Origin of the sequence: Pseudovibrio japonicus, from assembly GCF_014651595.1 — a bacterium.
GTDB lineage: Bacteria > Pseudomonadota > Alphaproteobacteria > Rhizobiales > Stappiaceae > Pseudovibrio > Pseudovibrio japonicus.
The window spans coordinates 115343-171715 of the sequence record NZ_BMXE01000002.1 but is presented as its reverse complement, the minus strand read 5'-3'; the positions used below and the strand labels follow the sequence as shown (position 1 = coordinate 171715).

Here is a 56373-nt window from a genome sequence, read left to right as displayed (position 1 = left end):
ATGTTTAGTCCAATAGAGAAAGGTTTAGCGTGAGGACTTGATGGCCGAGCTGATTGGGACGAGGGAGAGGCCACGTTCTTCCAACCGCTGGGACCAGGTTTCCAGAGCATCCAGTGTAACAGGGAAAGCCGTCGCCGTCGCAACCGCAATGCCCCGTTGACGCGCGATTGTTTCCAGTTCCAGCAACTGTGTGCCAATGGCTTGGGCGTTCAGGTCCCGGTCCAGAACCAGATCAGCCTGCACAAAGGGCACCGCCTGCGTTCCGGCAATTTTTCCTGCTTTGGAGCGTGGGGAAGACCCGTCATCAACATACATCAGACCACGGTCCCGAACCTTGCTGAGAAGCTCGCGCATGTGGGTCTCGTTTGAGGTGAAGCGGTCGCCCATGAAATTCACCAGCCCAACATAATTGCTGGTCTGTCCCATGATCCATGAGAGGCGCTCGTCATTCTGCTTTTCGTCCAGATTGATCAGCAGGCTCTGCGGCCCCGCGTCATTATCAGGATAATCAAAGGGCTCCATCGGCGCCTGCAGCAGCACTTCATGCCCGGACAGACGTGCAGATTTCATCCAGCTGTTGATGTCATCCCCATAGGGTGACAGACCCAACGAGATATCGGAAGGAAGGTCTTCAATCGCCTTCATCGTCATGTCGGAGTTGAGTCCGATCCCGTTGATCAGGATGGCAATCCGCGCTTGTGTCAGTGTCGCAGGATTAGGACGGCGGGCGTAGGCATCAAGTGGCCGAACGCCTTCCGCTGAGATCATTGGGAGTGCCCCAAACTTGTTTGGCTCAAGAAGCTGCTCAACAGGCTCCGTCGAAAGCGACTCGCTGGAAAAGCCACCATCCAGCCCCGTTAGATCACCACTCCGCACAAGCTCGACCAGCGGGGTTGGCCCACTTGCCGGATTTTCCAAAGCTGTGCTACGTGGACGGGAAACCCCATCGCCGCTGTTTTGCCCAACATCGTTCTCTTGCCACGTGCCGCTGGCGTCGAGCTGCTCTGCTGCGATGACGCTGGGTTGAGACCCGTCTGGTAGATCAACAATCTCGATATCACTTGGCCCGACACCGTCAAGCGCACTGGACAGCTTGATGGTTGCCATAGGCTCGCCGCCATTGGGGTCGTCAACAATGCTGATCCAGATGAAACCGGTGGTGAAAATAACGGTCATGATGGCGACACCAATCAGGCCGAGCGGTAATCGCCCGATGCCCCGACGCTTGTTCATTCCAAGCGGAGCCGTCAAATCGCTCCTAACCATTGGTGCCCCCACCTTCGTCACAAAGAACCGCCGCGCCAAACGAAGGTTTAGCGCGGCGCTCATTACCACTTTATAGCATATCCCCGGTAGGAGGCTACCGATTTTCGCGGAAGAACATGCTTGCAAATAAATGGTTAGCGCCGAGCGGTCCGGAAAAACCGCGCGGCGCTGTCGTTTACTTAGATGCGTTTACAGCGCCCTCTGCACTTGGTGGGAAGGCTGTATCAGTCTTTTCGCCGCGCAGCAGGTCCATTGCCAGGTTCAGCTGCACATCTTCGGCTTTGTCCTGTGGCACATAAGCCTGACTGCCAGAGCCCTCATCGCCTTCTTCGGCCTCAAGGTGACCACGCAGACCAGCTTCGCCTTTGGTTTCAGCTCGGCCCTTCAGCTCTTCTGGAAGTTCCTGCAGGGAGACGATATCTGGATGGATACCCTTTGCCTGAATGGAGTTGCCGGAAGGCGTGTAGTAGCGTGCTGTTGTCAGGCGAATCGCACCATTTGCACCAAGCGGAATGATGGTCTGAACAGAACCCTTACCGAAGGACCGCGTGCCAAGAATAGTCGCACGACGGTGATCCTGCAGCGCACCGGCCACAATCTCGGAGGCAGACGCTGAACCACCATTCACCAGAACGATCACTGGAGCACCTTCAGTCAGGTCACCATTGCGAGCGTTGTAGCGCTGGGTTTCTTCAGCATTCCGGCCACGGGTGGATACGATTTCGCCACGGTTCAGGAACGCGTCAGAAACAGCAATTGCCTGATCCAGCAAACCACCCGGGTTGTTACGCAGATCCAGCACAAAGCCCTTCAGGTTGTCTTCGCCGATCTCGTCGGTCAGCTCTTCAACAGCCGTTTCCAGCCCGTCAAAGGTCTGTTCGTTAAACTGGGTGATGCGGATGTAACCGATATCGTCTTCCTGGTTCCAGCGAACAGAGCGAATGCGGATCACATCACGGGTAATGGTGATGTCGGTTGGCTCATTAAGCCCTTCGCGGCGCACAGTGATGGTGATGTCGGTATTCACCAGTCCGCGCATTTTCTCGACAGCCTCGTTCAGGGTAAGACCCATCACCTGTTCCCCATCAAGATGGGTAATCAGATCACCAGCCTGTACGCCTGCATTGAATGCCGGAGTGTCATCGATCGGAGCAACAACCTTCACAAGGCCGTCTTCCATAGTCACTTCAATGCCAAGGCCACCAAACTCACCGCGAGTCTGCACTTGCATATCGCGGAAGCTCTTGGGCGGCAGATAGCTGGAGTGCGGATCAAGACTTGTGAGCATGCCGTTGATAGCTGTCTCGATTAGCTCGGAGTCAGCTGGCTCCTCAACGTAATCCGAGCGTACACGCTCAAACACGTCACCAAACAGATTGAGCTGATTGTACGTATCAGCAGATGCTGCTGACGCGCGCTCGGTAAATCTGAACGGAGCTTGAGAGTATGTTACGACTGCCGTAGCCCCCATGACCACGCCAACCAGCAAAAGCGATGCTTTCCGTATCATCCGCGAACCTTCTCGTTTTCGGCGCGTGACCACCATGGGTTGGGGTCGATTGCAGTGCCGTCTTTCCTGAATTCTACATATAAAACCGGCTGGTCCAAACTAAAATTAAGGTTATTTGCGCTTGCGAGGCGCGTTTCACCCATTTTAGCAATTGGCTCTCCAGCAAGAATAAACTGCCCTAACTCCACCATCACATCATCCAGACCGGATAAGAGCACATGGTATCCGCCGCCTGCATTAACAATTACCATCTGCCCGTAAGAGCGGAAATCCCCTGCATACACCACCCATCCATCAGTGGGGGAGGTGACCTGGGCATTCGGGCGTGTCGCAATGGATTGGCCAGTTGTTACGTTACCAAATCCATCAGCAACTCCATAGTCTTGCAAAAGCGTTCCGGAGACAGGCTCAGGCAGAAGCCCGCGCGTATCCCGAAAAGCGACCGCCGGTTTTAGTCGGCTTGGATCAGCAAATGGATCACCCGAAGCGATCCGGTTTTGCCGTTCAATGTCCGCAAGTCGTGCCGCTTCCGCTGCACGCCGGCTGCTTTCCACTTCTCTCTCAAGGTTAGCAAGCAACTCTTTCAAAGAGGTTGCCTTTTCGGCAAGTTCCCTGGCGCGAGCCTTCTCGGCTTCCAGCGCTGCAAGGCTTTCCCTCCGTGCTGCCTTCTTCTTTTCTAAAAGCAATTCAACACGATGACGCTCTTCCGCCATCTGTATTGCACCACTTCGAACCCGGTTGCGTTCGGCCTCAATTTTTGATCGAAGCCTGGCCAATTCATCAAGATCACTTGCCAGTGCCTGCGCCTCAATCCGCACTTCAGGCATGATTGAGTTCAGCAAGATCGCACTGCGCACCGCGCCAAGAGCATCCTGCGGACGCACGACCATGGCAGGTGGCGGACGGTGACCAATCCGTTGTAACGCGCTGAGAACTTCAGCTAAAACATCTTTACGTTCATTCAATGACGCACGAACAGATTGCTCGTTTTTTCTGTGCCGCCCCAAACGCGCTTCAGTGGCTTCCAGCTGGTTCTCAAGCTTCTTCATACGCTCGCCAGTGCGGATCAATTCACCACTCAGGCTCTCTCCATCCCGCTCCAGTGCACGAATAGAACGCTGAATTTCTTCGCGTTTTTCCTTGGAGATGGAAATGTTCTCGTTCAGCTCGCGAAGTTCTTGCTCACGCTCCTGCTTCTGGCGCAAAGCAACTGCCGCCGGATCTTCGGGGTCAATCGCGCCATCTTCAACTTTAACTGAGATGTTCGTGAGCTTTTGTGCAGTACCTTGCAGCGGCAGTACAACAGTAGCCGCAAGAAACAAGGCAAGGCTTGTTATCACTCGGAGGATCAGGTTTCCCCTAAAACGCAACAACTGAACTCCTAAAGCGCAGCGCGGAACAAAACGCTGACTTTCTTACAAAAATGGTGACGCAGACCAAACTTGGCATAAAAAAGTAGACACACAGCCTCAAAATTAACGTTGAGGATAATGCTCCAGACGGCGTTAAGGAAGTGTCAACCACGCTGCAGGCTTACCGACTTCCGGCAAAAACATCAATATCCGGAATACTCATTTGAGCACGTCCATATGGATGATAGCCAGCGTCTGGGACTTGACCGATGGACGTGAAAGCGAAGGAAAACCAACACCCACGGCAATCACGCGCGGTGATACGGATGGCCTGTCAGAATTGTGATCGAGCGGTAGATTTGTTCGCTGCACATGATGCGGACCAGCTGGTGGGGCCATGTCATGGAGCCCAGAGCGAGCTTGAGGTCGGCGCGTTGCAGCAGGGCCTGTCCATGTCCGTCAGCCCCGCCGATGGCCAGAACTACGTCAGAAATACCCTGATCGGCCCAGTTGCCGACCTTTTTGGCAAACACTTCGCTGGAAAGCGCTTTGCCATGTTCATCCAGTGCGATCAGGACCGCACCCGAAGGAAGCGCATTGAGCAAAAGCTGCGCCTCTTCCTCTTTTCTATCTTGCGTGCGGGACGCCCGGCTCTCTGAAAATTCGACAACGGATACTGAGGTGATGCCAACGGAACGGCCAGCTTTGCGGGCCCGGTCCAAATAGCGTTCATACATGTCCTTTTCCGCGCCGGCTTTCATTTTGCCGACGCAGGCAATCGTAATTTTCATTGGGGTCCCCGAAGTTCAGGCGTCTTCCTGAAAAGTTCAGCCATTTTCAGGGAAATATACGCATGAAAGCATGGACTTAGAGTGTGAAGCGCAAACAAGAGAGAACGCAACATGCTCTAAACCGTATTTGCCCGCAAAAGGTCGCGTGCAGATGAAACAACACCTGCATCAGCGGCAATTGCCCAGACACTCTGTCTCCTGCAACGGACAGAGAGCTGGATACTGCAGTAATCAGTGCCTCAAAGAAGCACTGATATTATCCGATGAACTGCGTCGGTGCAGAGCTATCCGCAGACCACATCTTTTCTATGTTGTAGAAAGAGCGGACTTCTGGGCGGAAAATGTGAATGATTGCGTCACCGATATCAACGAGCACCCAGTCACAGTGCGGCATACCCTCAACGCGGGCGTTACCGTAGCCAGCATCCTTTAGGGTCCGGAGCAGTTGGTCAGCAACAGCCCCCACATGGCGATGAGAGCGGCCAGAAGCCACAACCATGTGATCAGCCAGAGCAGACTTTCCGGAAAGATCGAGTGATACGATATCCTCAGCCTTGGAATCTTCCAAGCTGTTGAGGATCAGTGCAAGCACGTCCGCCTCATTGGTGGGATCGTGCGATTGAAGAGGAGCGATGTTGTCCGTCCCTTCATGTTGTGTTGTCATGGTCAGCTTAAGAGCCCTCGCCATGGTTAGAGAAAGCAGTATTCTACCGAATGAAAAGCCTGAAATGCACAAACTCAAGCCTTCCGTCAAGAAGAATACTCAGGTCCCTATGGCATTTTCAAGACACTAGTTTCCGCAAAAAGCGTAAAGTTACCCTGGACCGTGTCCTCTTTTCCTCAGTGATGTGGAAGAGGTTTCATCCAGCGGACCGCGTAAAATGGTCCAGCACGGGGCTTTGCGCTCAGGCAGTTGGTCTGCACTTTTTTCTTTTAGTTGAGCAAATGCATACCGTTGGCAAACTTGAGCGGAAAGCGACGAAAGGGTCGCTTTGGGCCGGTCAACAATTGCCACCGGCACCCCTTCTATAATGCTCTGCCAGTTTTGCCAATGGTGAAAATTGGAGAGATTGTCTGCGCCCATGACCCAGACAAAATTAAGGTGCGGGCGGCGCAATCTTAACTGCTGCAATGTGCTTGCCGTGTAAGAGGTGCCAAGCACCTTTTCAAAGGCAGTCACCTTCATCTGAGGGTGGTGAGCCAACGCTTTTGTTGCGGCAACCCGCTCCTCAAGAGGCGCGAGGTTGCTAAGAGACTTAAGCGGGTTTCCGGGTGTCACCAGCCACCAGATTTGATGCAGGTTCAAACGCCGCAAAGCCGTCTTGGCCACCAAAAGATGGCCGGTATGCGGGGGATTAAAGGACCCGCCAAACAAACCGATGCGATTGCCCGGGGCAGCATAGGGCAGGCGCATCCAATCCAGATGCGTATCGCCAGACTTGCTGTGGCTATCCAAGGCTTGCAGATCAGTCTTGGTCATGGACGTGTTTGGCCATTCCCGCGCACCACATATTTAAAGCTGGTCAGCTGCTCCACACCAACCGGACCACGGGCATGCATACGGCCCGTTGCGATGCCGATTTCAGCGCCCATTCCAAACTCGCCGCCATCAGCAAACTGTGTGGATGCATTGTGAAGAACAATAGCTGAGTCCACTTCTGCAAGGAATTTGCGCGCCGCAATTGGATCTTCGGTGACAATACAATCGGTGTGATTGGAGCCGTGGGTGCCGATATGCTCGATTGCATCGTCCAGCCCGCCAACAATTCTTACCGAGATAATGGCATCCAGATATTCGGTGGACCAATCCTCGTCGGTGGCCGCAACAGCTGTAGGGCACAGCATCAGCACATCTTCATCACCGCGAATCTGGCACTGCTTTTCCTGAAGAGCAGCAATAATCGGAGGCAGAAGTGTAGCCGCCACAGCTTCATCAACCAGCAAGGTTTCAGCTGCACCGCAAATGCCGGTCCGGCGCATCTTGGAGTTGACGACAATATCAATTGCCTTATCCAGATCAGCCTTTTTGTCGATGAAGATATGAACCAGACCTTCCAGATGCGCGAAAACAGGGACGCGGGCTTCTTCCTGAACGCGGGCAACAAGGCTCTTACCGCCACGGGGAATGATCACATCAAGGTTGCCATCCAGCCCTTTAAGCATCTCGCCAACAGCAGCGCGATCCTTGGTTGGTACGATCTGGATTGCGTCAACAGGCAGTCCCGCTTCAGCAAGGCCGGCCTGCAGAGCTTTATAAATGGCTAGATTGGAGTTGATCGTGTCAGAACCGCCGCGCAGGATAACCGCATTACCAGCCTTTAGGCACAGAGCGCCTGCGTCTGCGGTTACGTTCGGACGGCTCTCATAAATCACACCGATCACACCGAGTGGGGTCCGAATGCGGGAGATCTGCAGTCCGTTCGGGCGTGTCCACTCAGCAACTGAGGAACCAACAGGATCATCCAGTTTGGCGATATCTTCAAGTGCGCCGGCAATGGCTTCAATGCGTTCTTCAGTCAGTGTTCCGCGATCAATGAAGGAAGCAAGCTGACCATTGGCTTGCATGTGCTCCAGATCAACCGCATTTGCCTTGAGGATGTCAGAGGTAGCAGCGCGAACAGCAGCTGCCATCGCTTCCAGACCCTTGTTCTTCTGGCTCGTGGGGGCAATGGCAAGACGACGTGCCGCAGTACGTGCTTTCCTGCCAATGGTTGCCATCAGGTCGCGAACATTGGAATTGTCCGCATTTGCCACTTCAGAAGTATTTAGCATCTGCAAAACCCTTGAGTCATCACTGGTTGAACGGGTCAACCTAAACAGTATCTATGAAATGTCCAAATCAGATGTAGAGAGGACAAGATCATCCGTATGGATCATCTCCGCGCGTCCCGGATAGCCCACAATAGCTTCAATTTCCTTGCTGTTGCGACCGATAATGAGAGAAGCCTCGCCATAATCATAGGCAACAATGCCACGGCCCACATCATGACCGTCCGTGTCCACAATCCGTACCGCATCCCCGCGTGAGAAGGTGCCTTCCACCTTGGTGACACCGGCAGGCAGCAGGCTCTTGCCCGCTTTCACAGCTCTCAGTGCGCCTGCATCTAGATGAATGGTGCCGTGCGGCTTCAGGTGACCGCTGATCCACGTCTTGCGAGCGCGGGACGGAGAGGAGGGAGCAGGGAACCACGTTGCCCGTGCCCCATTCTCAATCGCATCCAGAGGGTTCATGGTCTTGCCGCTGGAGATGATCATGGTGGTGCCGGCGCTCTGCGCAATTTTGGCTGCGTCAATCTTGGTCTTCATGCCACCGGATGAGAAGGCTGTACCCGGCGCACCGGCCATCGCCTCAATCTCCTGCGTCACCTGAGGAACCTCAGGCAGGAAGATCGCATTCGGGTCTTTCTGCGGCGCGGCGGTATAAAGCCCGTCCACATCAGAAAGCAGCACCAGAAGATCTGCACTCGCCATAGTCGCCACGCGCGCGCCCAAACGATCATTGTCGCCATAACGGATTTCGTTGGTCGCCACGCTGTCATTTTCGTTAATGATCGGCACAGCGCCCATCTTGAGCAGCGTACTGATCGTCTCACGCGCGTTAAGGTAACGGCGGCGCTCCTCCGTATCGCCAAGGGTCAACAGAATCTGACCCGCTGTCAAACCACGGGCACCGAGAATCTCAGAGTAAGCCTGAGCAAGCGCAACCTGACCCACAGAAGCGGCGGCTTGCGCCTGCTCCAGCTTCAGCGGGCCAGCAGGCAGACCAAGAACCGAGCGGCCCAGAGCAATAGAACCGGAGGAGACGACCAGCACTTCTTTCCCCACTTGAGAAAGAGCCTGCAAATCATCCGCCAAAGATTCCAGCCATTCACGCTTCAACCGGCCATTCTCTACCAAAAGGGCAGAGCCGATCTTCACAGTAATGCGCTGATAGTTGCTCAGACTTCGGTTCATTATGGACGCCACTCCTCGGTTACATCAGAAGTAACGGAGTTAGCCTCTTCCTGCTTATCCTTGTCAATGGCACGAATGATCATTCGTTGAACAGTATCAATGTTTTCACCACTGGTTGAAGAGATGATCAAAGGCTTCTGGCCACACGCTTCTTCAAGTGCCTTGTAGCGCTCTTCACGCAGCTCGTCCGTCAATGCATCCGCTTTGGAAAGGCAGACGATCTCGGTCTTGTCATCCAGTCCGTGACCATAAGCTTCCAGCTCACCGCGAATGGTGCGGTATGATTCTGCCGGATCTTCGACGGCGGAGCCATCCACCAGATGAAGCAGCACGCGGGTACGCTCCACGTGGCCGAGGAAACGGTCACCCAGACCATGCCCTTCGTGTGCACCACGAATGAGGCCCGGAATGTCAGCCAGCACGAAGCCGCGACCATCAAGCTCACAAACCCCAAGGTTCGGATGCAGCGTGGTGAACGGATAATCCGCAATCTTCGGACGCGCCGCAGAAACTGCAGACAGGAACGTGGACTTGCCAGCGTTTGGCAGTCCCACAAGACCCGCATCCGCAATCAGCTTCAAGCGCAGCCAGATCCACTTCTCTTCACCCTCAAGACCCGGGTTCGCACGACGTGGTGCCTGGTTCGTTGCGGACTTGAAGTGGGCGTTACCAAAACCGCCGTTACCACCTTTCAGCAGCAGCAAACGCTGACCAATCTCGGTCAGGTCCGCAAGCACGACTTCGTTGTCTTCATCCAGAATTTGGGTACCAACAGGCACGCGCAGCACAACATCGTCGCCCTTGGCGCCGGTTCTGTTGCGGCCCATGCCATGCATGCCGATTTTTGCCTTGTAGTGCTGCGCATAGCGATAGTCGATCAGCGTGTTGAGGCCATCAACACACTCAACCCACACGTCACCACCACGGCCACCATCACCGCCGTCAGGACCACCTTCGGCAACATATTTCTCACGGCGGAAGCTGACGCTGCCTGCGCCACCATCACCAGACTTTACAAAGATCTTTGCCTGATCGAGGAATTTCATATTATTCTCTTTCGTCCACCTGTGACGTTCTTTGGAGGACGTCTTAAAGCCCTATGGCGCTCTCGCCAAGGGCGGAACCGCATTTCTGGCTTATTTTATTGGTTTAGCGCGGCCACGAACGGCCAAAAGGCTCACGAACGCCAATCCGCAAGCCTTTTCAAAAGCAAAATACGCAATGTACGTCTCTAAAGCAAACTACAGGAAACCGCTTTAGAAACGTAAAAGATCAGGCCGCCAGCGCTTGCATCGAAGCCCAACGGTCACGGGTCAGTGTCACCGTTGTGTAATCCATCTCGATGTCACCGCGCGCACGGTTCTTCTCTTTGGTCTCGCCCGTTACCACAAAACCGTTCTTCTGAAGCACGTTTAAGGACGACGGGTTGATGGTGAACAGACCGGTGTTCATCGCAACTGCATTCAGCTGGTTGAACACAAAATCGCAAACCAGATTGGTCGCTTCACTGGCATAGCCTTTACCCCAATGAGTTTTCGCCAGCCAGTAGCCCAGATGCGGGGTTGTCGAAATATTGCGAATGCCGATCACGCCGACCAGCCCTTCACCATTGTCGATCACCCAGTTGATTTCTTCGCTGTGCGCTGTCGTACGGCAATGGTCAAACCACCACGCACCATCATCCTTGGTGTAAGGATGCGGCACCACGGTCAGCATCTTGCTCACATCGAAATCATTTAGCGACTCGTTATGAATATCGAAATCAGTTTCGCGGAAATCACGTAGGATCAAGCGCTCGGAATGCAGCTCCGGGAACATGACAAACTCTTCTTATCTTCTTGGAACGCTTGCCCGATGTTGCCAGCGCTCTTTTCTTAAACACGAAGATAGCGTCAAGCCCGCCAGTCCTAATGTCTGCAACGCGCTGGGTGCTATCTAAACCACGCTTTCTTGTTCCGGGATCTCTTGAAACTCACAATGCTCTGAGCCGCCGCACAAGCGGCGCCAGAATCACCGATGGTCGAGGGAGCAAAAAGGCTGTTGCCGCAACCTTGCTCAAAAACCCCATCCTGCCATCTGCTGAAAGTCGCGGGTGCGCACAAACGATCGCGCCAGCCAGAACAGAGGAGCAAGACCCATCATCAATCTCCCGAAAAACACAGAGCGACCGAGGATTGAAGGTGACAGAAACCTGCATCTCTCTTCAAAAAAGAAGATGGGACAGCAGGCCACAGCATCTTGGAGGTTTCAAAATCCGAAAGGAACTTTAAAAGCTTGGAGGCGGTCACTATCTCGGTCCGCACCTGATTGCAAGCGCTTCGAGCCTATTCTTGGAAATTTTTTCACGCAGTGAGGATTATTTAACTGCGGCTTTTGCCCGAATTCCCGCACAATTGAAAATCACTATAGGCAATAGCATCTTCCGTAAATTTGGCAGGTTTTGTGCAAAGATGACGGAATAAGTTAGTAATTGACTCAGGAAAACCACAGGGAAATAAAAAAAAAGCGTTCTACAGCACTCTAATAGGATGCTGCGCCTTTACTTATGCGCGATAATGTGGAATTCCGTCCTTACGTTAAGACTATCGACACCCTGTCTCCTTTTTAGGCGTCAGAGCATTCGATTTCGCTTTGACGCAACCCACAGCTATCTGCATGTTGCAGCGGCACACTAACTAGGAGATATCACGATGGCTAAAGGCACCGTGAAATGGTTTAACAGCACTAAAGGTTTCGGTTTTATTGCACCTGAAGATGGAAGCAAAGACGTATTTGTTCACATCTCTGCAGTAGAGCGCTCCGGTCTGTCTACTCTGGCTGATGGCCAGGAAGTAACTTACGAACTGGAAGCTGGTCGTGATGGCCGTCAGAGCGCTGTAAACCTCGAAACCGTTTAATTCGAGCTGTTTCAGTGAAAAAGAGCGCAGCGATGCGCTCTTTTTTTTGTCCAAAATTCTCAAACAGCCACTGCGCGCATGGCTTCCCACAGGTCGCGGGTCAGCTCCACTTCAATCAAAGTGACATCTTGCTCCTTGCGAGCGCGGCTTTTCTCTGGCCGGGAGCCCACTGTCTGGAACCCGTTTTTCGCCAGCACATTTAGCGAACCGTCATTTTCCTCAAATGCGCCAGACGTCACCTTGGTGGCCCCCAGTGTCTCGAAGCAGTAATTGACCACCGCTTCTGCCGCCTCACTCATATAACCTTTGCCCCAGAACGGCTCTCCCAGCCAATATCCAATGCGTGGGTGCCCATCTTCCGGGATACGGATGCCAATGGCGCCTGCGAAGACACCTTCAGATTCAATCGCCCAGTTGGTCGCTTCACTTAGCGGCGTTTCAAAAATGTGGTTTAGCCACCATTCGCCATCTGCTTTGGAGTAAGGGTAGGGAACCACGGTCAGCATTTTACTCACGTCATAGTTGTTGATGTGAGTGCAGATTGGTTCCAGATCATCCTGCTGAAACTCGCGCAGCACGAGACGATTTGTAGTGAGCTTAGGAAACATTGTTAGTCCAATTCCATTGGTTTTGGAGTGCCTTGCCTCAGATCACAAACACTCCGGAAAATAATAGATCCTCCGAAAGACCTGCGGTCAAGCCTCCGCAAGCCGGGTCGCCCATTGCTCCTGCGTCAAGCTTACAGAGATATCTGCAAGACTCTCACCGCCGCGGGACCGTGGCGTCGCAAAGCCTTTGACGGGCTTTCGAAAACCGAGCTTGCCAAGAATGCGCAAGCTGGCGGTATTCTCCTCAAGGGCTGATGAATAAATCACTGGAAGGCCAAGCGTTTTGAAGCCATAGCTGACCACAGCCTCCGCCGCCTCACTCACGTAGCCCTTGCCCCACAGATGCTCCGCAAGCCAGTACCCCAGTATTGGTTTGTCACTATTGAGCTTCATCAGTGTGATCGCGCCCGAGAAACCGGCGGGCGTTTCAATCACCCACGCAATCTTTTCGGAAAGAGGCGTCTTCTGGCAAAAGTCAATCCACCATGCCCCGTCCTCTTTGGTGTAGGGGTGGGGAACTTCGGCAAGCATTTTACTGACCGCGAAATTATTGATGTGCGAGCATAGCGGTTCCAGATCCGTGTGCTTGAACTGGCGCAGAGTTAGACTTTTGGTTTTCAATTCAGGAAACATCTTGAATACTCTTAATCAATTGTCTTGGCGGTTCAGCCGAAGAAAGTCAGCGCGGGTCAACTGAAGCTGAAACTCCTCCAGTTGAATATTGTCTCGCGCACGGCAAACGCGTGTGCCTTCGCCGGTGACCGTGAAGCCAAGCTTGGTCAATACATTCAAAGAGGCCGGATTCTCCTTAAACACTCCACCATGCACCACAGATATCTGCCGGTCTTCAAAGAGGTAAAAAAGAACCGCTCTCAAAGCTTCGCTCATTAGGCCACTGCCCCAGTGCTCTTGCCCAAGCCAGTACCCGATATAAACAGCCCCTTGCAGGTCTTTGACTTTGAAAGTACCGCAGAGCTGGCCATCAAGCTCGATTGTCCACGTCACATTCTCGGCTGTGTCATTCTCAAGGGCCTGCTTGATGTATGCCCGCCCGTCCGTTTCTGAAAACGGGAACGGTTGAGTGCTTAGTGATTTGGAGACCTCAAAGTCCCCCAAATAGGCACAGAGTTTTTCAAGGTCCCCGTCCCGCATCTCCCTCAGTACAAGCCGCTCACTGCGCAAAACGGGAAAGGTCATTTGGATCGTCATGGCGGGCAACCTTCTGCTTTGGCAAGGTCTACAAACTCGGCTTTGGGCAATGCAAGCCGAACATGAGGAACCATCGTACCACCCCGTCCGTTGGAGGGGATTGTTTCTTCACCAACTTCGCTAAAGCCCATTTTATCGAGCAATCGGGCGGAAGCAGGATTGTCCCTAAAGACACCAGCTTCAAAACTGACGATAGACCGCTTTTCAAACCCAAAACGCAGCACTGTCCGAAGGGCCTCAGTCATATAACCGCGTCCCCAGTAAGCCTCACCCAGCCAGTATCCGGTCCAGCCTTGGTCATCTTCAAAGCGCGCCCAGATACAGCCGATCAGACCGCTACCATCATCAACCGCCCACAACACCACCTTGTCTGGATCATTGTTCCGACCGCGATTGATATAGAACTGACCGTACTCTTCGGTGAATGGGTAGGGCATACCAGAAAGCATGCCCGCCACCTCATAAGAGTTTGCCAGCTGTACGAGCCGATCCAGATCACCATGTTCGATCATACGCAATCGCAGACGGTCTGTTTTTAACTCGGGAAAAGTCATCCTATCTTATCCCCGCGACTGCAAGTTGTGGTTGCTCTACGGGCTGAGCCAGTTTGAGTTCGAAGTTTTGCACGTCGAGATCATCGGCGCCTCTCGAAGCACAGGCGTGGGTGCCAACAGAAGTTGGAACGAAGCCATTCTTCGAAAGAACACGTAACGACGCAAAATTATCCAAAAAAACGCAAGCATCGACGTTTTCAACGCAACGCTCTGTATTCAGATAATTTACAACGGCTCCGATCGCCTCGGTCATGTAACCCCGGCGCCAATAGTACTTGCCGAGCGCGTAACCAAGTGAAGCAGATTCACCAATCCCGTGTGCTCCAATAGACCCGATAAACCCGGTTCCATTATCAATCGCCCAAACCACATCCGTTTTCAGGTCATTGGAATGACTGCGAGTAACGAACTCCCTAGCCCAGTCGTCGGTGATTGGATGCGGAAAACTGGCGGTCATCCGTGCCACATCAAAGTCGGAGAACAGGAACCTAAGCCGAGTATAGTCGTCTGGCTGAATTGCTCTTAAAATCAACCGGTTGGTTTGTAATTCCGGAAAGATCATTGGGCCAACTCCTGCTCTCTGGCCTGCTGGGCTTCGATAAAATCAAGAGGGGATATGAGGAACTCTTCTGTTGGGTAATTGCCGTCAGGGCGTGCCCGACTGCTGCCCTCATTCTTCCCAGTATGGACAAAGCCAAGTTTACGGACCAGCCTCAAAGAGCCAGTGTTATCACTAAAGGCATCTGCGAATACTTTTGGTAGCTCGCGCTCAAGCAGTAGGTAGCTCAGCGCTTCCCTAGCGGCTTCATACATAATGCCTTTTCGCCAATGGTCTTCGCTAAGCCACCATCCCATAATGGGTGTTTCATGGAGCGGACGAGCTCCAATGCCGCCAACCACCTCGCCCTGGAGTTCAATAGCCCAATGTATGGCCCGACCAAGATCATCGGGTACACGGTTTTGCAGAAAGACCTCAGCATGTGCGAGGGTGTAGGGATACGGAGAGCCGGACAACATGCGTGTAACATTTTGATTGTTCAAGATTTTCTGAACGCGAAGCGCATCCGTTTCTTTCCACTCCCGCAGTGTCAGGCTGGCTGTTCTCAAGCGAGGAAAAGTCGTCATAAGGCTGCTCCCATTTTAATGTCCGCATCACCATGTAGTGCCTCAAACCGATCCCGCGGCAGATGCATGATGATGTTCACTACGTCTTGTTGCAGAGGTTTCGAGTACCGAAGGCAAACGCCAGCAGCCTCAAAGCCTAGTTTTTTCAATAGGTTCAAAGAGGCGTGGTTGTCTTGCATGACCCGTGTGGCGAAGGCATAGCAAGTTTCTTTCGCAAAGCCCCAATGTAGGGCGGCGACACATGCCTCCAACATGAAACCGTGTCCCTGAGCATCCTCAATCATCCAGTATCCGATGGATGGCACATCAGGAAACTCATCGAGATCGCCTCGCTTTTGGATCTCAACGCACCCAATCAGTTGACCATCATATTCAATCGCAAACGGGTATGGCCCTTCTTCAGGGTTGATGGATAAAGCAGATACGAATGATGCATAAGTCGCTTCTTTGTTGGGTGGCCACGGCATGTCTGTAAGCCAACGAACAATTTCGAAATTCTGAGCAAAGTTGGGCCATGCACGGTCAAAATCGCTCTCTTGAGAGGGGCGAAGCTTTAAGCGTTTAGTTGATATGACAATAGGAAACATTAGACAGCACCTCCCATCATTATATCGGCATCACCGTGCAATGCTTCAAACCGATCCCGCGGCAGATGCATGATGATATTCTCAACGTCTTGTTGCAGAGGTTTCGAGTACCGAAGGCAAACGCCAGCAGCCTCAAAGCCTAGCTTCTTCAGAAGTTTTTGAGACGAATAGTTCGTCGCAAATACACGAGCGGCGAACGAGTCACATGCGGCGCGCGCAAAGCCCCAATGCAGCGCAGCAACACATGCTTCAATCATGTAGCCATGACCCTGAGCAGCTTCGCTCAGCCAGTAGCTGATGGTTGGTAGCTCCGGGAACTCATTGAGATCACCGGGTTTTTGAACTTCGACACCGCCAATCAATTGGCCGTTATGGTCGATTGCAAACGGAAAGGAGTCCGTTTTCGGATTTGCCGCGCTAGCTTGTTCAATAAAGGCTTTGGCTTCCGTCATTACTGGAGGCCACGTCAAGCCGGTGAGCCAGCGTGCAACTTCGTAGCTGGAATGCCCGATCTCCCAAAACCGGGCAAGATCGTTAGATTGGAATGGGCGCAGTCGCAGACTTTGGGTATCTATAGTTGTAGTCAACATTATAAAAGACCTTGTAAATCAAACGCATAGTTCTCTAGTTGCTAGTTGAAATGGATAAGTGAGGGAGAAACGCAGCACGCCCCGATGCCCAAATGCAGACAGGAAGAATGCATTAGGATCACATACGCGATCGCTGGTTTCTGTGGTTGATGACAGGCAGATACAGCCAAACAACAATCACGCTGCCAAATGCAGGTCGCAATAATTGCAACCTGCTCATCTGGCATCACTTAACCAGCGTAACCCCATCGCATATTTGCGATCCATTGGGCGCGGGTTAGTGTAAAGCGTGTCGCATCCACCACGGCCTTTGCGCCGAGAGAATGCAGCTTTGTCGTTCCGTCCTGCTTGAAGCCGCACTTCGTCAGAACACGGTGCGAGGCAGGGTTGCTCACACGGCAAGAAGCGGAGAGCTCCTTAACGCCGTTGGAGAACGCGAATTCAATAACAGACTGAACAGCTTCTGTCGCATATCCCTGGTTCCAGAATGGCTCGCCCACCCAGTAACCCAGATGCACTGCACCAAAGTCCTCAGTAAGCGGATTGAACCCGATAGCGCCAATAATGCGGCCAGTGTTCATCATGCGGATCGCGAACGTCGCCTGATTAGGGAACTGAACTTCACACCGTTTCACCAGCGCTTTAGCGTCTTCACGCGTAAAGGGATGCGGCATGTTCGTCAGCTTCTCAGCGATCCGACGGTTGTTGGCCAAAAACAGGATGTCGGCCACATCATCCTTGCGCGCTCGGTCGATGACGAGACGCGCGGTGTCCTGCGGCGACCCGGCCGCAAAGCAACTGCTTTCTTCTGGGATCTCTTCGTATTCAACTACCATGGTCTTTACTCCGGTCTTGCTGCCCGTCCCCACAGGGCAAAGAAAAAGGGGAGGATGGCGTCCCATCTTCCCCTTATCCTGATCTTAATGATCTTGACCGGATTTTCCTAAATCCGTCGGGGTCTGATGAGACGCCGACGATTTGGAATATCACGTCAGCGTTACTCGGCGGCTAGCGCCACCGGCATCACGTTGATAAATGTTCGGCCGTTGCGTTTCTCTTCGAATGCAACTTTGCCTTCAACGGTCGCAAAAATGGTGTGATCTTTACCCATGCCAACGCCTGCGCCAGGATGCCACTTAGTGCCACGCTGACGTGCAATAATGTTGCCAGGAATTACAGCTTCACCGCCGAACTTTTTGATACCAAGGCGACGACCAGCTGAGTCGCGACCGTTGCGGGATGAACCGCCAGCTTTTTTATGAGCCATAACGAAGTACTCCTCGTTTAATCTCTAGGACAGTAACTTGCGCGAATTACTTCGCTGCCAGTTCCTTAGCCTGTTCAACCCAGTTATCGCGTTCGAAGCGGCCTTTGATGCCTTGCTCTTCTTCAACGCGGGCGATGTCTTCAGCAGAAAGAGCTGCAATCTGTGCGTAGGTAGAGATACCTGCAGCATTCAGCTTTTTCTCAATTGCTGGGCCAAGACCCTGCAATTTTTTCAGATCGTCGGAACCTTCAGCAGCTGGTGCAGCAGCAGCTTTCTTAGGAGCCGCAGCTTTTTTAGCTGGCTTCGCACCACCGGTCAGGATGTCAGTGATTTTCACGGTTGTGAAAGCCTGACGGTGACCGTTGCGGCGACGTGAGTTCTGACGACGACGCTTTTTGAAGATGATGATCTTGCGATCACGACCCTGCTCAACAACTTCTGCAGTTACAGAAGCGCCTTCAACAGTTGGTGCACCGATAGTGGTATCCGCATCGGAACCAACCATCAGAACTTCGTCAAATACGACGGTCTCACCAGCTTCGGCAGAAACTTTTTCGATCTTCAGAAGATCGTCAGCAGCAACAGTGTACTGTTTGCCACCTGTTTTAATGACTGCGAACATGCGCATGTCCTTCTTATCTTAGCGCACCCTTTGGCGTCGCAGTAACCTGCGAACTTTGGCGACCGTTTCCTTTATGCTCTAGGAACGTCCCGTTTTTGGGAAGTCGACCGCAAACTCTGGAAAAACCAGAAGGCGGTTTCGATGTCTTGCCTCGGACAGCGCGGAAAAGCGGGTATCCCGCAATTTTTTGAGCTGCTGGAATATACGCAGACATTCTGGAATGTCAACGCAGAATCTCATCATATTATCAGAAATGCGCATGGCGAGATTGTGGGGCTGCGTAGATGAAGTCGAAGCCATTTTCAGTAGATTAGGTGGCCGTTGAGCTGAATGCGCCAAAGTCGAGGAAAAGCTCAGGTGGGTATCGCAAAAGCCAGGCAACCAAGCAATTATCCATGTAGCAGAAGAATAAGTAGATTGAACTCAGATGTTGGTATGCGTGGCCAAAAGAAACAGGAGAGTATTGCTCAGCTTTCTGAGCCGTCCAACTTCGCATCGAACGGCTCAGAAACTATCAGTCATTAGCGCAGGTAGTACGCCTCATGATACTCTACAGAATCATTGATAGGTATCATATCAGCATAAGTACCTGTGTTTACGTCGATTCCATTTCTATGAATGTATCGTGCACTCACGTATCCTTGGATACCATGGTACGACACGAGGCACCATCTCCAGTCGCTTTGACAGGATCTGACCATTATAATGGAATCAGGCTCTAAAACCCTAATCACATCGTAGTCAGTAGAGGGGCCCATACGCATGTTGAGCCAGTACTGATCAGAGGTATTTGCTTCCGTCATGATCTTGACAAGAGCCTGTGACGAGACGGGAGTTAAAATGAAGGCTCCTGCGGCAAACAGGGCGCACAGTAGATGTGTCAACTTAGGCATTTCATGTCCTTTCATGGCCGTTTCTTAGCTTTATTTGGCCGTAAAAAGTTAGTGATGCCGCATCGGTAAAGTAACCTAGCCTAAATTGTAGGTGCGAACAATATCGCGTCTTTGGTCACTGTGTGTAATCAGCGTAATATATCCATAGTATTCGAGGAGAATGATTGTAAAAGGTGTAGTAGTCTTGCGTCACATTGTTTACGAGAACTTGTCCCTTTCATGGACCTATAACTCAGCATCTCATCGATTACTCGTATATTCGCTGCAATGCTTTTGAACCTCGTTACTTATACAAAAGTATTGGTCTAATTGCTGCGTTAAGAGAGAGGGTGTGTAGCCAGATTCTATCATGATGATGAGGTTCACTTTTGAATGCCTGCTCATCTGCTGAAGTGATTCTTGCTGCCATCGCGACACAAGGCTTAGGAATACGATCCAATTGGTACGTTGAAATACTTATGTAGCGGGGTTTTAAGCCGTATTTTATGACAGGTTTAAGGATCGATAAACCTTCGCCAGCCAACATTATGCCAATGTGATTTGTGCATGTTCCATGCAGGTGCTTGGGGACGGCAGGCGCCAAAGTGGACTGCATGTGACAAACCGCGATTATTGTCATCAGTTGATTAAAACCGCACGCGTGCGGGGGGCATAAAATGCGCATTCCAAAGTTCGCCTGGATCTATTCCGTCGTAACGAGAGTTACAGCCCTTGGGTTGTTGCCGATACTCGTGTTGAGCGGAGCTCTGATTTTTCTCTTACAAATGAACAGCCACAACGCTGAGTTTCAGAAGAACACGCAGACCCATAATCAGTTGATGCAAAATGCGCTCGCAATCAGCTCGGCGACGGACCGTATGCGCGCAATTGGTGGCGAGTTCCTGCTGCATCCAGATGCGAAGGCCGCAGAAGTTGCAGCAACGGAGCGTGAGCGCGTCGTTGTCCTGGTTGAAGAAACACGGGCCTTACAGGTTCCAGGCATAGAAGATGAGCTCTACGATAACTTGGAAGGATACGCCTACGGTTTCTCAGAGACCTTTGGTGCGGTGGTCGAAGCGACCCTAGAGCGTGGAACCAGCTCGGACGGCGGCCTCATTTCGGTTCTTCAGCGCGCAAGCTCCTCCATGCAGATTGAAATCAACAAAGCGCGGCGGAAGGCGAACGTCAGCAAGGACACCCAGCGCGTCGCCGGTTTGCTCAAAGACCTTCAGGCCATGGAATGGACCATCGGTGTTGATGGCTATGAAACTGAAAAGAGCACATTCAAGAGCCGCATCGAGCAATTTGGTATGGTTATTCAATCTGCCAAGATGCCAAAAGAGACTTCTGAAGCCGTGAAAAAGCTTTGGGCAACCTACACTGATACGCTGCAACAAATTGAAGTCCTGAATGCCGATATTCAGGAGGAGATGGTTTTCGCTCTGGAGCAACTGGACGAAATGATCCCAGCCGCTCAGCAACTCAATGACATTGGCGCAGCAGGTCAGGCCAAGGCGAAAGCTCTTCACAGTGCAGCCTCTGCAGCGAGCATGCAGCGTTTCCTGTTGCAGGCAGCCGCCATGGGCTTTATCGGGCTGATGATTGCCGGCTATATCGCATGGCGTATCTCACGCCCGCTTGCAAATCTGCACAAAGCGATGAGCATTCTGGCAAATGGTGATGTTTCAATCAATATCGAGGGTACAAAAGGCCGGGACGAGTTCGCCAAAATGGCGAAGATTCTGGAAGTGTTCCGCGCCAATGCCATTGAACGAAACCAGTTGAACGAAGAGCGCGACAAAGACAACAAGCTCCGTGAGGAACGTGAGCAAAAAGTTGCTGTTCTGGTACGAGAGTTCGAAAAGGCTGCAACCGCAGCAGGTGATGGGTTTAATTCTGCGATCCAGTCACTGCATGACGCATCCTTCGCATTAAATGTCACAGTAGAAAGTGTTTCCGACAAGGCTGTAAAGGCAGGCGAAGCTGTCAGCCATGCCTCGACCTCTGTGGCAACGGTTGCATCCGCCAGTGAGGAAATGTCTCTCTCTATCAGGGAAGTGGCCTCTGAAGCGGTAAACTCCAAAGAGGTTGCCGATGAAGTTGGCAATCTTGTCGTCAACACATCCAAAACAATTCAGGAATTAGCATCCTCTGCTTCTCGCATTGGACAGGTCGTCAACCTCATCAAGGATATCGCAGACCAAACCAACCTTCTTGCGTTGAATGCCACAATCGAGGCTGCCCGTGCAGGCGAAATGGGTAAAGGGTTTGCCGTTGTGGCTTCTGAAGTGAAGCATCTGGCAAATCAGACAGCCACTGCAACAGAAGAGATCTCACAGCAGATCCACGCGATCCAACAGGTATCCACGGACGCTGTTGGTTCCATTGAAAATGTGGCCAGCATGATGGAAAAGCTGTCTACCAGTTCATCCGCAGTGGCCGCAGCAGTGGAACAGCAGTCTGTAACAGTCTCCGAGATTGCCCGGTCTGTAACCGATGCCTCTGATCAGTCTCGTATCGGTGAGACCGAAATGGTTGAGGTCGCCAACACGATTGAGAACTCCACTAAAACGGCGGAAGACATCAACAATCAGGCTGACAATATCTCTGGTGAGGCCGATCAGTTTAACCGCTCTATCAAAGCCTTCCTCGAAGACGTTCAGGCAGCTTAGACTTCTAAAATGAGTATTGAATTCAACGCAGTGGGCCAGCCACTGCGTTTTTTGTTGCCAACCGCCGTGTCAGCTGTGAGTTATCTGCGGCATAGAGACTGCAGGGCTTGCCCAAACGAAAGCTTCTTTATATGGTCCCGCAAGCCTCAACACGAGGCATAAGCGGGAGAGTTGCCGGAGTGGTCGAACGGGGCGGTCTCGAAAACCGTTGAGCGCGCAAGCGTTCCGAGGGTTCGAATCCCTCACTCTCCGCCATTTTTATTCATAACTTATTGAATTGATATTATAAAACTATTAGGTCTATTGCTAACCCATCATATCACCCATCATCTGAAAAGTTCTTGATTACTAATTCACCGACGCAGGTAAGTGGTCATACACACTTCGCGTAACGAAGTTCTTGTTTATCACAGCAACACTCGTAAATGCCCATGAACTTGACCTAACGATTGAGGGCATGGTTCATCTCCCTTGTGATCTGTTACCTCTGAATGGATTTAAATGATGAGGGGGTGGCTATGAACATATTGGGTTGAGGTGAGCAAGTCATCCTTTTGTTGGAAGGCGTTTGAAGGAAACTTGCCGATCGTGTAGAGAGCCAAACGCTCTAGAAACACATATTCGTTGCTTACTTACTCAGTGAAAGATCTCTGTCTCAGCCCGGTAGAGTCTGATACACAAGTCTTTCAAAGATCGCAAAATTTTGCAATTCTCCTCGTTGGTGTTCTGATGTGAGCAGTTATTGCCTGTGCTGTGGAGACGTTGGTCAGTTTCTCCCAGTCTTTGCCAAGCCTGTGGTAACTGCTAATCTAGGTTAATGTGGGCTTGATGACCCAGCTCTTAGGAAGACATGTGAAGCACTTTCTGGCATGTGAGTACTTAATTATTTCAAGTGTCCGCGTTCCATCAACAGCCAATGTAAGGCAGTTTTTGTCGCTGGAATGGCCCTCATTAATGGTGAGTAGCACACCACCGAGCGTTCAAAGGGGGCATGATCAACTCAACAAACCTCAAACCGCGAATTCAAAGCGAACCGTTTGTAACCTAAAAGGCGAGAGTTGAGAGCCGAATGAACTTTGCAACGTAACTTTCAAATGATGTTCAAACCGACCTAATGCGTACAAAGGGGCAGGAGAAAACAACCCAGATTTGCTAATCTTGGCAAAATCATCAATTTCAATGACCGGATTGAACAACCAACTCCCGATCAAAAAAACTGCTTAAGAAAATACTCATACACCAAATCTGGGAATAACTCGTAGTCAGTAGAATAAATCAAAAATAAGGTTCTATATACATAAGTCGAGAAGGGCCTTTTTGCCTAAGAGGCTGGTTCGAAATACGTTGCATTTTATCGGGGCGAGATGTACCTCTCTTTGCCAAATCCAATGTGGCTCTCAAAAGAAAACTCATGCTAAATATTTTTAAGAACTCTGCGCATGCGGCTGGCTGCGAGATTTTGCGAATCTACGAAACAGAATTTGCTACCATGGAAAAAGATGACGGCTCTCCGGTTACCCGTGCAGACGAGGCAGCAGAGAAAGTTATTCTACAGAACTTATCTGAAGCTTTCCCTGAAATACCCGTTATCGCTGAAGAGGAAGTTGCTGCGGGGCGCATTCCAGTGATTGGCGACAGATTTATCCTCGTTGATCCGCTTGATGGCACTCGGGAGTTCATTAATCGCAATGGTGAGTTCACCGTCAACATCGCCTTAATTGAAAATGGGGCACCTGTGTACGGTGTGGTTTATGCTCCAGCGCTCAGAAAAATCTACTGGGGCGCAAAAGGAGAAGGTGCTTTCATGGCAGAGGTAACAAATGATGCGATCGGACCTGCACATCCAATCTCGTGCCGACCAGCGCCCAAGGCTGTAATTGTCTTCGGTAGTCGGTCCCATATGAGCCAGGCCACACAAAAAATCGTCGACCGATGCGACGGAGCAAAAATGGTCTCAGCAGGCTCTTCCTTGAAGTTTTGCCGCGTAGCAGAAGGCAAAGCTGATCTCTACCCTCGCCTTGGCCGAACCATGGAGTGGGATACAGCTGCAGGCCATGCAGTTGTTTTGGCAGCAGGTGGCAAGGTTATAGTCGAAGGCGGTGCCCCGCTTGCATACGGCAAGCAGAACCAAGTTTCCGATAGTGACTACGCAAACCCCCACTTTATGGTTGTCGGCGATGAGAGTATGATTTCCCAGTATGGTCTAAGCTCAAACTGGTAGACTTAAGAATTTCAATTAGCAGCAGCTGAATTGATAGTTAAGATAGATATTGAGTTGGAGACCCGAATGGGGACTGATCAGCTATCGCACTTAAAGCGATTAGAAAACGAAAGTATTCAGATTATTCGCGAAGTTGCAGCCGAGTTCCGCAACCCGGTTATGCTGTATTCCATAGGTAAAGATTCAGCTGTGATGCTGCATTTGGCCCTTAAAGCCTTTTACCCCGCCAAACCGCCGTTTCCTCTTCTCCATGTGGATACCACATGGAAGTTCAAGGAAATGATCAGCTTCCGCAACGAAACTATCAAAAAACACGGGCTTGAACTAATCGTGCACACGAATCAGGTTGGCGTTGAGCGAAATATCAATCCGTTCGATCATGGTTCTTCCAATTACACTCATATTATGAAAACCGAGGCGCTGAAAGAAGCGCTCGATAAATATGGCTTCGATGCAGCATTTGGTGGTGCGCGGCGTGATGAGGAGAAATCCCGCGCCAAGGAGCGTGTGTTCTCGTTTCGCAACTCATCCCATGCGTGGGATCCGAAGAACCAGCGCCCCGAATTATGGTCCCTTTATAATGCCCGTGTGTCGCAAGGCGAATCCATTCGTGCCTTCCCGCTTTCCAATTGGACTGAGCTAGATATTTGGCAATACATCTTGGCCGAAGAAATCGACATTGTACCGCTCTATCTGGCGGCCAAACGACCTGTTGTGGAACGTGGTGGCACATTAATAATGGTTGATGATGAACGTTTGCCACTGCAGCCCGATGAACAGGTGCAAGAAAAATTGGTTCGTTTCCGTACATTGGGCTGCTATCCACTTACCGGTGCCATTGAATCCAGCGCTGACAGCCTGCCGGAAGTGGTGCGCGAGATGTTGATTGCCCGAACTTCGGAACGGCAAGGACGCCTGATTGACCACGATGATTCAGCCTCCATGGAGAAAAAGAAGCGCGAGGGGTATTTCTAAATGAACAAGCGTGAAGATTTCTCCAAAGAGACAGCGTTTGCCGAATACATTTCTGGTCAAGAGAACAAAGGGCTATTGCGCTTTTTGACTTGTGGCAGTGTTGATGATGGCAAGTCCACCCTCATTGGTCGCCTACTTTATGATACCAAGTTGATCTTCGAGGATCAGCTTTCGGCATTGGCAAAGGACAGCAAGAAGCACGGCACTGTCGGTGAGGACATTGATTTAGCCTTGCTAGTCGATGGACTTGAGGCTGAGCGCGAGCAAGGCATCACCATTGATGTGGCCTACCGCTTCTTTGCTACCGACAAACGCAAGTTTATTGTCGCCGACACCCCTGGCCATGAGCAATATACTCGCAACATGGCGACTGGCGCCTCTACTGCTGACCTCGCGGTGCTCTTGGTCGATGCCCGCAAAGGCATCATCACCCAGACCCGCCGTCATGCTTTTATTGCATCTCTCCTGGGGGTGCGTCATGTGGTTCTGGCGGTCAATAAGATCGATTTGGTGGATTATAGCCAAGATCGCTTTAACGAGATCAGAAAGGATTTCGAGCAGTTTGCAGCTTCGTTTGCCTTCGAGACTTCCATTGCGATCCCGCTCTCAGCCCGTTTTGGCGATAATGTCTGCGGCAAGAGTGATAACCTTAACTGGTTTGGTGGCCCAACACTATTAGGCCACTTAGAGGACGTGGAAACCGCTCATGTCAATGCCGAAACTCCTTTCCGCCTCCCTGTACAGTGGGTCAACCGTCCCGATCATACCTTCCGTGGATATTCGGGCACGGTGAGTGGTGGTACCGTACGTGTGGGAGATAAGGTAGTTGTTTCCAGTTCCGGCAAAACCTCCATTGTTGATCGGCTGGTGACGTATGATGGTGATTTGGAGGAAGCTATACCAGGGCAGGCGATTACACTAACGCTTAAGGACGAAGTAGATATTTCCCGAGGAGATGTCCTGGCGACCAGTTGCAACCGGCCTGAGGTCTCTGATCAGTTCGCCAGCCATCTCATCTGGATGTCGGAAAACTCACTTTATCCCGGGCGCCCGTATCTGTTGAAAATCGGCGGCAAGACGGTGAATGCAACTGTCACCGAAATTAAGCATAAGATCGACGTCAGTTCACTGGAGCATCTGGCAGGCAAGCAGCTCGACCTTAACGAGATTGCGTTCTGCAACATCTCCCTGTCGCAGCCCATCGCCTTCGATCCATACGAAGTTAATCGCGAAACCGGTAGCTTCATCCTCATCGACCGCATGACTAATGAAACAGCAGCGGCAGGTTTAGTGTGGTTTGGCCTCAGACGTGCCATCAATGTGCACCGGCAGGCACTGGATATTAACAAGGCTGCCCGCGGAGAGCTTCTTAACCAGAAGCCAGCGGTGCTTTGGTTTACCGGCCTATCTGGTTCAGGAAAATCGACAATTGCTAATGCCTTGGAAAAGAAGCTCTATGATCTCGGAAAGAAAACTTACGTCCTAGACGGCGACAACATACGACATGGTCTTAACCGCGACCTTGGCTTCACCGAAGCCGACCGTGTCGAGAATATCCGCCGAGTTGCTGAAACTACCAAGCTGTTTGTCGATGCTGGTCTCATTACGCTAGTTTCGTTCATTTCGCCGTTCCACTCCGAGCGCGATATGGCACGAGAGCTCGTTGAAGACGGTGAATTTTACGAGGTCCATGTAGACACTCCGTTTGAGACTTGTGCTGAACGCGACCCTAAAGGGCTTTATGCCAAAGCGAAGGCGGGCGAAATCAAAAACTTCACCGGTCTTGATAGCCCATATGAGGCTCCGGCAAATCCAGAAATGCGTGTCAGTACTCAGGACAAGACTCCAGAGCAGTTGGCTGACGAGATCCTTCACCGCCTACAAAGCGATGGTGTGATTTAAAGTAATTATCGGGTACCTACATATAGCAGGGGCAGCTTGGCTTCCCCTGTTTACTAAGGCCTTTTGCTTGAAGTTTGAATCTTACTGTTTCCCAAATGCGTTGATTTATTTTTCCTTTATTTGAGGAGACTCAAGCATGCCAGCACCGCTCTCTACTTACCTGAGAAGGTTGAGTCGTAAAGATTATTACAGCTCAGAATGCGGCTTCGATCTGGATAGATTTAGCCTGCGTGCGCAATGTACTGGCAGCAGGCCATTGGATTGAGTGAGCTCCTGATGTGCTATGTATTGGGAATGCGCAGGGGACGTTCCAAAAGACTTAGTTGGGACTATCTGCATGTGGCAATCGATGATGTTACCTGTCTTACTTATACGGACGTTGTGACCAGCGAAGCCCCTTATTTCACTGCAGCCTTTATCGCCCGCGCCTTGTGCCGGTTCCACTAGTAGGGCCTCTCAGTGCGGCGGTTGATGACGGACAATAGTTCCGACTGCATTGCAAAACTGTTTCGGAAAGTACCGCGATCGCTGCAGCTCAAGCACTTTCTCATCGGACCCTACACGCGCAAAACAAATGCAAAGGCCGAGCGCTTCATACGAGTAATGTTACGAAAATGAGTCTATGCCATTCCGTTTAAATCATCAAAAGATAGAAAGCTGGGGCTGCTTAGATGGGTGAACTGATACAATACACATCTCACGTAAACAAACATAAACAAAAAACGCTTTAGGCGAAAAACAGAACTATCCGATCAAAGTCCACAGCTAAAGAGGGCGCATTGCTGGTGCATCCCTGTTATCAATTTATTTTAAATGGTATTTCGAGAAGTTAATTTTAGCTAATCAGGTTAATGGAAATGCGGGAAGAACTCCCAAAAGTTTTTGTGTTCGTTGGACCGGAAAAAACCGGAACGACAACTATCTTTGATCTACTTCCGTTCACAAAAACGCCGAAGCAGAAAGAGATGTTTAACCTCTCACGGCGAAGGGATATGCGGGCGGAAGAAACGCGGATCAAATCTCAAATTTTGGCTAATGGAGAAGCATACATTGTTGAACCTACTTACTTTGTGAGTGATTTTGCACGTGAAGCCTTAGTCGAACTAGGGACGCGCTACGACCTGAAAGTGATCCACACACGTCGCGATCCGTTGGAAAGGACGGTATCCCATTACCTGCACCATAAAGCTAAGGGGCGGGTTTCAAATCCTATAGATGCAGTTTCAGCATATCCTGAGGTCGTCGAAGCGAGCCGATACGAAGATCATTCCGCTGGGTGGCGCGACGCTGTGGATCAATTCTATACGGTTCAGATTACAAGTGGGTCTGATTTCGCTGCTACTCTTAAAGGTTTAGGAATTTCAGCGAAAGATGCGGGGTTTCAGCAGTCCAACCAACGAATGGCACCTCGCAGCGTCGTGCTTGCCCGAATTGCCTCTTACTTGTGGCAGTGGCTTATAGCGCTAAGACTCAATCGTCTTGTGCCATTGACTCTGAAGTCGGTAATTAAAAACAGGATTTATTACGGCGGCAACAAAGTCGAAATTAGTTTAGAGGAACGCGAGTGTCTAAAACGAATGTTGTCGACTACCGCTTGATCTGTGTATCTGATAGTCGAGGTTTGCAGCGTTATACAGCGCGTTTGGCCAATGCGCTTGCAGCTACTGACAGAATGCGCTTGTCTGTGGCAGGGCAGGCCGCATTGATGCAACTTCTCGGCGACAATATTGAAATGATGGAGTTGCCAAAAGGACGCCGTTCACCGCGCACATTACTGTCGGTCGCGCGGGCGTTGTTCGGAAAAAAGAGCACTATTATCCACTATCAGGGTATAAATTTAATTACGTTAATACTGCTCTATATCGCGAGTCGCCTAGGATGGAGAACGGTACTCACTCCGCATAACGTTGCAACGCATTTCCCCAACCGCATTTATAATGCAATTAAATGGCGACTTTGGCGCGGTTTCGATATGGTTGTACTGCATACCGAGGCTGAACTTGAGTTGGTACCCGCCAACCTACGAGAACGCGTTGCGATAATTCCACATGGGGAATATGCCCCAACGAAGCAAGGCAATCCAGCGTCAGCTGATATCGTTGAAGCAGTAAAGACCCTAGGTGATTATGTGATCGCTCCCGGTTATGTGCGGGACGATAAGAATATTGATTACCTCATCGCGAACGCGTCTCTTTTCAAGAAAATTGGAATGACGCTGGTAGTGGCGGGGCGTAACCAAAGCAGCTTTTCCAGCGAGCAGATCGCGACCGCTGGGCGCTATTTCGACGGCTTCCTGACTGATGCGGATCTCGAACACTTGATTGCAAACGCCGCCGCTGTTGTGCTGCCCTACGATAAAGTCAGTGAAAGCGGTGTTCTGCATCAGGCGCTCTCAGTTGGCACGCCTGTTATCGCGAGCGATATCCCTGGGTTTAGAGAGCGTATCCGCGAGGGCGATAACGGGCTTTTTCTTGAAGAACTCTCGTCGGCATCTCTCGAAGCTGCGCTTGGCAAGCTAGCTATGATTGGCTTTGATTGCGCAAAAATCAGACAAGAACATTTGGTTGCGTTTTCATGGGATGCTATTGCTGAGCAACTAGTTGAGAAATTGGATGAACGTAGTCTATCTCACCAATAAACTCGTTAACGGTGGTGGAGAGCAGGTTTTATTGCACCTATTGCGGGGCGTTCGTGAGGCGGGCGGACAAGCATCGATATTGTTTCTTGGAACGCGAAATGCCATTGTGCCTGAGATCAGAGGTGAAATGGAGGCTGCAGGAGCATGTGTCGTTATGCCGAATGAAGTCGGCAAAGCTTGGTGCATGCTTCAAGCAGCGACTACCGTGCACCTTTACAACGTCAATGTTTATGTAAAGTTCCTACCAATATTCCCACTCATCTCCGGGCGTCAGGTGATTTGCCATGTCCACGGATCTGCTGAGAGCGCTAATCCCTGGGCGCGCCGGCTGTTTCGTGCACGATGGAATCCTTGTAAGGAGATCGTCTTCGTATCTGAAGCAGGTAGATCCTCTTGGGGTATAGCACGCGGCGAGGTCGTGACTAACCCGGTTATCTTACCTTTGAGACGTGACGGCGCCTTCGGAGAGACTGGCAACCGGTTAAGATTGCTTTCGGTCAACCGTTTAGTTTCGGTGAAACGTGTAGCTGCCCAGATCGACATTTTGGCTGCACTGCGGGAACGCGAGGGTTTCGATGCGACACTTGATATCGTGGGTGAGGGCCCAGAACGTGAGGCGTTGGAGGCTAAGGCAGAGACGGTCGGGCTTGGAACTGCATTGCGTTTCCTTGGACAGGTCGCCCATAATGACGTCTTGCAGCTTTACCAAAACTATGACGCTTTCCTTGCTACTTCATCGGCGGAGGGGCTGGGCATCGGTTTGATTGAGGCACTGGCAGCAGGATTGCCAGCCTTTGCCGCGCCAATCCCACCATTCCGTGAGGTCGCTGCAGTTGGTGGCGGAGTATCGTTTGTCGACCCTGATAACCCAGCAACTGCTGCTCAGACGATTGCGGCTGTGATGTCTACCTCTACGCCTTCCATTGCTGAAATCGCTGAACTGCGAGACACATTCGACGCCGACGCTTTTGTCACCCGGATTCTGGGGATGTATCTGTGATAGTCGCTCTAGTTGGTCGAGTAATGGGGCCAGCGTCAACGTTGGTCCTACTTGCCTATCTCGCCGGTTTCCCGCCCGCCTATACCGCTCAGTACGCGGTGCTCGCCGCCTATATGCAATTCGCTACAGCACCACTCAATCCTTATACCGAACATTTTCATTTACGAGAGAGGCTGAGCGGGCGTGCGGGCGGCTTCGGCGCCGGAATAGCAGGTGTCGTTGTGCTTTGGTTGACTTCTGTTGTTTTGGTGCTGGTGTTAGGCCAGAGCCTTTGGGTGTTGGTCGTCGTGCCGGTTCTCGGGATCGGTCACTTGCTTCTAAAGGTACAGGCAGCCCAGCTGCGCGCCAATCATCGTAACAGCTTGGCTGTTGCACTCGAATTTACTTTGCGCCCGCTCGTTCTACTTGTGCTCGTCGTTCTGCTATTTTTGGCAGCGGGACCCAGCGATGCCGGTTTGCTATGGTCATTCGGATTAACTGGGCTGATTATCATCTTCGCAGCAATTGGCTTGGCTGGATTCGCGCAAAACACCATACCCGCCGTTGTATCAGCAACCTCCGGCAACGCTCCTGCAAACAGGCCGTCGTCTCCCTGGGCCTTCGTCTTGCTCGGGATGTTAATGGTGCTGGCGACGCAGTTCGAAATTTTTGCGATGAGCCGGCTAGCAGATCCCGAAACGCTCGCCAGCTACAAGGTTGCCTTGCAACTGGCGTCGGTCTGCGGTATCGCGACGAACTTCATTTTAGTCAACAACCTGCGCGAACTTTATTCGCATTCCACCACTTCCGATAGATACCGTCAGATATTCCGGAAAGTCCAGATCCAAACCTTATTTTTGAGCGCGGTATTTGCAGTGGGCTTCGCGTCTGCCGGGTTGCTCTGGCCCGTGCTTTGGGCACGCGAAATCTGGTTACTGGCTGCCGCCGCCGCTGCGATTTTCGCCGCCTCGGCCGCCTTCGGACCGCTTGCCAACTGGTTCTATTCCGTAGGCCGGATCCGCCCTATCGTGGGGTCGCTCGCACTGATGGTACTGGTCAAGTTGATGGCGGTTTCAGGATTGACCTTGGCGGGAGCAATCGGGCCTGCAAACCTACTGGTGGTCTACGGCTTGGGTGTGCTAACTCAGAATGCTTTTCTTTTGGTGCTAAAAGCAAGGATGCGGTGATGATTCGAGCATTAATAGGCCGATGGCCACGGTTGGCAATCCGCCGTAAGGGAGGGAAGATCAGTACGACAAGCCGCATTGTATCGCTTAATGCATGGTCCTGGCTAAATCGGCTTGAGATTGGTGACCACGTCTATATCGGTCCCAGCGCGCGCCTCTTTGCGCTCGGCGGGATTACCATTGATGAAGGTAGTATCGCCGGACCAAACCTTACAATCTACACTTCAAACCACGATTTCTTCGGCACTGCAACCATACCTTATTCGAATGAAACGATCTCAAAAAAAAACGTCGCTGTGGGCAAAGGTTGTTGGCTCGGCGACAGCGTGATTTTGTTGCCTGGCACCGAGCTTGGTGATCATTGCCTTGTAGGTGCTGGCTCGGTGGTGCGTGGGACCTTTCCCGCTGGGTCGATCCTGCTCGGGAACCCTGCAAAGGTCGTCAAAACGCTTAGTAAGATACAACTCGCTGCAAAGCACGATGGCCTCGCGCGGGGCGCATTTCTATTAGCTGGGCGGCAAGATTGAACGGAGAGACGGCAGTGAAAAAGGTTTTCCTCGAAGCCACTTACGGTATTGGGAATTTTGGTGACGACCTGCTTTGGAGTCTGTTCCGCGAACAGCTCATCGCGCTCGGTTGCTCGGTGACAATCGGTGGAGACATTCGACGTGCAGGTGCGGAGGCTGGAGAGATCGACGTTCACCGCACCGACGTAGTCGGGAAGGCGCGTGTCATAGCAGGGGTTGATTTCGTGGTGATCGGCGGAGGCGGTCAGTTTAACGATAACAGTTCTCGCAGCGGCGGTGCGCATCTAGCTATTACTTTTGCTCTGTCGCGACTGTTTGGACGGCGCATTTTGGTCTGTGGCACAGGCTTCGGCCCGCTTTCGAAGCCCTTTGCCCGGCGTTTATGGCGGCTCCTTGCACGCAAGACCAACAGCGTTTACGCATTGCGAGAAGCTGAGGGGGTCATCGCCTTCGAAGAGCTCACTGGACGCGATGCCGTCCTCTGCTGTGATCCGATCTTTTCCGAGTTTGCACGCCGCGCACTCAAGCTCGATCAGTTAGCCGAGCAGCGGGCTGCGCATCCGCCATTACCCAGTGCGCCGGGTTTGATTAACTTCCGAAACTTCCGGCGCAACACGGAGGCTGAGTTGGTGATCGTGGGCGAATTACTGGCAGAAGGTCATGCGCTTGAAGGTTTGTCTGCAGATGACCGCGGTGATCTCGGCACTGATGAGCTCCGCGTTCTCAGGATCGAAACCTTGCATCCATACCGCGGTGTTGCGCCCTTCCTCGATACTCTCGTTGCAGCGCCTTTCGTGGTGACCCAGAGGTTTCATGTGTTGTGCGCATGCGCCATTCTTGGCGTGCCAGTGGTACCGTTGGTCTACGCCGAAAAGATGCGAGATTTTTGCCTTTGGATGGGCCTGCCTTTTGTTACTACCGAAGACACTGATCCAAAGCAGATTCGCAGCGCAGTGCGCGCCGCGCTCGACAATGGGCCTGTTGATCAAGCGCGACTGATGGAAAGGGTTGATCCACTCGAATGGCTTAGGAGGAATGCATGGAAAGCCTAAGTTTTTTTGCCATCGCGGTTGGTTCGCTTCTTGCTTTAGCCCGTCGCTGCTCGCACACAGGCGGACGGCTACAGCATTTCGAACTATTGGCGGTCTTGACTATTGCCGGAGTGGCTTTGGCTGCATCGTTTGGGGTGTTTATCGGTCCCGTTGGTGATGCGGCTCGCTACCACGAAACAATAAACGCATGTTTTGGTTCGACTCCGCCCTGCGGCGAAAAATTACACGAGATAATATGGAGTGTACCAGCCTCGATTTTCGGTCCCGGCTGGGGGTTAATCTACGGTTTCGCAATAGCGAATATTTTTTTACTTCTTTCGCGTGCTTCTGCCATTTCATGGCGTAGACCAGTGGTATCTCTTTTATTTCTTTACTGCGCCTATCAAGTTGGGAATGGTATGGCGGAGGGGACATATGTTCTGCTCCTTGCTGTTTCGATCATAGCGTTGGAAAATCGAAATTATAATGCGGGAGCTATAAGCATGTTTGGTGCTTTAATTGCTCATCTGGGTAATGCTCCGTTCGTTGTTTACTTACTATCAGCACCGCGTGGACTACCTATTATTTTTTTGGGGACAGGGATTTCCGCGACGGCTATCGCGATCTGGAAACAAATTGGTCTAGAAGATCTCTATGGCATTATTGGAAAGGCTGGCGCTCTAATTTCACAAGAAGCAACGATATCTGCCATTGAGGCTAAAGTCAGGGTGTCGATCCAAGATGCAGGCACCTCCTATGCGGAGACACTATTACATATGGGCTTCCCTTTTTCCCTAAAGGCGGTCGCTTATTCTGTTTGGCTTTACCTTTTCCCAATTGCTGCGAGCGTTGGGATATTTGCGCTTGTACTTTTTCTCTTAAGCGCAACCTTCACAGTTGCCCAATTATGGTTATCACGAAAGAATCCGCTGCTTCTGATAATTGTCATTCTGTCGTTTCTGATCTTCGCTCCAGCCACCTTTACCCCCGGAATTGGGATCAGGCACAAGGTTCCTGTCTTTATTTTCTTACTTTTGGCACTTAATTCTAAACACATAGTACAGATGACATGGCGAAAATAGCAATTGTTGCAACCGATTCCTGGTATGTCTGGAACTTTAGAGCTGACACGATCCGACGCCTGGTCTCCGATGGCTATGCTGTTACGGTCTATAGCGGTAACCGTGACTATCTTGATCACCTTTCCGCGCTCGGTACCCAAGTTGAGTATCTCCCACTAGATGGCCGACGGGTGCGGCCGCTACGAGAGCTGGGAGTACTCCTGCGCTTCATCTGGCGGCTAAAGCGCGACAGCCCTGACATAGTGCTGTCGTTCAACCCTAAAGCCAATCTGTATACTGGGCTGGCACGTCATTTGGTGCGGTTTGGTTGGATCGCCAATATCTCAGGTCTTGGTGTTCTTGGCGAAATTTCTGGCTTTTGGTCGCTTCTGGTACTAAGGATCTTTCGCATCGCGTTCATTCATGTCAACCATTGCATATTCCAAAACGAAGCAGACTTGGAAGCTTGGAAAGACGCAAAAATAGTTCCAGCGGATCTGTCCTCTCGGCAATTTGGTACCGGCGTCAATCTTTCCGAATTTGCTTGTGTACAACCTCCCGAAGGAGCGTTGAAGGTGATCTGCATCGCCAGGCTTCTAGAGAAAAAGGGTATCGGCGAATATATTGAGCTTGCCAAATCAGTACGATCCAAAGCACCTAGAATTGACTTCCTACTTGCTGGCAATCACGTTCCGGTCAGCCACGGAGGCTTTCCAGCGGAAAAGATCGCTGCTGCTGAAGCGGCTGGCCACATTCAATACCTTGGTATGCTTGAGGATGTGCAGCCACTGTTATCTGGGAGGACTGTTGGTTGCCTCTTGACACGCTATAAGGAGGGTATCCCGCGCAGTATGATTGAATTTCTCGCAACTGGACGGCCAATTTTAATCTCGTCGTTTGATGCGGCTACTGATTTAGTTCCAGATCAAAGTAATGGGCACATCGTCGCCGTGCAAGAATCCAATTGGTTAGAAACTGCATCAGATTACATTATGGATTTGGAAGAAAACCCAGAACAGTATCAAATCTTATGCTGCAACGCTCGCGCGATGGCGGAGACGCGTTTCGATGGGAATGTTGGTATCGAGGAATATCTCAAACAAATCAAAAACTTACTATAAGTATTGATGAAATGACTTCAGAACAGCGAAGAGGCATTGTCTCGATAGTTCAGTACGCTCTCTCGAACCCAACCTGCGATTGATAGCCTGGCGCACTATCAAGTAAGGTGAGTTCTATCTCAAGGTCTACGCCAGTGTGCCAGAGGCCTGAAAATCCAATAGGTAGTACGTCGCCGTTTATAACCAGAAGTGTCAATGTTCCTCAATAGATCTCTTCCTAGTGTGAGAGCTCGTTCTCCAGAAACGGAAACGCAGAGAAAATTTGCAAAAATCTGTCGACATAATACGCTGCGCCTCCCGCACGGAGGGAGGGTGTTGGAAAGAACCTATGCAGGCGAGGGGTGTTACCTGAGGGCTCGTCCCTGTTCACGCTTGAGCAAATCGAAAACGATATTCGCGAAAGACTCACCCTTTTGCGGATCACCAAGGAGTTGCAGCATCAGCTTCTGATGAATGTCTCCACTCTCGATGATCGCTTCCTCTAATGCCTCTGTGAAATCTCCGATCATGGCCTGTTCACGAGACTTGTTTTCAACCTACTTCATGACACGGGTGTTTTCTCTAACTTTGTCGGTCACAGTGTGTGCATAGTTCAGTCGATCATCTGTATCGAATAGCTCATTTAGTTTCGCAATGATCTGGGAGAGAAATTCTTCTTGCTTGTCCTTGGATTTGCCCGTGCCAAGGTCGCTGGCTGGTTTCAAACCCTCGGCAGCATCATCTTCACCGGTGTCCTTCTTGAAGATCTCAAGCCCATCCTTCTCTCTTTGAAAGTTTTCTCCGTGTTGGCAACTCGAACCGCGTCACCGGTCTTCTTAGCTCGTTCAAGTACATCGTGAGCGGCAGCATAGGCACTCACGGCTGACTGATAGCGACTGGTCCAGCGTTCCACGGCTGGCTTGCAGATGTTGGAGAGGGCGGCGTTGCTCTTGTTCTTTTGGTAGAAGGCCTGTGCGAACTGCTCCACCTCGTTCCACTGAAAGATGCCGCTGTTCCGCAACTTCTCAAAAATCTCAAAGACCAGATCCGGGTCGGAAACACCTGTCAGAGTAGCTGTCTGGTTATACTCTTGGAAGGCATGCAGCACATCATCCGGTTCGTTGAAGAAGTCGAGTACGAACGTACCGGACTCTGCTTTGCCCGGATAGGTGCGGTTGAGACGTGAGAGCGTCTGCACACACTCCACCCCTGCCAGCTTCTTGTCCACGTACATGGTGCAGAGTTTAGGTTGGTCGAAGCCTGTCTGAAATTTGTTTGCCACGATCATGACCTGATAATCATCGCTCGCAAATGCCTTGCGCATGTCCCGACCCTTCAGGCCGGGGTTCATGTTGGTCTCTGTAAACTTTTCACCAATCAGGCCTGCACTGTTGGGGTCATTGTCGGAGAACTGCGCCTCGCCGGAGAAAGCAACCATTGCCTGAATTTTGTCGTAACGCATCTCCTTGATGTACTTTTCGAAGGCCATCTTGTAGCGCACAGCTTCCTTACGAGAGCTGGTCACGACCATTGCCTTGGCTTACCCGCCCAGTAGGCCCATTACGTTGGCTTTGAAGTGCTCTACAATCACCTGCACCTTTTGCGAGATGTTGTAATCGTGCAGACGCACCCATTGGCCCAGCTTTACCTTAGCCTTTTTGCTCTCTACCTCATCATCACTACTTTGGGCTTTGAGGGCCAGCTGATAGGCGGCTTCATAGCTGGTGTAGTTCTTCGAACACCAGCCCCATTTCATGGTTGGAGATCTTCGCTGGACTCAGATTCGCCTCACGCACACGCTGGACAACTTTGTAAAGCAGGTTGGCCTCGGCCAGCTGAGCAATGAGCTCAGCTAACTTGAAGTGCTCGAAGATTTCGCGGGCGTCCCTGGAAAAGCCCTGGATATAGCTTTCCAGATTGTCCTTGATGCCAGCTTCGCCCAGTTTGGAAAGATCCATCTTGGATGTGTTGTAAAAGCTGATCCCCGCTGCGCGGGCAAGCAGCTTCTCCTTGGCCTCCTCCGGCATCTCCGTTGCCAGAACTGTCTCCGCCTCTTGCAAGAACCCAGCTTTCGTAGGTTCCAAAACGCATTCTAAGCGCCGCAGAAGCGTAAACGGCAAAATGATGTGGCCATATTGACTCTGTTTGAAATCACCTCTCAGCAGGTCCGCCAGAGACCAGATGAAAGAGGCGAGGTTATCTGAGTTTTGAGACATGCGAGAATTCCGGGCGCGCCGACGAGCGCAGCATTTGTAACAGATGAAATGAATTGTTGGAGACAATCTTCGAGATAGCTAACTACAAAGCAACCTTTGTACAAGGAACCGAAGGGGAGGGAACAATCATAGATTTTGCGCAGCAAAAACAAATGTTGAGCGCAAAAAAAAACGCCCGCAAACGGTGGTTTTGGAGAGTCTTTTCTCAAAATGCAGACTCAAAAAAATCGGAGAGCTTCTTTTTTTTATTTGTTGGGAAAAGAAAAAGGGAGAAAAATCGTAAGGCCCTGCAGACTCTCCAACTCTGAATGCCTGAAGCACACTCACACCGGATGGGAGACACCTGCCCCCAAAAGCTGACTCTTGCGGTGGAGGAGGGGCAGGGAGCTTGCAGAGAGTCCGTGCTGCAAACAACGAACTCAGTGCAGATGGAGACTCTGTTTCCCAATCATGTGGACGAAGAGGTTGCAGAAACGCCCTTGGTCTCTCTGACTCTAAGCGCGCTGCAGCTCTCTCACATGGGATGGGAGCCTCATGCCCCAAAGGCTGACTCTTGCTGCGGAGGGGGCCGGAAGCCCGTTGGCAGTCCCTGCTGCAAACAACAAGCTCAGTGCAGCCAGAAACTCTTATTTGCAAGCCATATGAATAAGAGATTGAAGGGGCGCCTACTGCCTATCTAATTCTGAATGCCCTGAACCTCTCTCGCTCTGACGGGGAAAGGTCGTGCATTCAAAGGCTGACTCATGAGAGGATGAAGGGCAGGGAGTTCGCGGAGAGGATGGAATGCCAAGGAGCTCGCTGATAGACTCTGCAAACGCAACGAAGTCCGCGTCATCAGAGAGTCTAATCCCACCGCAAAAAAAAGAACCGCCTACTGACTCTCTAACTCTGAGTTTGTGGCCCCGTTTTTTTTTCTTTGTTGGCCCTCAGTACCCTGCGCTTCGCTGCCCGATGGAGAGGGATGTTGTTTCCGGGTATAGAGCGACAAGCCCCGAGCTTTTTGCCCGAAGCTTGTCTCTATACCCTTGGAAGTCGTGTCCGCCGGAGCCGGGACGCCGCCTCGGGTCTCTTGGTCAAAACCAGTGCCAAGAGTTGCTCCCTACTTTAATTGAGAGCTGGTGCTCTCGTGACCGCACCCCTCGGAGCTTTCGAGCCGGGGTTGCTGTGCGCGGTACCCCACAGTACAGCAAAACGTGCTAAGCACGCGAACAGCGCTGCCGTCGTAACCGACCACTGTCCTGAATGTTTTGGTGAAATTGTGAGAAACCTCACCCGCTCTATTTGAGCGAGGCCTCCCAAGCTTCGATTTCTGAAAGACGCCAGCGAGAACAGCCCTCAGTCAGCTTGATGCATTTGGGGAAATTCGGCTTTTGCCGATGCCAACGCCATATGGTGGGACGAGCAACGCCCCAGCGTGCGGACAGCTCTTTGTCCGAGAGATAGTATTCGTTCATAGTGCCCCCAAGCTGTTTCAAACAGGAGTCACCATGAACGTGTGTTTTATGAAAATCCGCCCCAGTAACCATTGGATAGTTTCTGGGGCGTTCTTCTAGCTGGTTTTAGGGACGTTCAGAATGCGTGCCAAATACGAGCCTGAGTGCTTGGATATGGCACCTTTCATGCCATAGTCATCATAGACCATGAGAGCATCGGAAACGAATTCCACCATGCCTCCAGAACGTTCGGAGCTACCTGGCTTGTAGTGCGGGCTGAATTGCGGTCTTGCCACTGAGCGTCTCCCAGAGGTGAACGCATTCTCGCACGGCATAATCCTTGTAGGCATAGGAAGGTCGCCCACCTTTGGACGATTGCTTAAGAGCGGCTTTCAGGATGCTTCGCTCGATATGCCAGTCTTTTGAGTGCGCTTGGAGGTTTGATGGAGAAGGACCAAGTGCAAGGACGGCACGATCTCCGAGCCTACGGATATTTGGGCCAACACGCGCAGCAGTATCCATTATGAGCCGTCTGGTGCTGTATGGCATCAGTGCTTTCGCTTCCCGCCAAGATTTAAGGTCGCGGTCATCTATGGCTTGGATTGCTTGTTTGATTAACGCAGAGCCACTGTGCTTGTGGTCGTATAAGATGAGAGGCTGCCCATCTTCCCGAAAGGACCGTCCGTCCCACGAAGCGTCCCAGGCGCAGTAGTCGCGGATCGCATTATCAGTCGCCTCGACCGCGGCCTCAGCGGTGATCTGCTTGTAAACGAGAGTCTTTCTGGTGATTTCCGGAAAATGGCGTTCGACCACCTTCCAAAGCTGTTCATCCTGGTAGGGTGGGGCCAGCGGGTTCCCATCTCCCGTTTCCGCGTAGAGATCATAAGGGGTTAGCATTTTGGGTGGTGAATATTCATCGTCATCGGTCATGTCCTCCTCCTGAACTCCACGACACTTGAACTGGGGTGGGCGTGCAAAAACTCATTCCAGGAAACGAGTTGCTGACGTCGGCGCTCGAGCAGGTCAGAGCGCTGATAGGCGCGCTCCACATCACTCCCGGTTTTGTGAGCGAGCGCCATTTCGGATATCTCTCTTGGGTAGTTGTTCTCGGCCGCCCAGTCTCGAAACGTTGATCTGAGCCCATGTGGAACGGCGGGCAGGCCGGACCTCGGGTCTAGCCAACCGTCCGTGCCCCTCTTAAGCTCAGAGGCGTGCATACTCCTCATAAGGCCGGAGAGATCATCGTCATGCAGCGCGCGGCCTTGCGGCGCTGCAAACACATAGGGGCTATTCGCGTGGTGCGGTACTGCCTTAAGCAAAGAGACCGCATAATTGGTGAGCGGTATCCGGTGTTCAACTCTGGTCTTCATGCGCTGGGCCGGAACCGTCCATATGCGTCTATCGAAGTCAAACTCTTCCCACACAGAGAGACGCACCTCGATAGATCGGCAGCAACAAAGTATAAGGAGTTCAAGTGCTCTTGCTGTCAGGTCTCTCCGCTTTCGCAATGAGGCAAACCACGCTTGTACATCCGCTACAGCAACCGCAGGGCGGTGCGTTACCTTCTTGATCTTTGCTGGAGATGGCAGCAGTTCTTTTAGATTACCACCCCATTTCGCAGGGTTGTCGCCTGTGCGGTGACCATTGGCCTGTGCCCATGACAAAACCATCTCGATACGGCTGCGCAGCCTTGAAGCCGTCTCGGTCTTCTCTTCCCAGATAGGTTTGAGAACAAGCAAAACATCTTGTGTGGTGATGTCGTCAACAAGCATATCACCGAGCTCTGGGACCGCATAATTACGTAAAGTGCTGAACCATTGCTCCTTGTGCTTGTCGTTTGACAGTTCCGGAGCCTTTCGCTTCATGAAACGCTCAACCGCTACGGCAAACGTGAGGCCTCGTTTTTGCTCGGCAACTAATGCAGAGCGCTGGCGCTTGCGGTGCTGGATGGGGTCGATGCCTTGCTCAATAAGGGATCGGATCTCTCTGGCTTTATCACGCGCCTCCGCAAGCGAGACATCCGGGTATCCGCCAAGACCAATGTCTCTTCTCTTTTCGCCGATCTTGACGCGCAAGATCCAGCTGCGACCACCGGAAGGCAGGATTTGCAAGGCCAAACCCGTCACACCGCCAACAAAGCGCAGCATGTTGGATGGCCCTCCATGATGGGTGAGGCGCTTAATTTCGATCGCGGAAAGGGCGGAAACTTTTCTAGGCATTTATTCACCCATCATAAAACCCATCATAAAAAAAGTTATTGGATGATACAGTTAGTTGCGAGAAATGACAATGCAATTTGGTAATGCATTGAATTATAAAGTTATTATGATACTGGATGATAATTATAATTACACCGTTCTGGATCCCTCACTCTCCGCCATTTTTCTCTGGCATTAGCTGATAACGCAGCCGATGATTTCGGGCATCTGCAAAATACATATAGTTCCAAGGCCAACGACGTTAGCCAAAGCTCCATCATGTAATAGGCAATTGCTGGCCTAAACCATTGTTTCCCTAAATTGAACGGATGCCTTCTCCACCGCTATCCGAGAGGGGATCTGGATGACACTGCAAAGCCTTCCAATCTGACAGTTCGACAGCTTCTGCCTCGATCAAATTCCTGCTTCCAGTGCTATTCCAGCCGCTCTATGTCACCAGGTCTCCAGGTTTTTTCGAACCAACCCTCAGTGGGGCTGTAGAGGCGTAGGATTGCGAAAAATCCTTTGCCCGGAACTGTTTCCAGCCAATTACTTTCTTTGCCTTCCGGAGCTTCTGGGCCGAAGTAAAGGTCTACAGAACCATCGTCGTTGGCGACAAACACATCCTTGTGCTTTTCACTATTGTAACTCGGGAAAGGTTGACTGGTTTGCAGTTGCGAGCGTGTCTGGGGATCATAGAGCACAATCGAAACAAACTTTTCTGCAGGAGCATCCTTTGGAAGATTTAGCTTGTAGGTGTTGCTTCCGTCCAGATAGTTGCCTTCAGCGTCCAAAGCACCCCAGGCATACTGCGATCCTTTACCGATCAGCTCCTTTGTCATTGCAGGGGTGTTTACCGTTGCAAAGTAAAAAAACTCGGTTCGCGCGTCGAGATCACGCCCGCCTAGACCGTCGTCTCTAAGGAACTCATAGTTCCCACCAGGGAAACCGATCTTCCAGTAACTTCCGTCATAGAGGAAGTCGTCCGGGTTGCGTTCATACCAAAGCAGTGTTCGCGCAGTCGCATTGCCGACCTCAGCTGCTTTGATAAGGATATTTTTCATTCGTAAGTCTGGGTTGAATGGCTTGCCTTTTTGAATGCCAACGGACGCAAAGAGGCCGCGCAGTTCCGGGTCGAGCATCTCAACCGGCTCACGGTCAATGACAGCGTAGAGCTCTTTAAAGAATTCAAAGTCGGTCGCGTGGATGGTGTTATACGCCACAGTCGATCCGTCGTAGAACTCCATCTCAGGAGGGTTATCTTTTTGGGCAAGAGGATAGATCTTTACGCCATCTCGGAATAGCTTGCTGGAAAAGTCTGGCTTGCCATCCTTAAGAAAACCACGGGCGATAAACCAGTTTATCCAGCTGGGTGATTTGGCAACAAAATAGGTTTCACCGTCTACCTCGGCTTCCATGCCTCCCACAGGCGGATCAAGATCCCCTTCATAATCAGGCGGCAGTATCAGATATTTCCCGCCTTTGCCCGCATCTGGACCTGGAGCGCCCGTATCAATAACAAAGCGGAAGAATGCGTCATTCACTGTGCCGGGGCCAGTTCCCGGCGGAATTTCGATGACGGTAGGGCCATCTTCTTGCAGATTAAGAACTGCGCTCATATAGACAGTATCGGTGTTCCCGGTGAGGAAAAGTGGATTGCTGTCCATAAGTTCATCGAAGATGCGAACTTGATAGGAATTTGTCTTTCCATCAACTTCCTGACTACGGCGAATAGCTTCCATTGATGCTGCGGGAACGCCGCTTAGGAATGTTTGAACGCCGCGAATATAATCAAGGTGGTTGTATAAAGCTTCCGCAGTTGGCGCTGTGGGAATACCGTCGAAAAACTCGATATCGCCCGCTCGAGTGCTGTATTTATCCGGCGTCAAAAGGCCTTCTGGGATTTTCGTATTGTACCCTGGTGTTGCATCTTCAGCCGAGACGCTTTGGGCTAGGAGCGTACCAAGAAAAAGCACAGAAATAGTAGAGGTGCGAACGAGCTTGATCATTGTACTCTCCATTTCAAGCGGTGGCTAACTTATCTACTGTAATACTAAAGTATACTTATGCATAAGATAAGAAATTAAACAGCTAATGCGTCGAGTGATCTTCTTTATAAAATGCATCAGTACTCAAAAAATAAATTCACTGTCTTTGTTTTATTTATTATTTGCTACAACGATATTCAGGTTGTTAGCCTAACGATCTCAGGCTCTCGATAGTCTGCTTCGAGATCTTGTCTTGAACAGGCAAACGGGACTGTTGAGTACTTTCTGTATCAGCTACTGCCTAAGCGCTTTCTGGAGATCCCTGAGCTCACCAATAGAGGGCGCGGCAAACACGCTCGCACCCTCTTTGATTGTCCCGGCTAAAGCAGCGAAGCTACGGATAGAACGGAAAAAGGATCGGAAGTAAGGTCATGCTTACTATCGTGGAAACTAGGATCAGTGGCAGCCCCGCCTTCGCATAATCCTTAAACTTGTATCCCCCTGGGACGAGGACCATGAGATTCGCGGGCATGCCGATCGGCGTAGCGTAAGCGAGCGAGCCACCAATTACGATTGCCATTAACACAGCTCTTGGATCAGCTCCGATCGAAGTCGAAATTGACATCCCGATGGGCACCAGCAGCGCTGTCGTTGCTGTATTTGAGATGAAGTTAGTCATAACCACCGCCAGCAGAAATATGATCAGCATAATGAAGAAGATTGGCGTTTGCGGGCCTATGAGACCGAGCACTCCAGCAGCGATGACGCCTCCGGCGTCAGTTTTCTGCATTGCTGCCGCAAGCGATAGTATGCCTCCGAACAGGAAGATAGTGTTGGCGTCGATTGATTTGTAAGCGTCAGTTTCGCTGATGACCCCCATGAGAATCAGCATAATCGCTGCGATTGCGCCAGTGATATGGAGCGGAATCCCAATCTGTTGTTCAAACACCATGCCAAGAATGGTGACAATAAGGACAATAAGTGAGGCTTTCTTCTTCCATGCGGGCACATCTGAATGTGTATTGCCTGAAGTGCTCGATGCGATTTCAAAAGTCTTATGGTCCGGCAAAAACCTGAAGCCAATGGTCGCAACAAACAGGGTTCCTGCAAGCAGCACCGGCAAGCCAACAAGGCCATATTCAAAAAAACTAAAGCCCAACCCCTGTGTTTGTAGTTCCGCCTGAGCGATCAAGTTGCCCGGTGCACCAATCAAGCTCAGGTTCCCACCCATAGCAGCTGCAAAGACAATCGGCATGAGTAGCCTAGACCGTGCAAATCCGGACTGCGCCGCAATTCCGATGATCACCGGGATAAGCACCGCTGCCGTGCCTGTATTTGAAAGCAAACCTGACATAAAGCCGGTGAGCAGCATGATCGCTACGACCAGCTGTCGTTCAGTCTTGGCAAATCGCGTCACCAATCCGCCAATCTCGCTCGCCATTCCAGTTCTGAATAGCGCGCCACCAATGATGAACATGTCAACAAATAGGATGACGTTGTTATTTACGAAACCGGCAAAGCCCTCTGCGGGGTCAAGGACCCCTGTCAGGATCAAGCTGATGCAAACAATCATTGATGTCAGGGCAAGCGGAATTCGCTCCCATACGAACATGACAATAGCAAAGAGCAAAAGTAGTAGGGTAATCGTCGTCGGGCTCAAAGATGTCTCCCAGGTATGGGAAGCGATAGCAGGCGCTTCTCTCTTAAGGCGCCACTGGAGCGATGGCCTGAGCATCTCTTGTGTGTGATCGTTCGCGTAACAGTACAGGCAGTTGGCAGCAAACACAGTAGACTGTGGCCGTAATGCCCGAAAACGTCATAGAGATGACAATAACTTTACTGAAATGCTCCTCCCAAGCATCCCAGACCGTCCCAGATTTGGGACACCGTCTGACGATGGATCTTGGCAAGAAATAAGCAGCCTTCAATCGGCCTAGGATTATATACGTTTTGTGAATAATAGAGTGGTCGCCTGCGCTTAGAAAAGGCGCGGACTCAAAAGTTGTCCTCGAAGGCCTGAAGGTTCTCATTGAGTGCCGCTAGCAAGGCATCGCGCTGCTCATCGCGCGTTTCACGAGCCCATGCCACACCAAGAATAAGCTTGGATCTAGTCGACCCCTCGGGAACTTTCAAAGGTACGAAGGTGACACCCCTGATAGCGATGCGGGAGGTCCAGCTAGGCATAATAGCCACCCCGGCGCCTGCTGCGACAAGGCTTACAATGGTGTGCTTCTCCTCAGCGATCTGCACAATTCGCGCTGTGAGCCCGGCGTCGGTAAACAACTTGGTAGTTAAATCATAGGAATGTGGCCGCGACCTGCGCGCGGGCACGATCAAGGGTGCGTCTGCCAACTCTTGAACCGTCAGCTCGGACTTAGCCGCCAAAGGGTGATTGTTCGGCAGGGCAACAATTGCGGTCTCGAAGAGTAATGTCTGAAAATGGATCCTTGGATCAAGGAAATCAGGCGAACGACAAAAGGCGATGTCTATACTGCCCGCCACGATCTTCGGCAGAAGGTGGATGGTTTTCTGTTCGATCAGTTGCACTTCGATCTCAGGATGGGCAATCCGAAGTAGCTGCAAGAGCTGTGGTATCAGTCCGGCTGCGGCACTATCAATGGCGCCGACTTTCAATACAGCGGTCTCGGTGCGCCGGACGCTACGGATACGTTCTTCAAGAATATCGGCCTGCGCGACCAACAACCGTGCGTCCCCAAGAATTGCCCTACCGGCCTCGGTCAGCGCGACACTGCGTGTCGTGCGCAAGAAAAGCTTTGTCTCCAGCCGTTCTTCCAGGAGCCTGATTTGCCGGCTCAGCGATGCTGGCAGCATGTTCATGACCTGAGCCGCGCGTCCAAAATGCAATTCTTCTGCCGCGGCCAGAAAGCATCTGATCTGAATAATATTCATTCATCTCTCCTGCGGCGCGATTATCACGAAATACTATATAATTCTAGAGATCTTGAGCGTGATCACGTGATCGTTAAGTTTGTCTTGTGATAGCCGCCCGGCGTCGCAAGGGAGGAGTTCCAGGTTGCCTGATACCCAGCTCTGGCGCCCAATTCGGCTTCTCGGAGCGAATGAGGATCAGAACAGAATCATGAAAACTTATAAGATTGCCGCCATCCCCGCCGACGGTATCGGCCCTGAAGTCATCGCTGCCGGTATACAGGCACTGGAGGCGCTTGCGCGTCGCGATGGCGGATTTACTTTCGAGGTGACCGATTTCGATTGGAGTTCAGAACGCTACAAGAAACTCGGAGCCTTAATGCCTGAGGACGGGCCGGAACAGCTGAAAAGTTTCGATGCTATTTTCTTCGGCGCAGTGGGGGCTCCTGATGTACCCGACCATGTGACACTGTGGGGCTTGAGACTGCCGATTTGTCAGGGATTCGACCAGTATGCCAATGTGCGCCCAACCAAAATCCTGCCGGGTATCCAATCGCCCTTAGCGGATGTTGGTCCAGGCGATCTGGACTGGGTGATTGTACGCGAAAACTCCGAAGGTGAATATTCTGGTTGCGGTGGGCGTGCCCACAAGGGGTTACCTGAGGAAGTTGGTACCGAGGTCGCTATTTTCACGCGTGCAGGCGTCACTCGTATCATGCGCTACGCTTTCAAACTGGCACAGTCGCGGCCACGTAAGCTACTCACAGTCGTGACCAAATCCAATGCCCAACGCCACGGCATGGTGATGTGGGATGAGATTGCTGCCGAAGTCTCAAAAGAATACCCTGATGTGACATGGGATAAGATGTTGGTCGATGCGATGACAGTGCGGATGGTGAAGAGCCCGCAAAGCCTCGATACCATCGTGGCAACCAATCTGCATGCCGATATCCTGTCCGATCTGGCTGGTGCGCTGGCTGGTAGCCTTGGTGTCGCGCCCACCGGCAACATTGACCCGGAACGTCGCTTTCCTTCCATGTTCGAGCCAATCCACGGTTCCGCCTTCGATATTACAGGCAAGGGGATTGCTAATCCCGTCGCAACTTTCTGGACAGCATCGCAAATGTTGGAACACTTGGGCGAAGCTGATGCCGCCGCTCGGTTGATGCGTGCGGTCGAAAAGGTCTGCGCTGATGGCATTCTGACCCCGGACGTTGGTGGGAACGCCACAACGCAAGACGTCACCACCGCTGTCTGCGAAGCCATTCGCAAGGAAAATATCTGAGGCGGATGATGAGGGAGAAAGACGCAAAAGACCTGCTTCGGCAGATGATGAATGCTGCAATCGCGGCGGCAGACCCTGCCACCGCAATTGCCCCCAACCTGCCAGAAAAGCCTAAAGGCCGCTGTATCGTGTTGGGAGCTGGTAAAGCTGCGGCGGCCATGGCTCAAGCACTTGAGGAGGCTTGGCCGGATGTCGACCTATCAGGCATCGTTGTGACCCGCTACGGTCATGCAACCCAAACCGAGCGGATCACGGTGAGAGAAGCCTCCCATCCTGTCCCCGATGCGGCGGGAGAAAAGGCAGCAGCCGAGATTCTTCAGGCAGCAAAAGAAGCAGGACCAGATGATCTGGTGCTCGCGCTGATCTCCGGTGGCGGCTCAGCCCTTATGACACTCCCGGTTCCACCGGTGACATTGGCCGAGAAGGTCGAAGTCAACAGACTGCTGCTGAAATCTGGCCTGACCATCGAGGACATGAACCGTATACGCCGCCGCCTGTCGCTGATTAAAGGTGGGGGGTTGGCCCGAGCGGTGTTCCCTGCAAGATTGGTCACTCTGGCCATTTCGGATGTCCCGGGCGATGATCCTGCTGCAATTGCCTCAGGGCCCACAGTTCCCGATCCCTCATCTGATGAGGATTTGTCGCGCCTGGTAGCAAAGCTAGGGCCAGACCTACCCAAATCTGCTCGAGATATCCTGCTGTCTCCGGCGGCGCCACAAGACGACTTTAAGCCCGACTACCGATTGATTGCCACTCCGCAAATGTCGTTGGAGGCTGCTGCCCAAATCGCGCGCGGTGCCGGTGTCACTCCGCTTCTGTTGGGCGACGCACTTGAGGGAGAGGCCGCACAGCTTGGCATCGTCATGGCAGGGATTGCGCAGGCTACCGCTGCCCACGGAACACCAGCCAAAACGCCCGCAGTTCTGCTGTCGGGCGGAGAGACAACAGTTACCATCGGTACTGAGAAACCGGGCCGTGGTGGGCGCAATACCGAATTCTTATTGAGCCTTGCATTATCTCTCAGCGGTCACCCCAAGGTCTATGCGCTGGCTGCCGATACCGACGGCATTGACGGTACAGAGGACGCCGCAGGAGCTCTCATTACCCCGGAAACACTGGCACAAGCACACCAACTCAACCTCAACCCCCGCGACTATCTGCACAACCACGACAGTTACACCCTCTTCAACCACCTTAACGCACTGATTAAGACTGGTCCCACACTGACAAACGTGAACGACTTCAGAGCTATACTTGTACTCTAGGTGATTGAGGAACAGGAGCACATGATCCGCGATATACCTTCCAGTCTTCTCAGCTATCGGGCAAGTGGGTAGATATGCTCGGTTAAGCTTCTACAATACCAAATTAGCTTGCAGGAGTTCGCCAAGGCTCATTCAGCCAAGACCCGCTCCTGCCTGTCCTCCTGCTACTCCGAGGAGGGCGGCCGAGCGGGCTCTGATTGGAAGAGGCGGCCTTTTTCTGTGATGAGCACCGTTAAGATTGCCAGCAGTGAGTAGATAAAACACCCGACGGCGTAGGGGACCAGAGTGCCATTGTACAAGGCTCCGACAATCGCCCCGAGAACAGCTGCCATGAAGATCGTGAAGAAGTTAATCATCGCAGATCCCGCACCCGCAAGTTTGCCTAGGGGGTCCATGGCTAAGCTATTGAAGTTTGGGGCAATACTTCCGAAGAAGAAGTAGACAACGCCCTGAATTACCACAAATCTCACAAGCGATGTTGAACCTGTGAGCGATAAGATCGCACTAAGCATGTTGGCTGCGATGAACCCTATGAGGGCAATGTGAGACAGTCGCCGAAGGCCGTATTTCTCCACGAGTGTCGCATTTAGGAATGCAGCAATGGACATAAACACGGCCATCGAAGCAAAATAGAGGGGGAACGATTCGTGCCGGTCAAATATGTCCGCAAAAATCTGCTCGGCAGAATTAAGGAATGCAAAGAGTTGCGCAAAAACCAGCGTTAAAGCGATCATATAGCCCAACGTAACGCGGGTCTTTAACACTGATTTATATGCATTCAACAGTGATGGTAACGTGAACCCGCGGCGCTCCTCGATGGGCAAACTTTCTGGGAGCTTGATATAACTTAAGCAAACCATGATAACGGTGAAGACCGTCAGGAGATGGAAGATCCACTCCCAGTCAGCCACCAGCAGAACACCCTGACCCATTGATGGCGCGATAACCGGGCATATCATCAGGACGACCATGGTAAGCGACATGACACGCCCCATCTGACGGCCATTGTACCAATCCCTTATGATCGAGAAGGCCATAACTCGCGGAGCAGAAGCGCCGATGCCCTGAAGAAGGCGAGCCCCAATCATAACCTCAAATGAGGTAGCCAGTGCAGCGACAATGGTTCCTACCGCGTAAACGGCGAGGCCGCACATGAGTATGGGCTTGCGCCCTATCCAATCAGAAACCGGCCCGATAATCAAAGAGGTGCAACCCAATCCAACCAGATAAGCGGTGATGATGAGCTGTGCACGGTTTGGATTTTCCAAACCCAACGTTGAACCGATCTCCGGTAATGCGGGCAGCATAACATCCATGGACAGCGAGTTAATCGCCATGAATGCGCCGATCATAATTACGAAACCGGCGAACGTCATGCCTTTATGAGGAGTTAGAACGGCCTGATTTTTAGCTGTTTGGGACATCAAGTATTTCTTTCAGCGCTTCCCTAATCGGTCATCAAGAGGTTGCTTCGGTGCTTGGGTAATTGAACGTTTGTTCTCGGCTCGTAGTTTCATCGGAAGGCCAATGGCAAACGAACACATAACTAAAACTGTCTCAGGCGATGCTCTTCCCGGAACCGGTTCACCCAAGATCCTGATGCCGCTGGAAGCGCAAGAAGTTGGAAAGAGCCAAGTGAAAAAAAATCACCTAAAAGAGGCTGCAGCTTCGGCTGGGTTTCCTTAGTGATGGCCTTCGCTGAAGGCTGGGACAAAGGCAGTGACCATGAGGCAGCAGTTCAGCCAGCTCAGCCGTACTCATCCTTTAAGTGCCTAATTCTGCCTGCTGAAATAAGCAAAACCACACCCTCACCACATCAAAAAATCAGGGACAATTTCCAACTGCTTCGACTTAGTAAAACTGGAAATGCTGCGCCAGCAGTCAGGTTTCATACAACTTTAAAGCCGTTGGAGAATGAAAAGCTCTCAAGTTAACCGGTTATCTGCCAACCAATTACGGCGTTATTCTGGCGGAACTATTGCTTGCAAATTATTCATGTATTTTAATCAAATAATATTAAGGTATTTTAATTAATATATTCATGAAAAATCTTAAGTCACGCATAGTAACTTAAAAATTATCATCTTAAATCCAATTGACTTTAAACTGAGTTTCAAAAAGAATTCTGCGATCATGTGAGCGGTGCTTATAATTAAGCTTTGCAAAGTATGGGGTCGTCGGTTTTCTACTGTGGTTTCTCTGGATCCGCACACGCTAGACGTGAACTTGGGGCTATTGAAATGCTTTATATCTATGACAAGTCTATTGCTGGATGTGCCGACAGCCATTATCTCGCGCCCAGGCCCGGTGGGGCAAAATCGGTCTGGAACACATATCTCGCCAGCATTTCTGGCCTGATAATAAGAGTCTTCCGCAGGTCGCAGCGCGTAGCTGGGCCCGCAATTTCTCAGCAACTTCATTCTTCAAACAACGTCCTTCAACGCCTGTGAGGACGACGGCATGTGCACCGTCAGGTTTTACCTGACTGGCACCGATAATACGCAGCATTAAGCATCCAAGCTTTGTACAAAGGGAGAGACAAAGATGCCAAGTCAAAATGACTCCACCGATCAGTGGTGGGTGAATGATCAAACGCCAGATAATCCGTTTGGGAAGAGCGAGGATTATGAAGCGTACATCAACTACCTTATGGCCCTGCCGCGCAGCCTGACGCCTGAGATCGCAAACCAGCCAATGGTGATCAACGTTTCAGGACTCAACGATCATCCGGAGTATAAAGCTGCTGCGATCGGTGCCTTGAACATGTGGTCGTCAGTGACCCCATTTGAGTTCGTAATAGTCGATGATATTCCATTCGATCCTGATACGCAGTGGATGGAAATCGTTAGCCCAAATGTGGGTGAGCAAGACGACGGCAGTGCTTACTCAAGCAATCGCTATATCAGTATTGGCCAGCGCTTCCATGACACTGAGCCGAACCTGACCGACATCGGCGGTTATGTGTTTGACAGCTTTATCCATGAACTGGGTCACGAATTCGGCCTGAACCACCCTGGTATTTACAATTACGAGGGACCGGGTGGTGATCAGATCACCTATCTGAACAATGCCACCTGGACTTATGACCGCCAGCAATACAGCATGATGTCGTATTTCGATGGCATTGATGTTGGAGAAACAACTCGCTGGGCGTCATCCACGCCGATGATTGCTGATATTGAGGCAACCATTCGTCGGTTCTTCGCGGAAGTTGATGAAAACGGCGAATGGGTCTATCAAAAGATCGACCTGAACACCGGCGATAACACATACGGCTTCAATAGTACTGAATACGGCTACGAGCTGACTTCCTCTGGCATGCAGCATGATATTGGCTTTGTTATCCACGACACCGGTGGGGTCGATACTATTGACTTCTCGGGATCAACCGCTGGCACCATTCTTGATCTGCGCTCCGGTCAGTTCTCCAGCGTAAACGGACACAGCAACAACGTATCGATCTTTGCTGGACACAACGAAGATCAGACCGAGTATTACATCGAGAACGGCATCGGCAGTAATTACGATGACATTCTGATTGGTAACGACGGTGACAACACTCTGGACGGTCGCGGTGGTGCAGACCGCATGGCTGGCGGTAACGGTGATGATGTCTATTTCGTCGATTCCGCTGATGATATCGTTCGTGAAGAAGCTGACGGTGGCAATGATACGATCATTGTGTTGAACAGTGATTTGGATCTGGGTGATGTCGAAAACGTTGAAAACATAATCTATGTGGGTGGCACGCCTATAGATCCAGTTGTCGATGATGAGGATGACACACCTCCTGACGTTGGTACTCTACCGACCGACATGATCTTCGGTGATGATGATCATAACACACTCGACGGTGGTGCTGGCGACGACACAATCTTCGGCATGGATGGCGATGATCTCATCATCGGTGGTCGGGATTCCCTGGCTAGCCGCGACATTAACAACACCATTGCTATTGAGGATCTCGAAGACCAGACCGAGAGCGATGATGGCGATGACGTGCTTTATGGCGGTGCTGGTAACGATACCATCTTCGGAGGTGCCGGTGACGACATCCTGGACGGCGGTGACGGCGACGACATCCTGATGGGTCAGGACGGCGTTGATGTCTTTATCGGTGGCGACGGCGTCGACACTGTTGACTTTAGCCAAGAAAGCCCGTTCCAGCTGCTCGTCAACCTGGAAACCAATGTGGCGAGCGGTGGTACTGCTTCCGGCGACACCTTCTACAGCATTGAGAACCTCATCGGTTCTGATGACCGTATCGATCGCTTCATCGGTACCGATGATGCAAACCACTTCTGGGGTCAGGGCGGCGGCGACGTCTTCAACGGCGGTGGCGGTGACGACATTCTCGATGGTGGCCGTGATGGCGATTTGCTCTATGGTGACGAAGGTAACGACATCCTCATCGGTGGTTCTGGTCAGGACTATCTGGATGGTGGTGAAGGCATTGACACAGTTGTGTACTCCGGAAGCTCCGAAGGCGTAATGGTTGACCTTGCCAATGGAACCGCACGTGGTGGCGATGCTGACGGACCTAACGCGATTGTAGGCCGTGGTACCATCATAGCTCACGACATCATTGTTGATGTTGAAAATGTTGTTGGTTCCTTCCACGATGATCACCTAATCGGTAACGATCAGACCAACGAACTCTCTGGTGGGTCTGGCAACGATACACTGACCGGTGGTGAAGGTGCCGACGTTCTCAATGGCGGCGCAGGCAGTGACACTGCGGACTATGCGGATGCAACCAGTGGCGTCAACCTCAACCTGAATGGTAACGGCTCTGAAGGTGACACCTACATCTCCATCGAAAACCTTGCTGGCTCAGGCCACAATGACCGTATCAGAGGAGATAACGCTGCCAATACGCTGACAGGTCAGGGTGGTAACGATGTGCTCCGCGGTGGTCGTGGTGATGACATCTTGCTCGGTGACTTCGCTGATGTGGCTCCTCCGATCCCACGTCCAGGCATGGGCACTGGTTACGTCACACTCGGAGCGGATGCTACCAACAACTCCATTGATACCGCGTTCGACATCTCCGACAACTTCTCGTTGACTGAAGATCCAAACATCTTCGACTCGACGACAGTTCTTCACACCACTGTCGATGCAACCGGCAATGGTCTGGGTGGATACTACAAAATTGAGCTGCACGCTGGGTCAACCATCTCCATCGATATTGATGGTATTGCAGATCCAGACGTCCACGACAGTTGGGTCCTCCTGCTAGATAGCGAAGGCAATGTCGTCGCTCAGAACGATGATGGTGCCGGCGATCCTGGTTCCGTACACGGCCGAGATTCCAGCTTGGCCTTTACTGTCGAAGAAACCGGAACCTACTACATTCTGGAGGGCGCATGGTCTCCAGATGTAGAGGGTGGTTGGTTAGAGGCTGTGCCGGAAGGTTCAACCTACACCCTCAACGTGTCCATTGACTTCCCGCCTGAGCCAATCCTGCCGGGTGAAGCTGGCAACGATAAGCTCTATGGTGGTCAAGGCAGTGATATGCTGGATGGTGGTCTCGGTGCTGACCTTCTGGTTGGCGGTTCAGGAGAGGATTCCTTCCGCTTCTCTACCGAGCTTGGTGGAGACAATGTTGATGAGATCAAGGACTTCAATGTCAATGAAGATCTGATCCTTCTGGACAGCGACATCTTTGCGGAGCTTGGCGGCGAGGGTGCACTCGGCCTCAATGCATTCCACATGAGTGCTGCAGGTGTCAGTCAGGATGCAAACGACCGCATCATCTACGACACCGACAGTGGTGCTCTGCTTTATGATGCAGATGGGTCCGGAGACATGGCTGCAATCCAGTTCGCACAACTGGATGCGGGTCTTGGTCTCTCAGCAGACGATTTCGTGATAGTTTGATAAGAAACAGGAGGGGGGCTTGCAGGCTCCCCTCCTGCACTTGCACTGGTCATCTCGCATAACGAGATTTCCAGAACTAAGACAAGCCAAAGGGAATGTATCATGAAGCGTCAAACCAATCGCCATAAAGCGCTTTTAGCAGCCGGCTTGTTGGTTGCGGGCAGCACTGCGGTTACCCAGACAACAGCTGCTCAGCCGACTGATGTTACCGGCATGCTCAGGTTCGAGAGTGGTGCAGAGATTCCAAAAGGCCATATCAAAATTTTTCTCAGAGACCCAGAGAGTCAGCCCAAGATGCGAGAGCTTGTTGCCAAAACTCAGGTCAAGAGTATTGGCAAGTTCAAATCGCTGACATTTTCCGTCACGCTGCCTCCAAATATGTCGGCTTCGCCAACCCAGCAAATTGTGGCTCGTCTTGAAAGGGCCGATGGCTGGCTCCTTGCTCGCGGCAGCGCCAAACTCAAGAATGACGAAGCCGTAGACATCACGCTATACACCGCGATGCATCAATGAGGTCAAAGCTCAGCGCTTTTCTCCCTCAATTCCTTGGTTTTCCGCCTGTCTTGAGAGCGATCAGTATAAGCCATTTCTCCTCTGAGAGGGTCGGTTTGTTGCGCAGTGTTATGCGCGCCTCCTCGAGCCGTAGATCAGGGACATCCTGCAAGATTGACCTGAAGCGCTCTTCCGTCATCATGGAAAACAACCGCCCGTCCTCTCGCGTGACTTCCCCGTCTCCCAGTTTGAACGAGGCAAAGAGAATCCCTCCAGTCTTGAGTGCAGCGCTCAGATTTCTAAGTGCCAATGGCAGCTCTGCATAAGGAACATGCAAGAGCGAAGCGTAAGCCCAAATTGCATCGTAAACCGGCTCACTTTTGAAGGCCTGAAACGTGGTTTGCTGAACATCGATCCCTACCAGTTTACGAGCGGACTTGACCATCTCCGCAGAGGAATCGAACGCGTCAACCTGATAGCCCAACCTCTTGAATGCATAAGCATCCCGGCCAGACCCACAACCTGCATCAAGAACACGCCCAGCTTTCCGAAATTTGCTCAAAAAGCGCTGATAGTGCTCCCCCATATCCAGATAGAGCGTGCGCTCAATAAAACTCCAGGCATTATTCTCATAATAGGCTTGGGTGCCGTTTTCCTGATTTGACATGAGATTTTCGAGCCTCTCTACGCTCAGCAAGAGTTCGGGCCAGATCTTTAAAGGGGGTGATATGAAAAGACCAGCACTTTGGGGAAAGAGTATTTGCAATTGCCGATCACAGACCTAATGATCCTGTGGGTTTCGGTCGTGCTTTTGCGCGAGTTGATATCGGGATACCGCAGAAGTATGGAGAGCCTATGATGACCGTAAAAACTGCGGAAACGCGACACGTTTCACAAGCTCCGGAAGGACACAGACTCAGGCTACGTCTAGGCATGATCGGAGGTAGTCAGGGAGCGTTTATCGAAACCGCCATAACAAGCTCTCAGAACGCCGAAACCTGAGAAAAGCATTAGGAGCAACTCTCCTCACCATCCAAAAATGGCGAGGAGAGTTTCGTTAGGCTTGGGAGCCCGTAGGTTTAAGTGGTGCACCCTCCTGCGAGGCCATACCACCGGAAACTTCCTCAGTTGCCTCAGCAGAAAGCTCTTCCGGCAATACCAGATTTAGCACAATTGCAATCAGCGCTGCTGGCAGCAATCCGCTGGTCATCAAGATACGCAGTGTGT

58 protein-coding genes and 1 tRNA gene (2 of these 59 only partly in view) are annotated in these 56373 nt (G+C 51.6%); 21 read left to right on the top strand and 38 right to left on the bottom strand.

The window, feature by feature from the left end:
• The 11 genes from IE076_RS05530 to IE076_RS05480 form a co-directional block, all read right to left on the bottom strand.
• A protein-coding gene (locus IE076_RS05530; RefSeq protein ID WP_189435789.1) for an RNA pyrophosphohydrolase crosses the window boundary here: on the bottom strand, positions 1–2 show a 2-nt sliver of it. Its footprint begins 499 nt before the window's first position; only 2 of the gene's 501 nt are visible here; its start codon straddles the left edge of the window (only 2 of its three bases are visible, at positions 1–2); its stop codon lies beyond the left edge, outside the window.
• A 22-nt stretch (positions 3–24) separates the two neighbouring features.
• Positions 25–1266: a divergent polysaccharide deacetylase family protein gene (locus tag IE076_RS05525; RefSeq protein ID WP_209008887.1), complete on the bottom strand. Its 1242-nt coding sequence runs from the start codon at positions 1264–1266 to the stop codon at positions 25–27.
• Between the two features lie 175 nt (positions 1267–1441).
• Positions 1442–2776 (bottom strand): S41 family peptidase, encoded by a 1335-nt coding sequence (locus tag IE076_RS05520; RefSeq protein WP_189435788.1) that lies wholly within the window; start codon positions 2774–2776, stop codon positions 1442–1444.
• Complete coding sequence (locus IE076_RS05515) at positions 2773–4149, bottom strand: murein hydrolase activator EnvC family protein (protein ID WP_209008886.1); 1377 nt, start codon at positions 4147–4149, stop codon at positions 2773–2775. Before IE076_RS05515 ends, IE076_RS05520 begins: the two co-directional genes overlap by 4 nt.
• A gap of 287 nt (positions 4150–4436) precedes the next feature.
• Positions 4437–4919 (bottom strand): 23S rRNA (pseudouridine(1915)-N(3))-methyltransferase RlmH, encoded by a 483-nt coding sequence (rlmH, locus tag IE076_RS05510; protein ID WP_189435787.1) that lies wholly within the window; start codon positions 4917–4919, stop codon positions 4437–4439.
• Between the two features lie 256 nt (positions 4920–5175).
• A complete protein-coding gene (gene rsfS / locus IE076_RS05505) occupies positions 5176–5583 on the bottom strand; it encodes a ribosome silencing factor (RefSeq protein ID WP_244649616.1) in 408 nt (135 codons plus the stop codon).
• A gap of 150 nt (positions 5584–5733) precedes the next feature.
• On the bottom strand, positions 5734–6399 hold the full coding sequence (locus tag IE076_RS05500) for a nicotinate-nucleotide adenylyltransferase (RefSeq protein ID WP_189435786.1): 666 nt from the start codon (positions 6397–6399) through the stop codon (positions 5734–5736).
• Positions 6396–7691 (bottom strand): glutamate-5-semialdehyde dehydrogenase, encoded by a 1296-nt coding sequence (locus IE076_RS05495; protein ID WP_189435785.1) that lies wholly within the window; start codon positions 7689–7691, stop codon positions 6396–6398. The genes IE076_RS05500 and IE076_RS05495 overlap by 4 nt, the downstream gene beginning before the upstream one ends.
• 51 nt (positions 7692–7742) lie before the next feature.
• On the bottom strand, positions 7743–8873 hold the full coding sequence (proB, locus tag IE076_RS05490) for a glutamate 5-kinase (RefSeq protein ID WP_189435784.1): 1131 nt from the start codon (positions 8871–8873) through the stop codon (positions 7743–7745).
• Positions 8873–9919: a GTPase ObgE gene (gene obgE / locus IE076_RS05485; protein ID WP_189435783.1), complete on the bottom strand. Its 1047-nt coding sequence runs from the start codon at positions 9917–9919 to the stop codon at positions 8873–8875. The genes proB and obgE overlap by 1 nt, the downstream gene beginning before the upstream one ends.
• Positions 9920–10145: 226 nt before the next feature.
• Positions 10146–10691, bottom strand: a complete 546-nt coding sequence (locus IE076_RS05480) for a GNAT family N-acetyltransferase (protein ID WP_189435782.1) — start codon at positions 10689–10691, stop codon at positions 10146–10148.
• Between the two features lie 872 nt (positions 10692–11563).
• On the opposite strand from IE076_RS05480, the gene IE076_RS05475 reads away from it, so the two are divergent.
• Positions 11564–11770, top strand: a complete 207-nt coding sequence (locus tag IE076_RS05475; protein ID WP_109316271.1) for a cold-shock protein — start codon at positions 11564–11566, stop codon at positions 11768–11770.
• Positions 11771–11829: 59 nt separating this feature from the next.
• Here IE076_RS05475 and IE076_RS05470 read toward each other — a convergent pair whose 3' ends face one another.
• From IE076_RS05470 to IE076_RS23060, 12 genes are all read right to left on the bottom strand, one after another.
• Positions 11830–12378 carry a GNAT family N-acetyltransferase gene (locus IE076_RS05470; RefSeq protein ID WP_189435781.1) on the bottom strand — a complete coding sequence of 183 codons (549 nt, stop codon included), beginning with the start codon at positions 12376–12378 and terminating at the stop codon, positions 11830–11832.
• Between the two features lie 87 nt (positions 12379–12465).
• Positions 12466–13011: a GNAT family N-acetyltransferase gene (locus tag IE076_RS05465; RefSeq protein WP_189435780.1), complete on the bottom strand. Its 546-nt coding sequence runs from the start codon at positions 13009–13011 to the stop codon at positions 12466–12468.
• A gap of 15 nt (positions 13012–13026) precedes the next feature.
• The gene (locus IE076_RS05460) at positions 13027–13587 is read right to left on the bottom strand and encodes a GNAT family N-acetyltransferase (RefSeq protein WP_189435779.1); all 561 of its coding nucleotides are present in this window, start codon (positions 13585–13587) and stop codon (positions 13027–13029) included.
• Positions 13584–14141, bottom strand: a complete 558-nt coding sequence (locus IE076_RS05455) for a GNAT family N-acetyltransferase (protein WP_189435778.1) — start codon at positions 14139–14141, stop codon at positions 13584–13586. Before IE076_RS05455 ends, IE076_RS05460 begins: the two co-directional genes overlap by 4 nt.
• 1 nt (position 14142) lies before the next feature.
• Complete coding sequence (locus tag IE076_RS05450; RefSeq protein ID WP_189435777.1) at positions 14143–14703, bottom strand: GNAT family N-acetyltransferase; 561 nt, start codon at positions 14701–14703, stop codon at positions 14143–14145.
• Positions 14700–15266, bottom strand: a complete 567-nt coding sequence (locus tag IE076_RS05445) for a GNAT family N-acetyltransferase (protein WP_189435776.1) — start codon at positions 15264–15266, stop codon at positions 14700–14702. Before IE076_RS05445 ends, IE076_RS05450 begins: the two co-directional genes overlap by 4 nt.
• Positions 15263–15853: a GNAT family N-acetyltransferase gene (locus tag IE076_RS05440; RefSeq protein ID WP_189435775.1), complete on the bottom strand. Its 591-nt coding sequence runs from the start codon at positions 15851–15853 to the stop codon at positions 15263–15265. The genes IE076_RS05445 and IE076_RS05440 overlap by 4 nt, the downstream gene beginning before the upstream one ends.
• Positions 15853–16443: a GNAT family N-acetyltransferase gene (locus tag IE076_RS05435; protein ID WP_189435774.1), complete on the bottom strand. Its 591-nt coding sequence runs from the start codon at positions 16441–16443 to the stop codon at positions 15853–15855. The genes IE076_RS05440 and IE076_RS05435 overlap by 1 nt, the downstream gene beginning before the upstream one ends.
• Positions 16444–16673: 230 nt before the next feature.
• Positions 16674–17279 carry a GNAT family N-acetyltransferase gene (locus IE076_RS05430; protein ID WP_189435773.1) on the bottom strand — a complete coding sequence of 202 codons (606 nt, stop codon included), beginning with the start codon at positions 17277–17279 and terminating at the stop codon, positions 16674–16676.
• Between the two features lie 161 nt (positions 17280–17440).
• The gene (rpmA, locus tag IE076_RS05425) at positions 17441–17710 is read right to left on the bottom strand and encodes a 50S ribosomal protein L27 (RefSeq protein WP_189435772.1); all 270 of its coding nucleotides are present in this window, start codon (positions 17708–17710) and stop codon (positions 17441–17443) included.
• Positions 17711–17756: 46 nt separating this feature from the next.
• Positions 17757–18332 (bottom strand): 50S ribosomal protein L21, encoded by a 576-nt coding sequence (gene rplU, locus IE076_RS05420; RefSeq protein WP_189435771.1) that lies wholly within the window; start codon positions 18330–18332, stop codon positions 17757–17759.
• A 521-nt stretch (positions 18333–18853) separates the two neighbouring features.
• Entirely contained in the window at positions 18854–19090 is a 237-nt protein-coding gene (locus IE076_RS23060; protein ID WP_371871475.1) for an SH3 domain-containing protein, read from the bottom strand.
• A 791-nt stretch (positions 19091–19881) separates the two neighbouring features.
• On the opposite strand from IE076_RS23060, the gene IE076_RS05410 reads away from it, so the two are divergent.
• The 14 genes from IE076_RS05410 to IE076_RS05345 all read left to right on the top strand — a co-directional run bounded on the left by IE076_RS05410 (position 19882) and on the right by IE076_RS05345 (position 35518).
• Positions 19882–21876, top strand: coding sequence for a methyl-accepting chemotaxis protein (locus IE076_RS05410; RefSeq protein ID WP_209008884.1), 1995 nt, complete (start codon positions 19882–19884; stop codon positions 21874–21876).
• Positions 21877–22041: 165 nt separating this feature from the next.
• A tRNA-Ser gene (locus IE076_RS05405) sits at positions 22042–22131 on the top strand.
• 1156 nt (positions 22132–23287) lie between these two features.
• Positions 23288–24097, top strand: coding sequence for a 3'(2'),5'-bisphosphate nucleotidase CysQ (gene cysQ, locus IE076_RS05400; RefSeq protein ID WP_189435769.1), 810 nt, complete (start codon positions 23288–23290; stop codon positions 24095–24097).
• A 66-nt stretch (positions 24098–24163) separates the two neighbouring features.
• On the top strand, positions 24164–25072 hold the full coding sequence (gene cysD / locus IE076_RS05395; RefSeq protein ID WP_189435768.1) for a sulfate adenylyltransferase subunit CysD: 909 nt from the start codon (positions 24164–24166) through the stop codon (positions 25070–25072).
• The gene (cysN, locus tag IE076_RS05390; protein WP_189435767.1) at positions 25073–26974 is read left to right on the top strand and encodes a sulfate adenylyltransferase subunit CysN; all 1902 of its coding nucleotides are present in this window, start codon (positions 25073–25075) and stop codon (positions 26972–26974) included. It abuts the gene before it with no gap.
• 276 nt (positions 26975–27250) lie between these two features.
• On the top strand, positions 27251–27421 hold the full coding sequence (locus tag IE076_RS05385) for a hypothetical protein (protein WP_189435766.1): 171 nt from the start codon (positions 27251–27253) through the stop codon (positions 27419–27421).
• Between the two features lie 410 nt (positions 27422–27831).
• The gene (locus tag IE076_RS05380) at positions 27832–28572 is read left to right on the top strand and encodes a hypothetical protein (protein ID WP_189435765.1); all 741 of its coding nucleotides are present in this window, start codon (positions 27832–27834) and stop codon (positions 28570–28572) included.
• Complete coding sequence (locus tag IE076_RS05375) at positions 28539–29612, top strand: glycosyltransferase family 4 protein (protein WP_189435764.1); 1074 nt, start codon at positions 28539–28541, stop codon at positions 29610–29612. The genes IE076_RS05380 and IE076_RS05375 overlap by 34 nt, the downstream gene beginning before the upstream one ends.
• On the top strand, positions 29587–30612 hold the full coding sequence (locus IE076_RS05370) for a glycosyltransferase family 4 protein (protein WP_189435763.1): 1026 nt from the start codon (positions 29587–29589) through the stop codon (positions 30610–30612). The genes IE076_RS05375 and IE076_RS05370 overlap by 26 nt, the downstream gene beginning before the upstream one ends.
• A gap of 41 nt (positions 30613–30653) precedes the next feature.
• Positions 30654–31778 (top strand): hypothetical protein, encoded by a 1125-nt coding sequence (locus IE076_RS05365; RefSeq protein ID WP_189435762.1) that lies wholly within the window; start codon positions 30654–30656, stop codon positions 31776–31778.
• Positions 31778–32305: an acyltransferase gene (locus IE076_RS05360; protein WP_189435761.1), complete on the top strand. Its 528-nt coding sequence runs from the start codon at positions 31778–31780 to the stop codon at positions 32303–32305. Before IE076_RS05365 ends, IE076_RS05360 begins: the two co-directional genes overlap by 1 nt.
• Positions 32306–32319: 14 nt before the next feature.
• Complete coding sequence (locus IE076_RS05355) at positions 32320–33357, top strand: polysaccharide pyruvyl transferase family protein (RefSeq protein ID WP_189435760.1); 1038 nt, start codon at positions 32320–32322, stop codon at positions 33355–33357.
• Positions 33345–34418 (top strand): hypothetical protein, encoded by a 1074-nt coding sequence (locus IE076_RS05350; protein WP_189435759.1) that lies wholly within the window; start codon positions 33345–33347, stop codon positions 34416–34418. The genes IE076_RS05355 and IE076_RS05350 overlap by 13 nt, the downstream gene beginning before the upstream one ends.
• Positions 34406–35518, top strand: a complete 1113-nt coding sequence (locus IE076_RS05345) for a glycosyltransferase (RefSeq protein ID WP_189435758.1) — start codon at positions 34406–34408, stop codon at positions 35516–35518. The genes IE076_RS05350 and IE076_RS05345 overlap by 13 nt, the downstream gene beginning before the upstream one ends.
• A gap of 344 nt (positions 35519–35862) precedes the next feature.
• Here IE076_RS05345 and IE076_RS22630 read toward each other — a convergent pair whose 3' ends face one another.
• Genes IE076_RS22630 through IE076_RS05335 form a run of 5 tightly spaced genes read right to left on the bottom strand, consistent with a single transcriptional unit; the run spans position 35863 to position 37713 of the window.
• Positions 35863–36027 carry a hypothetical protein gene (locus IE076_RS22630; RefSeq protein ID WP_209008883.1) on the bottom strand — a complete coding sequence of 55 codons (165 nt, stop codon included), beginning with the start codon at positions 36025–36027 and terminating at the stop codon, positions 35863–35865.
• A gap of 27 nt (positions 36028–36054) precedes the next feature.
• Positions 36055–36222 (bottom strand): hypothetical protein, encoded by a 168-nt coding sequence (locus tag IE076_RS22625; RefSeq protein WP_209008882.1) that lies wholly within the window; start codon positions 36220–36222, stop codon positions 36055–36057.
• Positions 36219–37028, bottom strand: coding sequence for a type I restriction enzyme subunit R domain-containing protein (locus tag IE076_RS22620; RefSeq protein ID WP_209008881.1), 810 nt, complete (start codon positions 37026–37028; stop codon positions 36219–36221). The genes IE076_RS22625 and IE076_RS22620 overlap by 4 nt, the downstream gene beginning before the upstream one ends.
• Positions 37029–37037: 9 nt before the next feature.
• Positions 37038–37253: a hypothetical protein gene (locus tag IE076_RS22615; RefSeq protein WP_209008880.1), complete on the bottom strand. Its 216-nt coding sequence runs from the start codon at positions 37251–37253 to the stop codon at positions 37038–37040.
• The gene (locus tag IE076_RS05335) at positions 37213–37713 is read right to left on the bottom strand and encodes a type I restriction-modification system subunit M N-terminal domain-containing protein (RefSeq protein ID WP_189435757.1); all 501 of its coding nucleotides are present in this window, start codon (positions 37711–37713) and stop codon (positions 37213–37215) included. The genes IE076_RS22615 and IE076_RS05335 overlap by 41 nt, the downstream gene beginning before the upstream one ends.
• Before the next feature lie 53 nt (positions 37714–37766).
• On the opposite strand from IE076_RS05335, the gene IE076_RS05330 reads away from it, so the two are divergent.
• A complete protein-coding gene (locus IE076_RS05330) occupies positions 37767–38021 on the top strand; it encodes a hypothetical protein (RefSeq protein WP_189435756.1) in 255 nt (84 codons plus the stop codon).
• Positions 38022–38990: 969 nt separating this feature from the next.
• Here IE076_RS05330 and IE076_RS05325 read toward each other — a convergent pair.
• From IE076_RS05325 to IE076_RS05295, 7 genes are all read right to left on the bottom strand, one after another.
• Complete coding sequence (locus IE076_RS05325) at positions 38991–39167, bottom strand: helix-turn-helix transcriptional regulator (protein ID WP_189435755.1); 177 nt, start codon at positions 39165–39167, stop codon at positions 38991–38993.
• A gap of 95 nt (positions 39168–39262) precedes the next feature.
• Positions 39263–39442: a hypothetical protein gene (locus tag IE076_RS05320; RefSeq protein WP_189435754.1), complete on the bottom strand. Its 180-nt coding sequence runs from the start codon at positions 39440–39442 to the stop codon at positions 39263–39265.
• The gene (locus IE076_RS05315) at positions 39402–40076 is read right to left on the bottom strand and encodes a hypothetical protein (RefSeq protein WP_189435753.1); all 675 of its coding nucleotides are present in this window, start codon (positions 40074–40076) and stop codon (positions 39402–39404) included. Before IE076_RS05315 ends, IE076_RS05320 begins: the two co-directional genes overlap by 41 nt.
• Complete coding sequence (locus IE076_RS05310; protein WP_189435752.1) at positions 40073–41365, bottom strand: tyrosine-type recombinase/integrase; 1293 nt, start codon at positions 41363–41365, stop codon at positions 40073–40075. The genes IE076_RS05315 and IE076_RS05310 overlap by 4 nt, the downstream gene beginning before the upstream one ends.
• A gap of 413 nt (positions 41366–41778) precedes the next feature.
• Positions 41779–43353: a DUF1254 domain-containing protein gene (locus tag IE076_RS05305; RefSeq protein WP_244649614.1), complete on the bottom strand. Its 1575-nt coding sequence runs from the start codon at positions 43351–43353 to the stop codon at positions 41779–41781.
• 373 nt (positions 43354–43726) lie between these two features.
• Positions 43727–44992 (bottom strand): SLC13 family permease, encoded by a 1266-nt coding sequence (locus IE076_RS05300; protein ID WP_189435750.1) that lies wholly within the window; start codon positions 44990–44992, stop codon positions 43727–43729.
• Between the two features lie 335 nt (positions 44993–45327).
• Positions 45328–46242 carry a LysR family transcriptional regulator gene (locus IE076_RS05295; protein ID WP_189435749.1) on the bottom strand — a complete coding sequence of 305 codons (915 nt, stop codon included), beginning with the start codon at positions 46240–46242 and terminating at the stop codon, positions 45328–45330.
• Positions 46243–46432: 190 nt separating this feature from the next.
• Here IE076_RS05295 and IE076_RS05290 point away from each other — a divergent pair, with 190 nt between their 5' ends.
• Both IE076_RS05290 and IE076_RS05285 read left to right on the top strand, forming a co-directional pair.
• Positions 46433–47506 (top strand): tartrate dehydrogenase, encoded by a 1074-nt coding sequence (locus tag IE076_RS05290; RefSeq protein ID WP_189435748.1) that lies wholly within the window; start codon positions 46433–46435, stop codon positions 47504–47506.
• An 8-nt stretch (positions 47507–47514) separates the two neighbouring features.
• Positions 47515–48771, top strand: coding sequence for a glycerate kinase type-2 family protein (locus IE076_RS05285; protein WP_189435747.1), 1257 nt, complete (start codon positions 47515–47517; stop codon positions 48769–48771).
• Positions 48772–48935: 164 nt separating this feature from the next.
• Here IE076_RS05285 and IE076_RS05280 read toward each other — a convergent pair whose 3' ends face one another.
• The gene (locus tag IE076_RS05280; protein ID WP_189435746.1) at positions 48936–50195 is read right to left on the bottom strand and encodes a multidrug effflux MFS transporter; all 1260 of its coding nucleotides are present in this window, start codon (positions 50193–50195) and stop codon (positions 48936–48938) included.
• Positions 50196–50298: 103 nt separating this feature from the next.
• Here IE076_RS05280 and IE076_RS05275 point away from each other — a divergent pair, with 103 nt between their 5' ends.
• From IE076_RS05275 to IE076_RS05265, 3 genes are all read left to right on the top strand, one after another.
• The gene (locus tag IE076_RS05275) at positions 50299–50457 is read left to right on the top strand and encodes a hypothetical protein (protein ID WP_189435745.1); all 159 of its coding nucleotides are present in this window, start codon (positions 50299–50301) and stop codon (positions 50455–50457) included.
• Between the two features lie 858 nt (positions 50458–51315).
• Complete coding sequence (locus IE076_RS05270; protein ID WP_189435744.1) at positions 51316–54654, top strand: M10 family metallopeptidase C-terminal domain-containing protein; 3339 nt, start codon at positions 51316–51318, stop codon at positions 54652–54654.
• Positions 54655–54756: 102 nt separating this feature from the next.
• A complete protein-coding gene (locus IE076_RS05265) occupies positions 54757–55167 on the top strand; it encodes a hypothetical protein (RefSeq protein WP_189435743.1) in 411 nt (136 codons plus the stop codon).
• Positions 55168–55192: 25 nt separating this feature from the next.
• Here IE076_RS05265 and IE076_RS05260 read toward each other — a convergent pair whose 3' ends face one another.
• Together IE076_RS05260 and IE076_RS05255 are read right to left on the bottom strand one after the other, a co-directional pair.
• Positions 55193–55813 (bottom strand): class I SAM-dependent methyltransferase, encoded by a 621-nt coding sequence (locus IE076_RS05260; RefSeq protein WP_189435742.1) that lies wholly within the window; start codon positions 55811–55813, stop codon positions 55193–55195.
• A 390-nt stretch (positions 55814–56203) separates the two neighbouring features.
• Positions 56204–56373, bottom strand: partial view of a uracil-xanthine permease family protein gene (locus tag IE076_RS05255; protein ID WP_189435741.1) — the final stretch only. It continues 1276 nt past the right edge of the window; 170 of the gene's 1446 nt are visible here — the last part of the coding sequence; its start codon lies beyond the right edge, outside the window — the gene reads right to left on this strand; it ends in the stop codon at positions 56204–56206.

Excerpts from the sequence above, each read along its gene's own strand:
- IE076_RS05385 (WP_189435766.1), top strand. The coding sequence starts at position 27,251 with ATGTGCTATGTATTGGGAATGCGCAGGGGACGTTCCAAAAGACTTAGT.
- rpmA (WP_189435772.1), bottom strand. The coding sequence starts at position 17,710 with ATGGCTCATAAAAAAGCTGGCGGTTCATCCCGCAACGGTCGCGACTCA.
- IE076_RS05295 (WP_189435749.1), bottom strand. The coding sequence starts at position 46,242 with ATGAATATTATTCAGATCAGATGCTTTCTGGCCGCGGCAGAAGAATTG.
- IE076_RS05275 (WP_189435745.1), top strand. The coding sequence starts at position 50,299 with ATGGCAAACGAACACATAACTAAAACTGTCTCAGGCGATGCTCTTCCC.
- IE076_RS05430 (WP_189435773.1), bottom strand. The coding sequence starts at position 17,279 with ATGGTAGTTGAATACGAAGAGATCCCAGAAGAAAGCAGTTGCTTTGCG.
- rsfS (WP_244649616.1), bottom strand. The coding sequence starts at position 5,583 with ATGACAACACAACATGAAGGGACGGACAACATCGCTCCTCTTCAATCG.
- IE076_RS22615 (WP_209008880.1), bottom strand. The coding sequence starts at position 37,253 with ATGAAATGGGGCTGGTGTTCGAAGAACTACACCAGCTATGAAGCCGCC.
- IE076_RS05495 (WP_189435785.1), bottom strand. The coding sequence starts at position 7,691 with ATGCTAAATACTTCTGAAGTGGCAAATGCGGACAATTCCAATGTTCGC.
- IE076_RS05360 (WP_189435761.1), top strand. The coding sequence starts at position 31,778 with ATGATTCGAGCATTAATAGGCCGATGGCCACGGTTGGCAATCCGCCGT.
- proB (WP_189435784.1), bottom strand. The coding sequence starts at position 8,873 with ATGAACCGAAGTCTGAGCAACTATCAGCGCATTACTGTGAAGATCGGC.
- IE076_RS22630 (WP_209008883.1), bottom strand. The coding sequence starts at position 36,027 with ATGATCGGAGATTTCACAGAGGCATTAGAGGAAGCGATCATCGAGAGT.
- IE076_RS05370 (WP_189435763.1), top strand. The coding sequence starts at position 29,587 with ATGAACGTAGTCTATCTCACCAATAAACTCGTTAACGGTGGTGGAGAG.
- rlmH (WP_189435787.1), bottom strand. The coding sequence starts at position 4,919 with ATGAAAATTACGATTGCCTGCGTCGGCAAAATGAAAGCCGGCGCGGAA.
- cysQ (WP_189435769.1), top strand. The coding sequence starts at position 23,288 with ATGCTAAATATTTTTAAGAACTCTGCGCATGCGGCTGGCTGCGAGATT.
- IE076_RS05290 (WP_189435748.1), top strand. The coding sequence starts at position 46,433 with ATGAAAACTTATAAGATTGCCGCCATCCCCGCCGACGGTATCGGCCCT.
- IE076_RS22620 (WP_209008881.1), bottom strand. The coding sequence starts at position 37,028 with ATGGTCGTGACCAGCTCTCGTAAGGAAGCTGTGCGCTACAAGATGGCC.
- IE076_RS05305 (WP_244649614.1), bottom strand. The coding sequence starts at position 43,353 with ATGATCAAGCTCGTTCGCACCTCTACTATTTCTGTGCTTTTTCTTGGT.
- IE076_RS05260 (WP_189435742.1), bottom strand. The coding sequence starts at position 55,813 with ATGTCAAATCAGGAAAACGGCACCCAAGCCTATTATGAGAATAATGCC.
- IE076_RS05315 (WP_189435753.1), bottom strand. The coding sequence starts at position 40,076 with ATGACCGATGACGATGAATATTCACCACCCAAAATGCTAACCCCTTAT.
- IE076_RS05455 (WP_189435778.1), bottom strand. The coding sequence starts at position 14,141 with ATGACTTTTCCCGAGTTAAAAACAGACCGTCTGCGATTGCGTATGATC.
- IE076_RS05520 (WP_189435788.1), bottom strand. The coding sequence starts at position 2,776 with ATGATACGGAAAGCATCGCTTTTGCTGGTTGGCGTGGTCATGGGGGCT.
- IE076_RS05470 (WP_189435781.1), bottom strand. The coding sequence starts at position 12,378 with ATGTTTCCTAAGCTCACTACAAATCGTCTCGTGCTGCGCGAGTTTCAG.
- IE076_RS05345 (WP_189435758.1), top strand. The coding sequence starts at position 34,406 with ATGGCGAAAATAGCAATTGTTGCAACCGATTCCTGGTATGTCTGGAAC.
- IE076_RS05265 (WP_189435743.1), top strand. The coding sequence starts at position 54,757 with ATGAAGCGTCAAACCAATCGCCATAAAGCGCTTTTAGCAGCCGGCTTG.
- IE076_RS05440 (WP_189435775.1), bottom strand. The coding sequence starts at position 15,853 with ATGTTTCCTATTGTCATATCAACTAAACGCTTAAAGCTTCGCCCCTCT.
- IE076_RS05380 (WP_189435765.1), top strand. The coding sequence starts at position 27,832 with ATGCGGGAAGAACTCCCAAAAGTTTTTGTGTTCGTTGGACCGGAAAAA.
- IE076_RS05310 (WP_189435752.1), bottom strand. The coding sequence starts at position 41,365 with ATGCCTAGAAAAGTTTCCGCCCTTTCCGCGATCGAAATTAAGCGCCTC.
- IE076_RS05285 (WP_189435747.1), top strand. The coding sequence starts at position 47,515 with ATGAGGGAGAAAGACGCAAAAGACCTGCTTCGGCAGATGATGAATGCT.
- rplU (WP_189435771.1), bottom strand. The coding sequence starts at position 18,332 with ATGTTCGCAGTCATTAAAACAGGTGGCAAACAGTACACTGTTGCTGCT.
- IE076_RS05465 (WP_189435780.1), bottom strand. The coding sequence starts at position 13,011 with ATGTTTCCTGAATTGAAAACCAAAAGTCTAACTCTGCGCCAGTTCAAG.
- IE076_RS05480 (WP_189435782.1), bottom strand. The coding sequence starts at position 10,691 with ATGTTCCCGGAGCTGCATTCCGAGCGCTTGATCCTACGTGATTTCCGC.
- IE076_RS05270 (WP_189435744.1), top strand. The coding sequence starts at position 51,316 with ATGCCAAGTCAAAATGACTCCACCGATCAGTGGTGGGTGAATGATCAA.
- obgE (WP_189435783.1), bottom strand. The coding sequence starts at position 9,919 with ATGAAATTCCTCGATCAGGCAAAGATCTTTGTAAAGTCTGGTGATGGT.
- IE076_RS23060 (WP_371871475.1), bottom strand. The coding sequence starts at position 19,090 with ATGGGCCCCTCTACTGACTACGATGTGATTAGGGTTTTAGAGCCTGAT.
- IE076_RS05410 (WP_209008884.1), top strand. The coding sequence starts at position 19,882 with ATGCGCATTCCAAAGTTCGCCTGGATCTATTCCGTCGTAACGAGAGTT.
- IE076_RS05435 (WP_189435774.1), bottom strand. The coding sequence starts at position 16,443 with ATGTTGACTACAACTATAGATACCCAAAGTCTGCGACTGCGCCCATTC.
- IE076_RS05500 (WP_189435786.1), bottom strand. The coding sequence starts at position 6,399 with ATGACCAAGACTGATCTGCAAGCCTTGGATAGCCACAGCAAGTCTGGC.
- IE076_RS05475 (WP_109316271.1), top strand. The coding sequence starts at position 11,564 with ATGGCTAAAGGCACCGTGAAATGGTTTAACAGCACTAAAGGTTTCGGT.
- IE076_RS05335 (WP_189435757.1), bottom strand. The coding sequence starts at position 37,713 with ATGTCTCAAAACTCAGATAACCTCGCCTCTTTCATCTGGTCTCTGGCG.
- IE076_RS05525 (WP_209008887.1), bottom strand. The coding sequence starts at position 1,266 with ATGGTTAGGAGCGATTTGACGGCTCCGCTTGGAATGAACAAGCGTCGG.
- IE076_RS05460 (WP_189435779.1), bottom strand. The coding sequence starts at position 13,587 with ATGACGATCCAAATGACCTTTCCCGTTTTGCGCAGTGAGCGGCTTGTA.
- cysD (WP_189435768.1), top strand. The coding sequence starts at position 24,164 with ATGGGGACTGATCAGCTATCGCACTTAAAGCGATTAGAAAACGAAAGT.
- IE076_RS05325 (WP_189435755.1), bottom strand. The coding sequence starts at position 39,167 with ATGAACGAATACTATCTCTCGGACAAAGAGCTGTCCGCACGCTGGGGC.
- IE076_RS05445 (WP_189435776.1), bottom strand. The coding sequence starts at position 15,266 with ATGACGACTTTTCCTCGCTTGAGAACAGCCAGCCTGACACTGCGGGAG.
- IE076_RS05350 (WP_189435759.1), top strand. The coding sequence starts at position 33,345 with ATGGAAAGCCTAAGTTTTTTTGCCATCGCGGTTGGTTCGCTTCTTGCT.
- IE076_RS05450 (WP_189435777.1), bottom strand. The coding sequence starts at position 14,703 with ATGATCTTTCCGGAATTACAAACCAACCGGTTGATTTTAAGAGCAATT.
- cysN (WP_189435767.1), top strand. The coding sequence starts at position 25,073 with ATGAACAAGCGTGAAGATTTCTCCAAAGAGACAGCGTTTGCCGAATAC.
- IE076_RS05280 (WP_189435746.1), bottom strand. The coding sequence starts at position 50,195 with ATGTCCCAAACAGCTAAAAATCAGGCCGTTCTAACTCCTCATAAAGGC.